The organism is Streptomyces kurssanovii (assembly GCF_040677245.1).
In the GTDB taxonomy this organism is placed as follows: Bacteria; Actinomycetota; Actinomycetes; order Streptomycetales; family Streptomycetaceae; genus Streptomyces; species Streptomyces kurssanovii.
The window spans coordinates 57672-114538 of sequence record NZ_JBFAQK010000007.1 but is presented as its reverse complement, the minus strand read 5'-3'; the positions used below and the strand labels follow the sequence as shown (position 1 = coordinate 114538).

The 56867-nt window shown below is 71.3% G+C and carries 52 protein-coding genes and 2 pseudogenes (2 of these 54 cut by a window edge); 30 read left to right on the top strand and 24 right to left on the bottom strand.

The window, feature by feature from the left end:
• The 3 genes from AB0K36_RS08295 to rbsD all read left to right on the top strand — a co-directional run.
• Positions 1-12, top strand: partial view of an ABC transporter permease/substrate-binding protein gene (locus AB0K36_RS08295; protein ID WP_364590053.1) — the 3' portion only. It extends 1956 nt beyond the left edge of the window; the window shows 12 of its 1968 coding nt (coding positions 1957-1968); its start codon lies off the left edge, out of view; the stop codon is at positions 10-12.
• Positions 13-365: 353 nt separating this feature from the next.
• Positions 366-1373, top strand: coding sequence for a ribokinase (locus AB0K36_RS08290; protein ID WP_364590050.1), 1008 nt, complete (start codon positions 366-368; stop codon positions 1371-1373).
• On the top strand, positions 1370-1762 hold the full coding sequence (gene rbsD, locus AB0K36_RS08285; protein WP_364590047.1) for a D-ribose pyranase: 393 nt from the start codon (positions 1370-1372) through the stop codon (positions 1760-1762). Before AB0K36_RS08290 ends, rbsD begins: the two co-directional genes overlap by 4 nt.
• 563 nt (positions 1763-2325) lie before the next feature.
• On the opposite strand, the gene AB0K36_RS08280 is transcribed toward rbsD, so the two are convergent.
• Both AB0K36_RS08280 and AB0K36_RS08275 read right to left on the bottom strand, forming a co-directional pair.
• Positions 2326-2967 carry a hypothetical protein gene (locus AB0K36_RS08280; protein WP_364590044.1) on the bottom strand — a complete coding sequence of 214 codons (642 nt, stop codon included), beginning with the start codon at positions 2965-2967 and terminating at the stop codon, positions 2326-2328.
• Between the two features lie 806 nt (positions 2968-3773).
• On the bottom strand, positions 3774-4190 hold the full coding sequence (locus AB0K36_RS08275; protein ID WP_364590041.1) for a hypothetical protein: 417 nt from the start codon (positions 4188-4190) through the stop codon (positions 3774-3776).
• A gap of 197 nt (positions 4191-4387) precedes the next feature.
• On the opposite strand from AB0K36_RS08275, the gene AB0K36_RS08270 reads away from it, so the two are divergent.
• Positions 4388-4567: a hypothetical protein gene (locus AB0K36_RS08270; RefSeq protein ID WP_364590038.1), complete on the top strand. Its 180-nt coding sequence runs from the start codon at positions 4388-4390 to the stop codon at positions 4565-4567.
• A 345-nt stretch (positions 4568-4912) separates the two neighbouring features.
• On the opposite strand, the gene AB0K36_RS08265 is transcribed toward AB0K36_RS08270, so the two are convergent.
• Complete coding sequence (locus AB0K36_RS08265; protein ID WP_364590035.1) at positions 4913-5863, bottom strand: NADP-dependent oxidoreductase; 951 nt, start codon at positions 5861-5863, stop codon at positions 4913-4915.
• A 95-nt stretch (positions 5864-5958) separates the two neighbouring features.
• Between AB0K36_RS08265 and AB0K36_RS08260 the strand changes: the two genes are divergently transcribed.
• From AB0K36_RS08260 to AB0K36_RS08245, 4 genes are all read left to right on the top strand, one after another.
• Positions 5959-7086, top strand: coding sequence for a GlxA family transcriptional regulator (locus AB0K36_RS08260; RefSeq protein ID WP_364590032.1), 1128 nt, complete (start codon positions 5959-5961; stop codon positions 7084-7086).
• Positions 7087-7280: 194 nt separating this feature from the next.
• Positions 7281-7691: a VOC family protein gene (locus tag AB0K36_RS08255; RefSeq protein ID WP_364590029.1), complete on the top strand. Its 411-nt coding sequence runs from the start codon at positions 7281-7283 to the stop codon at positions 7689-7691.
• A gap of 115 nt (positions 7692-7806) precedes the next feature.
• The gene (locus AB0K36_RS08250) at positions 7807-8271 is read left to right on the top strand and encodes a helix-turn-helix transcriptional regulator (RefSeq protein ID WP_364590026.1); all 465 of its coding nucleotides are present in this window, start codon (positions 7807-7809) and stop codon (positions 8269-8271) included.
• A 5-nt stretch (positions 8272-8276) separates the two neighbouring features.
• A complete protein-coding gene (locus tag AB0K36_RS08245) occupies positions 8277-8903 on the top strand; it encodes a glyoxalase (protein WP_364590023.1) in 627 nt (208 codons plus the stop codon).
• Between the two features lie 92 nt (positions 8904-8995).
• On the opposite strand, the gene AB0K36_RS08240 is transcribed toward AB0K36_RS08245, so the two are convergent.
• From AB0K36_RS08240 to AB0K36_RS08230, 3 genes are all read right to left on the bottom strand, one after another.
• Positions 8996-9715 carry a phosphotransferase gene (locus AB0K36_RS08240; RefSeq protein WP_364590020.1) on the bottom strand — a complete coding sequence of 240 codons (720 nt, stop codon included), beginning with the start codon at positions 9713-9715 and terminating at the stop codon, positions 8996-8998.
• Positions 9716-9850: 135 nt separating this feature from the next.
• A complete protein-coding gene (locus tag AB0K36_RS08235; protein WP_364590017.1) occupies positions 9851-10693 on the bottom strand; it encodes a PP2C family protein-serine/threonine phosphatase in 843 nt (280 codons plus the stop codon).
• Positions 10694-10828: 135 nt separating this feature from the next.
• A complete protein-coding gene (locus AB0K36_RS08230; RefSeq protein WP_364590014.1) occupies positions 10829-13141 on the bottom strand; it encodes a collagenase in 2313 nt (770 codons plus the stop codon).
• A gap of 346 nt (positions 13142-13487) precedes the next feature.
• Between AB0K36_RS08230 and AB0K36_RS08225 the strand changes: the two genes are divergently transcribed.
• The 7 genes from AB0K36_RS08225 (at position 13488) to AB0K36_RS08195 (ending at position 21757) form a co-directional block, all read left to right on the top strand.
• Complete coding sequence (locus AB0K36_RS08225) at positions 13488-14675, top strand: NAD(P)/FAD-dependent oxidoreductase (protein WP_364590011.1); 1188 nt, start codon at positions 13488-13490, stop codon at positions 14673-14675.
• A gap of 40 nt (positions 14676-14715) precedes the next feature.
• Positions 14716-15039 (top strand): (2Fe-2S)-binding protein, encoded by a 324-nt coding sequence (locus tag AB0K36_RS08220; protein ID WP_364590008.1) that lies wholly within the window; start codon positions 14716-14718, stop codon positions 15037-15039.
• A complete protein-coding gene (locus AB0K36_RS08215) occupies positions 15020-16567 on the top strand; it encodes an FAD/NAD(P)-dependent oxidoreductase (RefSeq protein ID WP_364590005.1) in 1548 nt (515 codons plus the stop codon). Before AB0K36_RS08220 ends, AB0K36_RS08215 begins: the two co-directional genes overlap by 20 nt.
• A gap of 65 nt (positions 16568-16632) precedes the next feature.
• A complete protein-coding gene (locus AB0K36_RS08210) occupies positions 16633-17553 on the top strand; it encodes a dihydrodipicolinate synthase family protein (RefSeq protein ID WP_364590002.1) in 921 nt (306 codons plus the stop codon).
• Positions 17554-17583: 30 nt separating this feature from the next.
• Positions 17584-18588, top strand: a complete 1005-nt coding sequence (locus AB0K36_RS08205; protein ID WP_364589999.1) for a proline racemase family protein — start codon at positions 17584-17586, stop codon at positions 18586-18588.
• 113 nt (positions 18589-18701) lie between these two features.
• On the top strand, positions 18702-19427 hold the full coding sequence (locus tag AB0K36_RS08200) for a GntR family transcriptional regulator (RefSeq protein WP_364589996.1): 726 nt from the start codon (positions 18702-18704) through the stop codon (positions 19425-19427).
• Positions 19428-19735: 308 nt separating this feature from the next.
• On the top strand, positions 19736-21757 hold the full coding sequence (locus tag AB0K36_RS08195; protein WP_364589993.1) for a glycoside hydrolase family 5 protein: 2022 nt from the start codon (positions 19736-19738) through the stop codon (positions 21755-21757).
• Between the two features lie 520 nt (positions 21758-22277).
• Here AB0K36_RS08195 and AB0K36_RS08185 read toward each other — a convergent pair.
• On the bottom strand, positions 22278-22541 hold the full coding sequence (locus AB0K36_RS08185; RefSeq protein WP_364589990.1) for a GlsB/YeaQ/YmgE family stress response membrane protein: 264 nt from the start codon (positions 22539-22541) through the stop codon (positions 22278-22280).
• A 133-nt stretch (positions 22542-22674) separates the two neighbouring features.
• Between AB0K36_RS08185 and AB0K36_RS08180 the strand changes: the two genes are divergently transcribed.
• Positions 22675-24582 carry a cellulase family glycosylhydrolase gene (locus tag AB0K36_RS08180; protein WP_364589987.1) on the top strand — a complete coding sequence of 636 codons (1908 nt, stop codon included), beginning with the start codon at positions 22675-22677 and terminating at the stop codon, positions 24580-24582.
• 301 nt (positions 24583-24883) lie between these two features.
• Here AB0K36_RS08180 and AB0K36_RS08175 read toward each other — a convergent pair whose 3' ends face one another.
• The 3 genes from AB0K36_RS08175 to AB0K36_RS08165 form a co-directional block, all read right to left on the bottom strand.
• Positions 24884-25294: a DUF6069 family protein gene (locus AB0K36_RS08175; RefSeq protein ID WP_364589984.1), complete on the bottom strand. Its 411-nt coding sequence runs from the start codon at positions 25292-25294 to the stop codon at positions 24884-24886.
• The gene (locus AB0K36_RS08170; protein ID WP_435877818.1) at positions 25291-25830 is read right to left on the bottom strand and encodes a TetR/AcrR family transcriptional regulator; all 540 of its coding nucleotides are present in this window, start codon (positions 25828-25830) and stop codon (positions 25291-25293) included. Before AB0K36_RS08170 ends, AB0K36_RS08175 begins: the two co-directional genes overlap by 4 nt.
• Before the next feature lie 197 nt (positions 25831-26027).
• Positions 26028-27143, bottom strand: coding sequence for a hypothetical protein (locus AB0K36_RS08165; protein ID WP_364589978.1), 1116 nt, complete (start codon positions 27141-27143; stop codon positions 26028-26030).
• Positions 27144-27577: 434 nt separating this feature from the next.
• On the opposite strand from AB0K36_RS08165, the gene AB0K36_RS08160 reads away from it, so the two are divergent.
• Positions 27578-29455 carry a rhamnogalacturonan lyase gene (locus AB0K36_RS08160; protein ID WP_435877816.1) on the top strand — a complete coding sequence of 626 codons (1878 nt, stop codon included), beginning with the start codon at positions 27578-27580 and terminating at the stop codon, positions 29453-29455.
• A 42-nt stretch (positions 29456-29497) separates the two neighbouring features.
• On the opposite strand, the gene AB0K36_RS08155 is transcribed toward AB0K36_RS08160, so the two are convergent.
• Complete coding sequence (locus AB0K36_RS08155) at positions 29498-30307, bottom strand: N-formylglutamate amidohydrolase (RefSeq protein ID WP_364589976.1); 810 nt, start codon at positions 30305-30307, stop codon at positions 29498-29500.
• 241 nt (positions 30308-30548) lie between these two features.
• On the opposite strand from AB0K36_RS08155, the gene AB0K36_RS08150 reads away from it, so the two are divergent.
• Together AB0K36_RS08150 and AB0K36_RS08145 are read left to right on the top strand one after the other, a co-directional pair.
• Positions 30549-31136, top strand: coding sequence for an isochorismatase family protein (locus AB0K36_RS08150; protein WP_364589974.1), 588 nt, complete (start codon positions 30549-30551; stop codon positions 31134-31136).
• Between the two features lie 121 nt (positions 31137-31257).
• Positions 31258-31611, top strand: coding sequence for a DUF6336 family protein (locus AB0K36_RS08145; RefSeq protein WP_364589972.1), 354 nt, complete (start codon positions 31258-31260; stop codon positions 31609-31611).
• Positions 31612-31751: 140 nt separating this feature from the next.
• On the opposite strand, the gene AB0K36_RS08140 is transcribed toward AB0K36_RS08145, so the two are convergent.
• Together AB0K36_RS08140 and AB0K36_RS08135 are read right to left on the bottom strand one after the other, a co-directional pair.
• On the bottom strand, positions 31752-32573 hold the full coding sequence (locus tag AB0K36_RS08140; RefSeq protein WP_364589970.1) for an SCO6745 family protein: 822 nt from the start codon (positions 32571-32573) through the stop codon (positions 31752-31754).
• Between the two features lie 5 nt (positions 32574-32578).
• Positions 32579-33451: an alpha/beta fold hydrolase gene (locus AB0K36_RS08135; protein WP_435877817.1), complete on the bottom strand. Its 873-nt coding sequence runs from the start codon at positions 33449-33451 to the stop codon at positions 32579-32581.
• 368 nt (positions 33452-33819) lie between these two features.
• Between AB0K36_RS08135 and AB0K36_RS08130 the strand changes: the two genes are divergently transcribed.
• From AB0K36_RS08130 to AB0K36_RS08095, 8 genes and pseudogenes are all read left to right on the top strand, one after another.
• Entirely contained in the window at positions 33820-35019 is a 1200-nt protein-coding gene (locus tag AB0K36_RS08130; protein ID WP_364589965.1) for an acetyl-CoA C-acyltransferase, read from the top strand.
• A 10-nt stretch (positions 35020-35029) separates the two neighbouring features.
• Positions 35030-35659 carry an HAD family hydrolase gene (locus tag AB0K36_RS08125; RefSeq protein ID WP_364589962.1) on the top strand — a complete coding sequence of 210 codons (630 nt, stop codon included), beginning with the start codon at positions 35030-35032 and terminating at the stop codon, positions 35657-35659.
• A gap of 84 nt (positions 35660-35743) precedes the next feature.
• Positions 35744-37270 (top strand): class I adenylate-forming enzyme family protein, encoded by a 1527-nt coding sequence (locus AB0K36_RS08120; protein ID WP_364589959.1) that lies wholly within the window; start codon positions 35744-35746, stop codon positions 37268-37270.
• 61 nt (positions 37271-37331) lie between these two features.
• A complete protein-coding gene (locus AB0K36_RS08115; protein ID WP_364589956.1) occupies positions 37332-38360 on the top strand; it encodes an NAD(P)H-dependent flavin oxidoreductase in 1029 nt (342 codons plus the stop codon).
• 10 nt (positions 38361-38370) lie between these two features.
• The gene (locus AB0K36_RS08110) at positions 38371-39057 is read left to right on the top strand and encodes a TetR/AcrR family transcriptional regulator (RefSeq protein ID WP_356619856.1); all 687 of its coding nucleotides are present in this window, start codon (positions 38371-38373) and stop codon (positions 39055-39057) included.
• Positions 39058-39517: 460 nt separating this feature from the next.
• The gene (locus tag AB0K36_RS08105; RefSeq protein WP_364589952.1) at positions 39518-39766 is read left to right on the top strand and encodes a hypothetical protein; all 249 of its coding nucleotides are present in this window, start codon (positions 39518-39520) and stop codon (positions 39764-39766) included.
• A complete protein-coding gene (locus tag AB0K36_RS08100; protein ID WP_364589950.1) occupies positions 39763-40575 on the top strand; it encodes an enoyl-CoA hydratase-related protein in 813 nt (270 codons plus the stop codon). Before AB0K36_RS08105 ends, AB0K36_RS08100 begins: the two co-directional genes overlap by 4 nt.
• Positions 40562-40828 (top strand): annotated as a pseudogene (locus AB0K36_RS08095) (acyl-CoA dehydrogenase); the annotation flags it as partial. The gene AB0K36_RS08100 and the pseudogene AB0K36_RS08095, both read left to right, overlap by 14 nt.
• 234 nt (positions 40829-41062) lie before the next feature.
• Here the strand turns inward: AB0K36_RS08095 and AB0K36_RS08090 are convergent.
• The 3 genes from AB0K36_RS08090 to AB0K36_RS08080 all read right to left on the bottom strand — a co-directional run bounded on the left by AB0K36_RS08090 (position 41063) and on the right by AB0K36_RS08080 (position 45179).
• Positions 41063-42382: an aldehyde dehydrogenase family protein gene (locus AB0K36_RS08090; protein WP_364589944.1), complete on the bottom strand. Its 1320-nt coding sequence runs from the start codon at positions 42380-42382 to the stop codon at positions 41063-41065.
• Positions 42383-42679: 297 nt separating this feature from the next.
• Entirely contained in the window at positions 42680-43606 is a 927-nt protein-coding gene (locus AB0K36_RS08085; protein WP_189464607.1) for an NADP-dependent oxidoreductase, read from the bottom strand.
• Between the two features lie 73 nt (positions 43607-43679).
• The gene (locus AB0K36_RS08080) at positions 43680-45179 is read right to left on the bottom strand and encodes an MFS transporter (protein ID WP_364589940.1); all 1500 of its coding nucleotides are present in this window, start codon (positions 45177-45179) and stop codon (positions 43680-43682) included.
• Between the two features lie 156 nt (positions 45180-45335).
• On the opposite strand from AB0K36_RS08080, the gene AB0K36_RS08075 reads away from it, so the two are divergent.
• Positions 45336-45806, top strand: coding sequence for a MarR family winged helix-turn-helix transcriptional regulator (locus AB0K36_RS08075; RefSeq protein ID WP_364589937.1), 471 nt, complete (start codon positions 45336-45338; stop codon positions 45804-45806).
• A 113-nt stretch (positions 45807-45919) separates the two neighbouring features.
• Here the strand turns inward: AB0K36_RS08075 and AB0K36_RS08070 are convergent.
• The 6 genes and pseudogenes from AB0K36_RS08070 to AB0K36_RS08045 all read right to left on the bottom strand — a co-directional run.
• Positions 45920-46150 (bottom strand): annotated as a pseudogene (locus tag AB0K36_RS08070) (MerR family transcriptional regulator); the annotation flags it as partial.
• Between the two features lie 130 nt (positions 46151-46280).
• Positions 46281-47021, bottom strand: a complete 741-nt coding sequence (locus AB0K36_RS08065) for a restriction endonuclease (protein ID WP_364589934.1) — start codon at positions 47019-47021, stop codon at positions 46281-46283.
• A gap of 178 nt (positions 47022-47199) precedes the next feature.
• Entirely contained in the window at positions 47200-47652 is a 453-nt protein-coding gene (locus AB0K36_RS08060) for a hemerythrin domain-containing protein (protein WP_364589931.1), read from the bottom strand.
• A 43-nt stretch (positions 47653-47695) separates the two neighbouring features.
• Positions 47696-48970, bottom strand: coding sequence for a hypothetical protein (locus tag AB0K36_RS08055; protein ID WP_364589928.1), 1275 nt, complete (start codon positions 48968-48970; stop codon positions 47696-47698).
• Between the two features lie 163 nt (positions 48971-49133).
• Complete coding sequence (locus AB0K36_RS08050) at positions 49134-50357, bottom strand: GDSL-type esterase/lipase family protein (protein ID WP_364589925.1); 1224 nt, start codon at positions 50355-50357, stop codon at positions 49134-49136.
• A 113-nt stretch (positions 50358-50470) separates the two neighbouring features.
• Positions 50471-51886: a cytochrome P450 gene (locus tag AB0K36_RS08045; protein WP_364589922.1), complete on the bottom strand. Its 1416-nt coding sequence runs from the start codon at positions 51884-51886 to the stop codon at positions 50471-50473.
• Positions 51887-52249: 363 nt separating this feature from the next.
• Between AB0K36_RS08045 and AB0K36_RS08040 the strand changes: the two genes are divergently transcribed.
• The gene (locus tag AB0K36_RS08040; protein WP_364589919.1) at positions 52250-53605 is read left to right on the top strand and encodes a cytochrome P450; all 1356 of its coding nucleotides are present in this window, start codon (positions 52250-52252) and stop codon (positions 53603-53605) included.
• A gap of 207 nt (positions 53606-53812) precedes the next feature.
• Here the strand turns inward: AB0K36_RS08040 and AB0K36_RS08035 are convergent, their stop codons facing one another.
• Both AB0K36_RS08035 and AB0K36_RS08030 read right to left on the bottom strand, forming a co-directional pair.
• Positions 53813-55261, bottom strand: a complete 1449-nt coding sequence (locus AB0K36_RS08035; RefSeq protein WP_364589916.1) for a serine/threonine-protein kinase — start codon at positions 55259-55261, stop codon at positions 53813-53815.
• Positions 55258-56466, bottom strand: coding sequence for a serpin family protein (locus AB0K36_RS08030; RefSeq protein WP_364589913.1), 1209 nt, complete (start codon positions 56464-56466; stop codon positions 55258-55260). The genes AB0K36_RS08035 and AB0K36_RS08030 overlap by 4 nt, the downstream gene beginning before the upstream one ends.
• Positions 56467-56866: 400 nt before the next feature.
• On the opposite strand from AB0K36_RS08030, the gene AB0K36_RS08025 reads away from it, so the two are divergent.
• Position 56867 carries a 1-nt sliver of an alpha/beta fold hydrolase gene (locus AB0K36_RS08025; protein ID WP_364589910.1) on the top strand. Its footprint extends 881 nt past the window's final position, so a 1-nt sliver of its 882-nt coding sequence is all that appears in the window; the start codon is cut by the window's right edge — 1 of its three bases falls inside, at position 56867; the stop codon falls past the right edge of the window.

The window sequence follows — 56867 nt, the reverse complement described above, 5'->3', positions numbered from 1 at the left end:
GACTTCTCATGACACCGCGGGAAGGTGGCGGGGCTCCGGGGGCCGGGCGGGAAGACGGTCGGGCTCCCAGGGCCGCGCGGGAAGTTGGCCGGCCTCTCATGGCGCCGCAGGGAAGTGGCGGGGCTCGCACGGCCCAGTACGAAGGTGGTCGGGCTCCCGGGGCCGGTCGGGAAGACGGTCGGGCTCCCAGGGCCGGTCGGGAAGACGGTCGGGCTCCCAGGGCCGCGCGGGAAGGTGGCCGGCCTCTCATGGCGCCGCAGGGAAGTGGCGGGGCTCGCACCGCCCAGCACGAAGATGGCCGGGCTCGCACGGCCGCGCAGGAAGGCGGCCGGCCTCTCATGACGCCGCAGGAAGAGGGTTCTCGGATGGACGAGCGTGGAGAGACGCGCCCGCAGGAGGGTGCCCGGCAGGGACCGGAGGACTACGACCTGCTGGTCGTGGGCTCGGCCAACGCCGACCTCGTCATCGGTGTCGAACGCCGCCCCGCCGCGGGCGAGACGGTCCTCGGCTCCGACCTGGCCGTCCACCCCGGCGGCAAGGGCGCCAACCAGGCCGTCGCCGCCGCCCGCCTCGGCGCCCGCACCGCGCTGCTGGCCAGGGTCGGCGACGACGCCCACGGGCGGCTGCTGCTCGATTCGCAGCGGGCGGCCGGCGTCGACACCGGCGGCGTCCTGGTCGGCGGGGCGCCGACCGGCGTCGCGCTGATCACCGTCGACCCGTCGGGCGACAACAGCATCGTCGTCTCACCCGGCGCCAACGGCTGGCTGACCCCCGGCGACATCCGGGGCGCGGGTGAACTGCTCGCCCGTGCCCGGGTGGTGTCCCTCCAGCTGGAGATTCCCCTCGACACGGTCGCCGAGGTGGCCCGGACGCTGCCGTCAGGGACCCGGCTCGTACTCAATCCGTCCCCGCCGGCGCCGCTGCCCGCGGACGTGCTCGCCGCCTGCGACCCCCTGGTCGTCAACGAGCACGAGGCGCGATACGTGCTGGGCGAGGCCAGTGACCGTCCGGAGGACTGGGCGCGCGACCTCCTGGCCCTCGGCCCGCGCTCGGTCGTCGTGACGCTGGGCGCGGACGGGGCACTCGTCGCGGAGGCGGGCGGCTGCGTGCGCGTACCGAGCCCGAAGGTCGACGCGGTCGACACGACGGGTGCGGGTGACGCGTTCACGGCGGCCCTTGCCTGGCGGCTCGGACTCGGCGAAAGCCTGGCCGAGGCCGCCGGTTTCGCGGTCCGGGTCGGCGCGGCGGCCGTCACCGGCAGGGGCGCGCAGGAGTCGTTCCCCGGCGTGGGGGACCCACTGCCGGCCGTGGAGGAGGCTGGGCGGTCCGCCAAGGGGTCCGCGCAGTCCGTGGAGGAGGCCGGGGCGCGATGAAGAGGACCGGAATTCTCAACCGTCATCTGGCGGGCGCACTGGCCGAGTTGGGCCATGGCGACACCGTCCTGGTCTGCGACATCGGCATGCCGGTCCCGTCGTCGGGCCCGCGCGTGGTCGACCTGGCCTTCCGGGCCGGCATACCGTCCTTCGCCGATGTGCTCGACGGTCTGCTCGACGAGCTGGTGATCGATTCCGCGACCGCCGCCCATGAGGTCCACGACGCCAATCCGCCCGCCGCCCGCCTGCTCGCGGACCGGCTCCCGGCACTGGACTTCGTCATGCACGACGAGCTCAAGTCCCGCAGCCGGGACGCCCGCCTGGTGGTACGGACGGGGGAGGCGCGGCCGTACGCGAACGTGCTGCTGCACTGCGGCGTCTTCTTCTGAATCCGAAGTGTCGGTGCGGGCGGCGTCCCCGTCCGTTGTCTGTGAGGAAACGGTGGTCGTCCCTTCACCGTGTGCTCCAACGGCTGGACGGCGATGAATCCGCGCGGTGGTCGCGGCCGGCCAGTGCCGTCGCCATCGGCGCATGCGGCAGGGCTTTATATCAAGTTCCGTAGGTGTCCGGATCGTTGGTGATGCCCAGGATGGGGAGTGCGCGTTGGGGCTCGTCGCGGATCGCCCGGGTGGTCTTGGCGATGTTGTCGGCTCCGAGGGTTTTCAGCACGCCGATGGCGAGGTTGCGCCGCCGCCCGTACCAGCCTCCGCCGCATGATCCGCAACGAGAACCGTGCCTGACATCCCGACCTCACCACGCGCTGGACGAGGCCGATTTCGTCAATGCAGCACTGAGCGCTCAATGAATTGGGCTCATGGAATCAGCGCTCACTTTTGTCAGCTGCAGCGTGTGGCTCGCGCTGCTCGACAGCCGAGGAGGAACTCCTCCGTGAGCTCCGTCGGGCCCGCCTTGAACCACCCCGTGGGCCCGACGGCCGGTGTCCGGTGATGGATCAGCCGGCGGTCCAGACGACCGGCTTGTCGCTGTACGCGTCGCCTTCGTCGAATTCGGCGCCCGTGACATCGCCGCTCCGCGACGCGGCGAGCGAGCAGGTCTCGAACGACACTCCCTTACCGAACTCGGCGGGCGCGGATTCCTTGTCGCACTTGCCCGGGATGTCGCCGATCAGCGAGACGCCTGTGCTCTGGCCGCCGTCGAGAAGGCCCCTCAGCTGTACGTACGCGCGCGAGAGGTCGGTGTCACCTACGTTCTCCACCTTCATCTTGATGAAATACGGCGTCATGCCCTTTGCTCGCTCGCCGAACTGGGACATGTCGGCTTCAGTGCCCTTGTCGATCGCCGTGACGGTGATCGCGAGAGTGCCCTTCTTCTTGGCGTACTCGAAGGGCAGGACCGCCTTGTCGCCTACCTTGAGCCCGGCGCCCGGCGCGGTGACATCGCCCGCGGGCTGGGCGTCGCCGCCCTCGCTCTTGCCGCCATCGGCGCTAGGGCTCGCCCCGTCCGGCGCGGGCACCGTCGCCGTCGGCGACTCCTTCTCCGTCGCCCCGTCCTCGCTGTCGCCGCCGCATGCCGTGAGCCCGAGGCCGAGCGTGGTGACCAGAACGGCCGTCAGTGCGATACGCGCCTTGCGCATTTGCCAAATCCTCGCTGATGGGTGAGTTGTCCGCCGATGCGGAGATGTCCCGCGTAGTTTGTCAGACCTATGTGCACGCTTGGTGAGCGTCAGGTGGCGGAGACGTCTGGGAGCGCCGAGTCCTGCGGGCCCACAGGCGGATGAACAGGGCCTTCGTGCCCCCGCTGCACTTCTACGTACCCCGTAACGGGGGTGACCGGCCTTGGGGGTTGGTATGACTTCCTCCCCTTCTCGAGTGCGTGACGCGGGGAGGGCGTCACCAGCTCCGCAGGCCTGGACAGACCGCCGGCATCGACGTCTTTCTCAGCCTGGACGCCGGCCCGGTCCGCGCGCCCTGCCCCGAACGACGGCTTCGATACGAACGCGATGTCGGTGGGGCCGCTGCAAATGTCCCTGGCGAGACGTACGGTACGCAGGCACGGGCACTGGAGGGGAGATCATCGTCAGCGGCGCACAGCAACTCCAGCAACGGCAGGTCATCGGTGAGGCAGTCCTGAGGGACCACCCTAGGGCCTGTCCGGCAGTCCCCATCCTGGGCATCACCAACGATCCGGACACCTACGGAACTTGATCAAGCCCTGCGCATGCGGGCCACGCTCCGGCAGACGGTGATCGTCGTGGAATTCGGCTCGCAGGCCGTACCGGAATTCCCGCTGCCCGGTGGTTCCTTACGGGACGTAAAAGGCACGCCTGGGGCGTGAAGGGGTATGCGAACGGGCCCCGGGACAGGACATTCCGGGGCCCGTTCGAGCAATGCCCATGGCCGACAGGACCGAAAGCGGTCCATCTCGGCTTTCTATGGAGCGTCAGATACCGGTGGTCTGCACCGAGACGAGACCGGTGGCCGCGGCGACCGGAACGACGGACGCGACGGACTGGACGGCGCCGACGACGTCACCGACGTTCACAGCGGCGCCGTAGCCGTTGACACCGGCGTGGGCGCTCGCGATACCGCCGGCAATGCCGTCCAGCTCGCTGTCGGAAATTTCGGCGGTCTCAACCGGGGTGAAGCCGTTACGCACTATCTCTCCCTTTCCATACGGGGGGATTCCTGAAATGACGCCGACCGTACGCGCGCCAAGGGAAAGCGGGCCGACGTGAGCGGTCGCCTTGTGCCCGGAATGGGCATCCACGATCAGGACTCCCGTTCCCGAGGATGAGATCACGCCAACAGGCCAACCGGCAACCGGGGTTCCGTTTCTGACGGGTGAATACTTCTTCACGACAACGCCAAATAGCGTGCACTTTTCCGCGGGCCGTGGAGGACGAATAGCGACAAACATGGAGGGTGAGGCGGCGGTGGTGGACGGCCGACCGCCGACAGCGGCGTCCGCGGCTCGGGTCGTGCCGGCGGGAGGTCTGACTTCGGGGTGCGGGGGCAGACGAGCCGTAAGCGAACACGATGTGAGGGAGTTGTCCGATGCTGGGTTTGGCCGCCGCGGTGATGTTCTTCATCGCGTTCCTCATCAACGCCGCCGAGATCGATACGAACGAAGTCTTCGCGTCGACGAACGTGATGCTCCTGGGCCTGATGCTGCTCGCGCTCCATGTCGCAGGCGTCGGCACGTCCTGGAGGTCCGGCCGGGCCCGTCGGCGCTGAGGGCCTTACGGCCCTCGCCGATGCCTCGTGCCCGTTGCTCGCGCGGCCCGTTCGGCTCGCTCGGTGACGTGAACCGGAGGACATGATGGCTCTGATGACAACGGCGGCCGTGGATGCCGCGGCTGGTTCCGGATGGCTCCACGTGACGGTGATCGTGGTGGCGCTGTCCGTGCTCGTGCACAGCCTGGTCCGGCACGACCGCTGACGCTGCCTCGGGCAGAGTCGCGACCTTGGTGGCGCAGGCCACCCGACACGAACCGTTCCAGGTGACCGGACTCCGACGGTCCGGATGCCCGGTGCGCCCGCGCCCGAGAGGGCCGGGCAGGCCCCGGACCGCCGGAAACGTCAGCCCTCGCGGACCGAGAGGACGATCTTGCCCCTGGTGCGGCCGGCCTCGCCGAGGCGGTGGGCGTCCGCGGCCCGCTCCAGCGGCAGCACGGTCTCCACCACGGGCCGCAGCCGCCCCGCCTCGACCAGTCCGGCCAGTGCCCGCATGCCCGTGGAGTCGGGTTCCACCAGCGTGAAGCCGGCGCGCACACCTCGGCCCGCGCCGGCGGGTACCTCGCCCGGCGACGGCAGAGTGACGAGCGTGCCGCCGTCCCGCAGCACGGCGAGCGACCGCGGCCCGTAGTCCCCTCCGATCGAGTCCAGCACCACGTCGACGGTCCTGCCCAGCGCCGTCACGAAATCCTGGCGGGTGTAGTCGATGAGCTCGTCGGCGCCGAGTTCCTTGAGCAGCGCGTGCTTGTCCTCACGGGCGGTGCCGACGACGTACGCGCCGCGTGCCGAGGCGATCTGCACGGCGAGGTGGCCCACGCCGCCCGCCGCCGCGTGGATCAGGACCCGCTGCCCGTCGGTGAGGCCCGCCGTCTCGACCAGTGCCTGCCATGCGGTCAGACCCGCGAGCGGCAGGGCGGCCGCCTCGATGTGGGTGAGTCCCGCGGGCTTGGGGGCGAAGTGCCGCGCCGGACCGGTGACGTACTCGGCGTAGCCGCCGGCCTGCCGCGGGAACTCGGGCATGCCGAAGACCTCGTCGCCCGGCCGGTACAGCGTGACGCCGGGCCCCACCTGTTCGACGACACCCGACACGTCGTACCCCAGCACCGGCGGCTCGCCGTGCATCCCGAAGCCGCCCGTCGCCCGGGTCTTCCAGTCGACCGGGTTCACCCCGGCGGCGTGCACCCTGACCAGGATCTCGGTCGGGCCCGGCACGGGCCGGGGAAGGTCGGCGGGGGTGAGGGTCTCAGGGCCTCCCCAGGAGGGGACGGAGATCGCGCGCATCGTGGTGCCGTTCATGAATGTCCTTCCGTGTCCGATGTACCCGACCACCTTCCGCGCTCGGCCGGTCCCGCAGAACTGGCCGGATGGCCATGATGTGACAGAATCTGGCCATGACCCTCGAAAGGCAGCGCGCCCGGATCACGGAATGGACGCCCGAGGAGGGCTGCGTCGTGCCACCCGGATCCGACCCGCACCGGGTCGTCGTGCTCGCCCTCGACGGCGTGATGACCTTCGAACTGGGCATTCCCGCCCGTATCTTCGGCACCGCCCGCGGCGAGGACGGCACGGCGCTGTACGCGGTGGACGTCTGCACCCCCGACGGCCGTCCCGTGCGCACGGAAGCTGGCTTCTCCATCGACGTCCAGCACGGTGCCGAGGCCCTGGAGCGCGCGGACACCGTGGTCGTCGCCGCCACGCACCGCCTCGGCGTCATCGGAGAGCGGGGCGTGCTGCCCGAGCCGGTGGCGGCAGCCCTGGCCAGGATCCGGCCCGGTACCCGGATCATGTCGATCTGCACCGGCGCCTTCGTGCTCGCCGCAGCAGGGCTCCTCGACGGCCGCCCGGCCACCACCCACTGGGCGGAGGCGGAGCACTTCCGGCGGCTGTTCCCGCGGGTCAGGTTCGACGAGGACGTGCTCTTCGTCGACGACGGCGATCTCCTCACCTCGGCCGGCGCGGCGGCCGGTGTCGACGTCTGCCTGCACCTGGTCCGCCGTGACCACGGCAGCGCGCTCGCCAATCAGGTGGCCCGGCGCTGCATCGTCCCCCCGTGGCGGGACGGCGGCCAGGCCCAGTACATCGAGCGTCCGGTGCCCGCCCCCACCGCCGCCACGACCGCGCCAACCCGCGCCTGGGCGCTCGAACGGCTGCACCGCCCGCTGACCCTGGGGGAACTGGCGGGACACGCCGGGATGAGCGTGCGGACCTTCACCCGGCGGTTCCGTGACGAGGCCGGCCTCACTCCCGGTCAGTGGCTCACGACCCAACGGGTCGAGTTCGCGAAGCAGTTGCTGGAAACCAGCGACCTGTCCATCGACCTCGTGGCGGACCGGGCCGGATTCGGGAGTGCCAACTCCCTGCGCCAGCACATGCGAGAACTCGTCGGCGTCCCGCCCGCCGCGTACCGCCGCACGTTCCACGCCTCGGCGGGTGTCCGGACAGCCCGGCGCGGGATCGGGGCGGGAGCGTCCGGGGTCGCCCGTGGACACGGCCCCGAGGCCCGACCCGCCACAGCATGACCAGTACGCCCCGGACGTCGTCCGCCACTGCGCAGCGTCGCCTTCGCGCTCGGCGCGCCCGCTGCGGACCGCGCCCAGGCTGAGGGCCGGGGTGGGGGCCGGCGGAGTACGAGACGGGCGCCGGATCGGAACAGATGGCGTATCGGTCAGGAATCGAGAAGCGCGGTCCCTGAGCCGTCCCTAGCATGATCGTCATGGACATCACCATTCACACGAGCTTCCTCCCGCACGACGACCCGGACGCGTCCCTGGCCTTCTACCGCGACGCCCTCGGCTTCGAGGTCCGCAGCGACGTCGGACAGGGCAAGATGCGCTGGATCACCGTCGGCCCCGTCGGCCAGCCCGGTACGTCCATCCTCCTGGCGCCGCCGGCCGCCGACCCCGGCGTCACCGAGGACGAGCGCCGCACCATCACCGAGATGATGGCCAAGGGCACCTACGGCTGGATCCTGCTGGCCACCCCGGACCTCGACGACACGTTCGAGAAGGTGCAGGCACGCGACGCCGAGGTCGTCCAGGAGCCGACCGAGCAGCCGTACGGCATCCGCGACTGTGCCTTCCGTGACCCCGCGGGCAACCTGATCCGCATCCAGGAGCTCCGCTGACCGGTCCGTCCGTGGCGGTCACCCCGCGCGGTCCGTCCGTCGCGGTCGCTCGGTGCGGTCCGTCCGTCGCGGTCCGCTCCCCGCCGTTCCCTCCTCCAAGCAAAGGGGTTGTCTCATGTGTCGTCCCGCATGGGCGCGCGCACTCACCGTGGCGCACCGCCTGAGCGAGTTCGCGCGACTGCGTCGCGTCCGTGACCGGATCGACCGGGAGTACGCGCAGCCGCTGAACGTCGAGGCACTGGCCCGCGGCGCGGACATGTCCCCCGGCCACTTGAGCCGCCAGTTCCGGATCGCGTACGGCGAGTCGCCGTACGCCTACCTGATGACCCGCCGCATCGAGCGCGCCACGGTGCTGCTGTGCCGTGGCGACCTGAGCGTCACCGAGGTTCGCCTGGCGGTCGGCTGCTCGTCCCCGGGGACCTTCAGCACCCGCTTCTCCGAGCTCGTCGGCATGCCGCCCAGCGCCTACCGGCGCCGCGTGACGGGCGCTGCCGAGGGCATGCCGCCGCGCGTGGCGAAGCAGGCGACAGGAACGGTCAGGAATGAAGAAGCACCGGTCGCAGAGCCGGAACTAGCGTGAGGACCATGGAAAACATCGAATGCGTCACCCTCGAGGTGGCCGACCCCACGTCCGCCGAGAAGTTCTACACGACCGCCTTCGGTCTGGGCACGCAACTGCGCCTGCGGGCCTCGGAGGCACCGACGACCGGCTTCCGCGGATTCACGCTGTCGCTCGTGGTGTCCCAGCCGGCCGACGTCAACGCCCTCGTCGACGCCGCCGTGGACGCCGGCGCCGCGACGCTGAAGCCCGCCACCAAGTCGCTCTGGGGCTACGGGGGCGTCGTACAGGCCCCGGACGGGACGATCTGGCAGATCGCGTCGTCGTCGAAGAAGGACACCGGCCCGGCCACCCGGAAGATCGACGAGCTCGTGCTCCTGCTGGGCGTCGAGGACGTGAAGGCCAGTAAGCAGTTCTACGCCGACCGCGGCCTCCCCGTCGCGAAGAGCTTCGGCAGCAAGTACGTCGAGTTCGCCGCCGGGACGGGTCCCGTCAAGCTGGCGCTGTACAAGCGACGTGGCCTGGCCAAGGTGGCCGGCGTCTCGCCCGACGGCACGGGATCGCACCGGCTCGTGATCGGCGGCGACGGCGGATCCTTCACCGACCCCGACGGATTCGCGTGGGAAGCCGCGGCGCCTGCTCCCACACCCTGAAGGTGACCACGTGCGGAGTCCCCTCCTCACAGGGGAGGGGCTGGGCACGAACCGACCCGACCGGCCGGAGGAAGCATGACGGGCGCGCCGGCCTAGAGGCGGGACGGTGAGCCGGCCGCGGATCGGGCGAAGGCGACGGCCTCGTCCAGGCGCGCGATCTCGTCGGCGCTCATACCCGGATCGTCGGCGCGGCGGGCCCTTGCCTGAGGAAGCCGGCCGACGACGTCGACCTCGCTGCCCGCGACGGCGAGCATGGCCGCCAGTACCCGGCGTATGCCGACTGCGACCTCGAGCGGGGACTCGAGTGCCACCTGCGACAGGATGAGCGCCGACATCGCCCAGTCGAGAGCAGGTTGCCCGAGCCGGGCGTTCGTCCAGTCGATGACCACCGGGCCGTCCGCCGTGAGCAGCACGTTCTCCGGGTGGAGGTCCAGGTGGAGGATCCGGGCCGAGGGGCCGCCGGCCTCCATGGCCGCCACGCCCGTCGGGGCCGGGACGGAGTGCAACCGCCGCAGCAGTCGCCCCAGGGCGGCCCCGCCCTCCTCGGCCGTCGTCGAACCGTCCGCCATGGCCTGCGCCATCGTGCGCCCGGACAGCCGCCGCATCACCAAGTCGGTCGCCGGGACCGCGCAAGCGGGGTGGCCCGGGTCCACGTCCGGCACCGGATACCCGTGGCGGGCCAGGTGCTTCATCAGCGCCGCCTCGGAGGCGGCACCGGTTCCCTGGCGCGAGCGCCGTAGTACCCACTCGCCGTCGATCACGTACACGTCCGCGCTGCGGCCCGACCCCAGCAACTCGCCCGTCGTCTGCATCGGACGAATCTACTGCCGGTGCCCCGTGCCCCGTGCCCCGTGCCCCGTGCCCGGCGCCCGCCGCCCGCCGCTCTCGTCGGCCCCGTTCTTCGGCGCCGAGGGCGGTCATACGGCCGGGCCGCCCGGCGTCGGCGTTCACCGGGCGGAGCGGGCCGGGGGAGTGGTCGCCTCGACGGGGACGAGCACGGCGGTGATGTTGTCGTGCCCGCCGGAGTCCAGCGCGTAGCGGACCAACTCCCTTGCCTGCGGCAGCAGATCGATGGCGTCGGTCGATGCCCGGGGCAGACGGGTGAGCACGTCCCGCAGGCCCTCGGCGTCGGGCAGGTAGCGCCACAACCCGTCCGTGCAGAGCAGCAGGCGACCGGGCACGGAGGGCCGGTAGCTCCGGACGCGTGCTTCCGTGTCCTCCGCGTCCGCGCCCAGCCATGCGGCGAGGGCGTCGTGTTCCCCGATGTCGTCCTCGGTGAGTGTCATGCCCGTGCCCTCGTCCGGCAGCCAGTAGGCCCGGCTGTCGCCGATCGACGCGCTCCAGATTCCCGCCGGGCCGGCCACGCCGGCGACGAACGTGCAGGCCGGTGCCACGTCCGTGTCCGTCGGGGCGGCCAAGGCGGTGACCGCCTGTGCCGCACGGGCCGCCGCCTCGCCGAGTGCCGTCTCCGGCAGTACGCCGGCCGGCAGCCGCAGTGCCAGCACACGCGCCCCCACCTCGGCCGCGACCTGCGCGGCGCGCTCCGACCGGGGTGACATGGAGACGCCGTCGCAGACGACGCCGATCGTCCAGTCGCCGCGCCGGGCCAGGGCCATGGCGTCCGCGTTGACACCGCGCCGCTTGCCGCGGTCACTGACGCCCGCGGCGCCGCCCGGGGCCGTGACCTCGACGTGTGACCGGAAGGCCGGCTGTGCGTGGCCGCATTCCCAGCAGCGGCCGTCCGGGGCGACGATCCCGCCGCACTGGACGCAGTTCTCGTTCTCGCTCATCGGGAGGGATCCTGACAGACCCGGATGGACTCGTCGCGATCGTGATCGTGATGGACCGGAACCGAGAAGGCCCGCGCGCGCCACCGTGTGGGGCGGTGACACGCGCGGGGGTCGTGTGCGGTCCCGTGCGGACCGTCAGGCGCGGAGGGGCCCCTCGCACGTGTAGTCGGAAGTTCCCCCGCGTCCGCCCGGCCAGATGTCCACGTCGTCGAACGAGCAGTTCATGTCGATCAGGTTGTTCACACCGCCCGCGGCGCGGTCGAGGAGGAAGTGGTCGACCGTCCGGGACATGTCCTTGAAGACGAGGTCGGCGTCGCCGGCGTCGGTCAGGTTCGCGGTGATGCGGCCGATGCACACGAACCGCGGGCGCTCCGCCGTGCCGCTGCCATGGCATGCGGGGACGCTTCCGGTCGTAGCGATGAAGGAGGCGCGAACCTCGTCGGCCGACCCCTCGCGCAGCTGGTCCAGCGGGACATAGGCCGTGTCGGGAACGAACAGTTCGTCGACATGGGCGATCTGCGTGTCGAGGAAGGCGTCGTACGTGCTCTGCAGCCCCGCGTCCCTGCCGAGACGGTCGCGCCAGGCGTCGAACGCGGCCGGGTCGTCGGCGCGCAGGGTGCGGTACATCTCCCGCAGCATGGAGGGGCGCTCGGTCCAGAGGAACTCGAAGAAGGTGCCCGCGTAGTCGTAGAAGCGGAAGCCGTCGCCGTCGTACGTGGCGTGCAGCAGCTGGTCCACCGTCATGCGCGGTCCACCGTTCGCCGTGTCGTCGATGACGCCCTGGACGAGCGACGTGCGCACCTTGACGCCGTCGCTGCGGCTGGCGCCGGCGAAGAACTCGGCTGTGCCCTCGTCCATCGCCGTGGTCCGGTCGCCGTCGTACCAGGGCCCTTCGCCGAAGAAGCCGGGCACCGCCCAGCGGCCGTTGAGGTAGTGCCCGTACTCGTGACGGAACAACTCCTCCAGGGTCAGCGAGGAGTCCTGCGGCACTCGGCGCTGGTACGTGTAGAAGGTCGCGCCCTTCTCGATGTAGATGCCGCCGTTGTCGGTGCCCATGCCGGTCAGGAGCGGGTGGAAGATCTCGTACTCCTTGCGCGAGGAGTACAGCACGATGTTCAGGGCGGAGTTGGGGTCGCCCGTGAGGGGCTCCTCGCTGCCGACCACACGGTGGAACTGCGCCTTGACCTGCTTGCTCGCGTAGTACAACTGGTCGACGGTGCCCCGGCCGAGGCCGGTGCGGACCCTGATGCGGTCGAGGCCCTCGGCGCCGTAGACGTAGGTGTACGGGAAGAGGCGCTTCTCGATGTCCGACGCGCACACGCGGTAGGGGGCGCAGGCTTCGTACACCCCCAGCCAAGTGGCGACCGTGGCCCACGGGGCGCTCATGTCACCGAACGTGCGTGCCGTGACGTCCAGAAGGGCGCCGAGGCCGGAGGCGGTCTCCGTGCGCAGTCCGTCGATCTGGCCGAAGCGGCCGTACTCGCTCAGCGCGTCGCGCACGACCCATGCGTTGGGCCGGTCCTTGAGGTGGGTGTGCCGGGCGAAGGCCCGGAAGGCGGCCCGGTAGGAGGGAGCGGCCTTCGCCGCGGCGTGGAAGGCGGTGTCCTGGTTGCCGGGGTGGACGCCGAGGTAGTTCAGGCTGAGCGCGGCGAGGGCGGCCCCGGCCCATGAAGTGTCCTGGGCGGTGTCGGGGTGCCGGGTGTCCATGGTCGCCAGCACCCGCTTGACGAGCCCGAGTTGGTACTGGCGCAGGCCGGGTGCCGAGGCCGCGTAGAGAGCTTCACGGAGGGACTCGGCGTTCGCTCGGGTGACGTCGAAGGTGCGGGGCGCCGAGCCGAAGCGGGCGACGGCACGGCGCATGGTGGTCAGTGTCGGCGGGTCGGTGACGTCGATCTCGTCGCGCGAGAAGTCGTGGTAGGCGACGGCGTGGAGATACGTGAACATCTCCGGCAGGTGGCTGCCGTTCCGGCCGTCGTGGGAGTCGGCGAGGCCGGTGATGCGCCGGGAGACGGCCTGGACGTGCGCGTCCGACATGACCGGGACGAGGCGCTGGTCCCAGGTCCACAGGATCGACCGAAGGCAGTGGTCGGCGGTGACGGCGGGGTCGGCGAGGAAGTCCGCGAACTGTGCGGGGTTGAGGCCCGCAACGCCGTCGAGCGTGCAGGGCGCATTCGCCGCGCCGGCCTCGGACCTGCCCTTCTGTTCAGGGGTTCGAGGTCCGGGGACGCGGCCGGCGGTGAGGCCGCCCGGGGCCGGCAGCGGACGGGCGGCCCGGTGGTCCGGGGCCTCGGCCAGTCGGTCGACCTTGTCGGTGCGGTCCGGCTCGGAGGCCGGCCGTATCGCCGAAGGCGCGGCGGGAGTCGTGAGGGCGGGCTCGGCGGCGGCGGGCTGGACGGCCGTCACGCAGAGCGCGAGTGCGGCCGCGGCGGTGAGCAGGACTGTGCGCATGGATCTGCGCGTGACGAGGTGCAGGGGTAAGCGCGGGTTTCTCGGCTGGAACACATCGGCTCCTGTGTGGGAGGTGGCAAGAGATGCGCTGTGCGGTGAAGCGTGCCGCAGGCGTCAACCGCCTTGGCGCGGGCGCAAGTTACTGGCCTCATGTGATGCGTAACGTAGTAATGTGAAATGGCACTGTAAAGAGCCGTGCCTTCCGGATCTGTCGGTCGTGCCCCGTCAAGTGGGCTCGGGGGCAACGGCAGGCCGCCCACCTCAAGCTGCACGACCAGGCCCTGACGGAACTGCCGCTCCCGGCCGGACCCTTGGCAGCACAAGTGCAATGTGAAATATTACTGACGTGCTCACGAGGAACTCCCCGGATCTCATCGTCGTCGGCGCGGGCGTGGTCGGCGCCGCATGCGCCTACTACGCGGCCCGCTCCGGCCTCTCCGTCACCGTGATCGACCGCGGTCCCGTCGCGGGCGGCACGACGGGAGCCGGTGAGGGCAACCTCCTGGTCTCCGACAAGGAGCCGGGCCCCGAACTCGAACTCGCCCTGCTTTCCGTACGGTTGTGGCGCGAACTGTCCGACGTTCTGCCGCCCCGTGCCGAGTACGAGGCGAAGGGCGGCCTGGTCGTCGCCTCCGGCGAGGCATCCCTGGCGGTCCTGCGTGACCTCGCCGCCCGGCAGGAGCGGGCGGGCGTGAAGAACCAGGAGGTCCCCGACGGCCGGCTCCGCGACCTGGAGCCCCACCTGGCCCCGGGCCTGGCCGGCGGCTTCCACTATCCGCAGGACGCCCAGGTGCAACCCGCACTCGCCGCGGCGCACCTGCTGCGCGCCGCGGGCGGGCAGGGCAACGGCCGGGTCGACCTGCGGCTGGGGGAGGAGGTCATCCGCGTGCTCAAGGGCGCGGGTGGCGAGGTACGGGGCGTACGGACGACGAGCGGTGATCTGCACGCCCCCTGTGTGGTGAATGCCGCCGGTACGTGGGGCGGGCGGCTCGCCGGGCTCGCGGGAGTGGACCTGCCGGTGCTTCCCCGCCGGGGGTTCGTCCTGGTCACCGAGCCGCTGCCGCGCGTGGTGCGGCACAAGGTCTACACGGCCGACTACGTCGCCGATGTCGCCAGCGGCTCGGCGGCGCTCCAGACCTCCGCCGTCGTCGAGGGCACCCCGGCGGGCCCCGTCCTGATCGGCGCGAGCCGGGAACGGGTCGGCTTCGACCGCACCCTGTCGGTGGAGGTCCTGCGCCGCCTCGCGGCCCAGGCGACCCGCCTGTTCCCGGTGCTCTCCCGGGTACGGGCGATACGCACGTACGCCGGATTCCGCCCGTACCTGCCGGACCATCTGCCCGCGATCGGCCCCGACCCACGCGCGCCCGGCCTGCTGCACGCCTGCGGGCACGAAGGTGCGGGGATAGGACTCGCCCCTGCCACCGGCGTGATCGTCGCCCGGATCCTGACCGGAGGTGGACTCCCCATGGACATCGGGCCGTTCAGGCCGGACCGCTTCGACCGAGCCTCGCCCGGAACGTCGCGGACACCTTGACGCCCCGGCCACCCCGGACACCCTGAGACGGAGACGCACCGTGGCCCGTGACCGCACCCCCGCCGAACTCGTCGGCGCGACACCCGAACAGCCCTCGTTCGAGATCACCTTCGACGGGCGCCCGATCACCACGCTCCCCGGCCGGTCCGTCGCCGCCGCCCTTTGGTCGGCCGGCGTCCTCGCCTGGCGCACCACGCGCGGGGACGGACGCCCGCGCGGAGCCTTCTGCGGCATCGGCCACTGCTACGAATGCCTCGCCACGGTCAACGGGCGGCCCAACAGGCGGGCCTGTCTGGTGCCCGCCCGTCCCGGTGACACGGTCACCACTCAGGAAGGACACGGCCATGCCGAACTCGCCGTCTGACCGGGCGGCGGGCGACCCGTACGCCACGGTGTACGACCTCGCGGTGATCGGCGCGGGCTGCGCCGGCCTCGCGGGCGCCGTCACCGCATCCGAACGTGGGCTCTCGGTCGCCCTGCTGGACACAGCCGGCCGGATCGGCGGCCAGTTCTACCGCCACCCCGCCCCGGCTGTGGGAGCGGTGCGCCCGGAGGCCCTGCACCACGACTGGTCCGCCTTCGCCGGTCTGCGCCGCCGCCTCCAGGCGAGCGATGTCGTCCACCTCGCCGGTCACCACGTCTGGACCGTGGAACGGCAGGACGGGGCGGACGCGCGGTGGGCGGCGCACGCGGTCACCGGAGCGGACGGCGACGGAGAGCACCCCGTGCGCGTAAAGGCCCGCCACGTCCTGTTCGCGACCGGCGCGTACGAACGCCAACTGCCCTTCCCCGGCTGGACGCTGCCAGGAGTCGTGGGCGCAGCAGGAGCCCAGGCCATGCTGAAGGCGGGACTCGTCCTGCCCGGCAGACGCGTCGTCGTCGCGGGCAGCGGTCCGCTGCTGCTCGCCGTTGCCGCCTCGCTCGCCACCGCCGGAGCCCGCGTGCCCGCGGTGATCGAGGCAGCCGGCTATCTCGGATACGCGCGCAGGCCGGCCGTCCTCGCCGCCGACCCGCTGAAGCTCGCCGAGGCCGTGGCCCACGGTGCGGCGCTGCTGAGGCACGGCGTGCGGCTGCGCACCCGCAGCGCGGTGACCCAGGTCCACGGCACGGACCGGGTGGAGGCGGTCACCGTCTCCCGGGTCGACCGGGACTGGCGGCCCGTACAGGGGACGGGCCGCCGGATCGCCTGCGACGCCCTCGCCGTGGGGCACGGCCTCCTTCCGCAGACCGAACTCGCCACCAGCCTCGGGTGCGCCACACGGCGGACGCACGACGGGACGCACGCCCTCGCACTGGACGCACTGCAGCGGACCTCGGTGCCCGGTCTGTGGGCGGCGGGCGAGACCGGCGGCATCGGCGGTGCCCAACTCGCGCGGGTGGAAGGCGAGATCGCGGGCATCGCGGTGGCCGCCCAGGTGCGCGGCGAACCCGGACCGGCGCGTGAGGGGCGGATGCGGGAGCTTCGACGGAGGCGGGAGCGTATGCGTGCCTTCGCCGGTGCCATGGCCGCCGTGCACGCGCCGGGGAAAGGCTGGGCCGACTGGCTGGACGACGCGACGGAAGTGTGCCGCTGCGAGGAGGTGCCGGCGGGCGCCGTCCGCGAGGCGGTCGACGCCTACGGTGCCCGTGACGCCCGCACGGTCAAGCTCCTCACCCGCGCGGGCATGGGCTGGTGTCAGGGCCGCATGTGCGGGGCGGCCGTGGCCTGCCTCGCGGCGGGTGAGGGCACCCCGTCCGCGCCGCCGTCTCCCGAGCGCCGGCCGCTCGCGGGGCCCGTGCCGCTGGGCGTGCTCGGAGCCCTCGACCCGAGCGAGCCGTCCGCCACGCCACCCGAGCAGGCCGAACAACCCGACACCGACCGTCCGGACGGCGCCGTCGGACCCCACGACTGAGGGACCCGGCTCGTGCGACCCCACACGGCTCTACGAAATGTCACACCCTACGGAAGAGGTCCCGCATGACCGCCACCCGAGCCACCCTCGCCTGGACCACCGACCGCCCCTGGCGCGGCATCATGGTCGCCACCGCTCTCCCCCTGCGCGACGACCTCTCCGTCGACCTCGACGCCTACGCGGAGCACGTTCGCCGGCTCATCGACGAGGGCTGCGACGGCGTCGTGCCCAACGGCTCCCTCGGCGAGTACCAGACCCTCACCGGCGACGAGCGTGCCCGCGTGGTCCGCACCGCCGTCGAAGCCGCCGGCGACGGCGCGCGCGTGATGCCCGGCGTCGCCGCCTACGGAAGCGCGGAGTCCCGCCGCTGGGCGGAACAGGCCGCGGAGGAGGGCTGCGGAAGCGTGCTGCTGCTGCCGCCGAACGCCTATCGCGCCGACGAGCAGGCGGTACGCGCCCACTATGCGGAGGTCGCCCGCGTGGGGCTGCCCGTGGTGGGCTACAACAATCCTTTCGACACCAAGGTCGACCTCACCCCCGCCCTCCTGGCCCGGCTGTACGGCGACGGCAGCATCGTGGCCGTCAAGGAGTTCAGCGGCGATGTACGCAGGGCCTACGAGATCGGCGAACTCGCACCGGACCTCGATCTGCTGATCGGCGCGGACGACGTGCTGCTGGAGCTCGCCCTCGCGGGTGCGGTCGGCTGGATCGCCGGCTATGCCAACGCCTTCCCAGCCACCTGCGCCGAGCTCTACCACGCTGCCGTCGCCGGTCGGCTCGACACCGCGGTGCCCCTCTACAAGTCACTGCATCCGCTGCTGCGCTGGGACTCCAGGACCGAGTTCGTGCAGGCCATCAAGGTGTCCATGGACGTCGTCGGCCGCCGCGGCGGCCCCGCCCGTCCGCCGCGCACGCCGCTGCCCGCCGCGGCGGCGGCCGCGGTGCGCGCGGCGACCGAGAAGGCCGTCGCCGACGGCCACCACTGACCCCGATCCACCTCGCAGGAAGGGACGTTTGTGCGGACCCGTCACGTCTTCCACGCCGTCGACTCACACACCGAGGGCATGCCCACGCGTGTGATCACCGGAGGCGTCGGGGTGGTCCCCGGTGCCACGATGGCCGAGCGCAGGCTCCACTTCATCGAGCACCTGGACCATCTGCGCACGCTCCTGATGTATGAGCCGCGCGGCCACGCCTCGATGAGCGGCGCGATACTCCAGCCGCCGACCCGCCCCGACGCCGACTACGGCGTGCTGTACATCGAGGTCTCCGGCCTGCTGCCGATGTGCGGGCACGGCACCATCGGCGTGGCCACCGTCCTCGTGGAGACCGGCATGGTCACGGTCACCGAACCCGTCACCACCGTCCGCCTCGACACCCCCGCCGGGCTCGTCTCCGTCGACGTGCGGGTCGAGGGCGGGGCGGCCGAGGCGGTCACGCTCACCAACGTCCCCGCATTCTGCGTCGGCCTGGACCGCGAGGTGGACGTGCCGGGGTACGGGACGGTGACGTACGACCTCGCGTTCGGCGGGAACTTCTACGCCTTCGTCGAACTGGGCTCGCTGGGCCTGCCGTTCGACCGCTCCCGCAAGGACGAACTGCTCGCGGCCGGACTCGCCCTGATGGAGGCGATCAACGCGTCTCCGGACCGCCCCGTCCACCCGGAGCAAGCCGAGATCGCGGGGGTCAAGCACGTGTATCTCGCCGCCCTCGGTTCGGACGCGCACCGCTCACGCCATGCCATGGCCATCCACCCCGGCTGGTTCGACCGTTCACCGTGCGGCACCGGCACCTCCGCGCGCATGGCGCAGCTGCACGCCCGTGGCGCCTTGCCCCTGCACCGCGACTTCGTCAACGAGTCCTTCATCGGTACCGAGTTCACCGGCCGTCTCGTGGCGGAGACCGAGGTCGGCGGGGTACCGGCAGTCGTGCCCCGCATCACCGGACGCGCCTGGATCACAGGCACCGCGCAGTACTTCCTCGACCCGGACGACCCCTTCCCCGCGGGGTTCCTCCTGTAGCTGCGGTGCTGTACGGGTTCGACGGTCCAGCCACCTGCGAAAACAACGTGACATTGTACGCTGGTGATCCTCTCTCGGCCACGAGGCCAAAGGGCGAAGGGAACACCACCACCATGGGCCACCTGAAGCAGCGCAACCTCATCACCACCAGGGAGCGACTGCGTGACCAGGTTGCCCACGCCCTGCGCGCCGCGCTCATCTCCGGCGAACTGCGTCCCGGCGAGGTCTACTCGGCGCCCGGCCTTGCCGAGGACTTCGGGATCTCCGCGACACCGGTGCGCGAGGCGATGCTCGACCTGGCCCGGGAGGGCCTCGTCGAGCCGGTCCGCAACAAGGGCTTCCGCGTCACCGAGGTCAACGAGCGCGATCTCGACCAGTACACCGAGATCCGCCTCCTGATCGAGGTCCCGATGGTCCGCAGGATCACCCGCAGCGCCTCCCGCGAAGACCTGGAGGCGCTGCGGCCGGTCGCCGAAGAGATCGTGCGCGCCGCGCGCGATCACGACCTCATCGGCTACCTCGAGGCCGACCGTCGGTTTCATCTCTCCCTGCTCGCGCTCGCCGGCAACGACCGGCTCGTCGAGACCGTCGGCGATCTGCGCAAGCGTTCGCGGCTGTACGGGCTGACCGCACTGGACGAGCGGGACCAGCTGATCCCCTCCGCCGAGGAGCACATCGAGCTGCTCGACCTGATGGTGGCGGGTGACGCGCGGGGCGCAGAGAAGTGCATGGCCCGCCACCTCGGACATGTGCGCTCGCTCTGGGCCGAGGGCGCGCAGGAGAAGGAACGGCAGGCCGCCGCGCGCGGTCCCAAGAGGCGGCTGGGCACGGCCCGCTGAGACGGCCGGGGGTCCGCAGGTGAGCTCGCGGCCCCGCACGGCTCTTCGGCGTCGGCCGGGGCGCACGCCGAGTGGCCGCCTGCGACAAGGAAGGCCAGGAGGGCGAGCGGGGCGCCGTCGTCGCTCCAGGAGATGACGACCAGCCGGCCGTCCAAGGACGGCCGTACCAGACGACCCTCTGTTCACCGGCGCCGCACCCCGCCACTATGGCGGTGTCAACACACGCCCCCTCGGCCATGGCCCGTGTCAGCTCCGGCGTACGTCGACCGGCCGGTCGCGGGGCGCGCGCCGGAAACGGACGGTCGGTCATGAACGGATCCCTCGGCACAGTGAGGGCGGTCGTCATGACCGCCCTGGTCGCGCTCCTGGCGAGCACGGCGGCCGCGATCCCGGCAGACGCGGCGGCTACGGCGCCACCGCTCCCGCCGGCGTCGACCGTGGCCTTACCGAACGAGGCGGCCCCCGTCCCCCCTCCCGCCGCTCCCCTTTCAGGCCCCGTCCCGCCGCACGCCTCCGGTCCCGTTCCTTCGGCCGCCCCCGACTGGACCCCGCCGCTGAGCACCCGCGGCCGCTACATCGTCGACGCCGACGGCAACCGGTTCAAGCTCAAGTCCGGGAACTGGCACGGCGCGAGCGGCACCTGGACCGGTACCGGTGACCGCGAGGACCCGGCGAACCACCACGCGGGCGAGAAGGCGGACCGTATTCCGCTCGGGCTCGACCGCGCCCCCATGTCCGAGATCGTCGCCGGCTTCCGCGAGCTGGGGCTCAACAGCGTCCGTCTGCCCTTCTCCAACGAGATGGTGCACGACCGGCGCCCCGTCGCCGACGCGTCGGTGGCCGCCAATCCGGCCCTGCGGGGTCGTACGCCCCTCCAGGTCTACGACGCCGTCGTCGCCGCCCTCACCGGCGCGGGACTCGCCGTCATCCTCAACAACCACACCAACACCACCCGTTGGTGCTGCGGTGTCGACGGCAACGAACGCTGGAACGCCAGCCGCGCCGACGCGGAATGGGAGGCCGACTGGCTCTTCATGACCCGCCGCTACCGTCACGAGCCACGCGTCGTCGGCGCCGACCTCTACAACGAGGTGCGCCGCTCGGTCTGGGACGACCCCAACTGGGGCCTCGGTGACCGCCATGACTGGTTCGCCGCCTCGCAGCGTGTCGGTGACCGCATCCTCCAGGAGGCGAATCCCGCTCTCCTCATCGTCGTCGAGGGCATCAACTGGACCGGCGTCCCCGTCGACGGCCTTCCGCACGGGCGCCCCACGCTGGAACCCGTCCAGCGGCTGTCCCACACGCTCGTACGGTCCGGCAAGCTCGTCTACTCCGCCCACTTCTACGACTACACCGGCCCCCACCACACCGGCGCCACCGGTGTGGGCGAGACCTCCGACAACCGCTACCGCGACTTCGGCCGCGACGAACTGTTCGACGTGCTCGACCGGCAGGCCTTCTACGTGTCCGGCCAGGCCGGCCGGCACTTCACCGCTCCCGTGTGGATCAGCGAGTTCGGGATCGGCGGCCGGGACGAGCACGGCGAGAAGCCACGCGCCTGGTTCGAGAACTTCGTCGACCATCTCATCGCCAGGGACGCCGACTTCGCGTACTGGCCGATGGTCGGCTGGCACGAGGACCGCGAGGGCAACGGCTGGGCCCTGCTCCACTGGGACTCCGCCGGCCGGCGCATCGGCGTCTTCGACGGTGACGACTGGCGCGCCGGCGCGTGGAGCCGTCTCGTCGCCGCCGAGGGGCGCACCGGCCCCGTGCCGTCCACGGACCGCTGGTCGATGCTCGGCCCGGACCACGGCGACTTCGTGCAGTCGCTGCGGATGCGGGCCGCGGGCGACTGGGACGTCGGCGCACGCAAGGCGGCCTGCCCCGACGGCCAGCGACTGGCGGGCCTGGCCCACACCGGGGGCCGCGGCCTGTGCACCGACGTGGCGGCGCGTGACCTCTGGGCGCCCGACGGCCCGTACGAGGTGGTGCGCGACGAGCGCCATGTCCGGCCGGGCGGCGACTGGGCGTCGGGCTACACCAAGCTCCAGTGCCCCACGGACCACTTTCTCACCGGCTACAGCGTCCGCGGAGCAGCCGTCTCGGCCGCTCTGTGCGTAGCGGCCCGGACGCCGCTCGGCTCAGGCGGCCGTACCGTCTGGTTCGACCGGGGCGACAACCGTCCGCCCGAGGCCCGCGGTGGGGACTTCGCGTACGGCCGGTTCAAGGGCCAGTGCGCCGACGACGAGTACGCGGCGGGTATCGCGTACACCGGCCGCGTGGGCTCGTCCCGGACACCGGACGCGCTGCTGTGCCGGAAGCTGGGCTGAGCGGGTCGCCTCGCCGGGCACCCGAGCACGAACGTGGACCTGCCCCTCACCAGGCGGAACGACCCCGGTAGGTGCGGCCCGGCCGACCGGGAAGGTGGTACCGGGTGCGGCGTGGTCGACGGGCCCGGCGAACCGGGCCGAGGCGCCACCAGTTGCTCCGCAGAGTGCAAACCTGCGCCACGTAGGTCCGTGCCGACGTGGCCTGGCGGGATGGGCCGAGCGGTACGGCCCGGGAGCCACGCTGCACACCCGCTCCCGCCGGTGGGCCCTGGGCGGCATGTCCGAGCGGATGCTCGTGGTCGCCCGGCCGCAGGCGGACGCGGCCCGGGGACATCGACGGGCCGGTGTCGGTCGATTCCACCATCGTCCGTGTTCACCGGCACGCCGCCGGAGCCCGGAACGGGGCTCCGGCGGCCCGCACTCGGACGCGTCCGAGGCGGCCTGACCAGCAAGATCCACCTCGCCTGCGACGCTCTCGGCCGACCGCCGGCCTTCACGCGGGCGACGTCAGGGCTCCCGGTCAGCGCAGCGCCTTCGCGCGGCTCAGCGCCGCCACGCCCACCCCGGCGAGTGCGATCTGGAACAGCCACTCGACCCAGTCGACGCCGTCGGTGTCGGCGACGCCGAACGCGGCGGCGAGAGCGGTGCCGAGGAAGGCGGCGGCGATCCCGACGACGATGGTCCACAGGACACCGATGTGCTGCCGGCCGGGTACCACCAGCCGTCCGAGCACGCCGATCAGGGTGCCGATGAGGATCGCGCTGATGATGCCGGATATCTCCATGATCGTACCCTTCCTGTTGTTCTGTGTCGTGATACAGGTGCCCCTCATGGCTCGGAGCACGCCTGTTCCCCTGGGGGCGTGCTGATGACCCGGGCGTTGACAAGCTGACGATCCGTCAGTCACGGTGTCGGGCATGGCGAAGATGCGTGCGCGTCTGCTCGTTCTCCTGGCCGCGGTTCTCGTGAGCACCTCGCTGACGGGCGCCGAAGCGTCCCGGGCCACGGCCACGGCCACCGCCGCCGACCGGCTGCCCACTGACCGGCTGCCCGGCGGCCTCTGGTTCGACGAGCGGGCCGCCGCCACCCTCACCGTCGAGGACGGCCGCTTCACCGACGGGCTCGGCCGCGAGGTCGTGCTGCGCGGCTACAACGTCTCGGGCGGGACCAAGCTCGACGAGAACGGCGGCCTGCCCTTCGCCTCCGTCGCCGACGCCGAGAAGTCCGCGGCCGCGATGCGGGGACTCGGCGGCGCCAACACCGCGAGGTTCCTGCTCTCCTGGGCATACGCGGAACCGGTCCGCGGCCGCGTCGACGAGCGTTACCTCGCCGCCGTCACCGAACAGCTGCGGGTCTTCCTCCGGGCCGGTATCCGCGTCTACCCCGACTTCCACCAGGACCTCTACTCCCGCCACCTCTTCCACGAGGACAGCTGGTACACCGGCGACGGAGCACCCGCATGGGCCGTGGCGCAGGGGAACTACCCGCGTGAATCCTGCGGAGTCTGTTTGTTCTGGGGCCAGAACATCACACAGAACAAGGCCGTCACCCAGGCCACGTACGACTTCTGGCACAACAGAGGCGGCGTCCAGGACGCCTTCCTCGACACCGCCCGGTCGGTGATGGCGTACCTCGCCGAACATCTCACCCCCGGTGAGTTCGCGGGCATCGCCGGATTCGACCCGTACAACGAACCGCACGCGGGGACGTACGAACCGGGCCAGAGCAGCCGCGCCTGGGAACGGGACGTGCTCTGGCCGTTCTACGAGAAGTTCCGCGCCCGGATGGACCAGGCGGGCTGGCGCGACAAACCCGCCTTCGTCGAACCCAACCTCTTCTGGAACGCCAACCTCGATTTCCAGCGGCAGGAAGGCGGCCTCCTCGACGCCGGCTCCGCCCTCGGCCCCCGCTATGTCTTCAACACGCACTTCTACGACCAGAAGGCCATCTCGGGCGTCTTCATGTGGGGCAAGGCGAAGGACGGCCAGTACGCGGGCGACTTCGCCACCGTCCGCGACCGGGCGGCCGCCGCCGGTACGGCGGGCATCGTCAGCGAGTTCGGGCATCCCCTGGCCGGGGCGGTCGCCGACAAGGCCCCGAGCGTGCTGAAGGCGATGTACCAGGCCCTCGACTCCCGTCTGCCGGGCGGCACGTGGTGGTCACGGCCGCAGGACTCCGGCCAGGTCCTCTCCGGTACGCAGTGGCAGTGGGACATCTACAACGGCCGCCACCACGAGCTCATGAACGGCAACCCGGACAAGGTCCTGACCGAGGGCGACGCCTGGAACGACGAGGACCTGTCCGCCGTCCGCCTCGACGACTCGGGCGCCGCCGTGCTCCGCCAGGACGCACGGCTCCTCGACCGCCTCTATCCGAGTGCGACGGCGGGCCGCGTCGTCGGATACACCTACGAGGACCGCTCCCGTGACGGCTCCACCACGCTCACCTGGAACCCGGTCCCGGCCTCGATGCCACGCCTCGCGGAGCTGGTCGGCACCGGCCGGTACGGGGTGCTGCTGTGGCGTCCGGACGGCACGTCCGCCCCCACCGAGCTCCACCTCCCGGCGTCGTTCGACCCGGCCCGTACGACGGTGGTCTCCGACCTGGGAGCGCTGCACGGCCTCCCCTCGTACGAACCAGGCACGCCGGTGGCGGTGGCCCCCGAACCGGGCGGCACGGGCAGCCGCCGCCTCCTGCTCACCGCGCGGGGCGGCGACCCGGGCCTCCACGTCGCTCTGGTGACGGACGGCGCGACGACGCCCTCCGCCGATCTGCTGCGGGCGGCCCGTGCGGAACTGACGCGGTGGGCGGAGGGTCTGCACTGAGCCGGGAGGCGGGGAATCGGTGCCCCCGTACGCGCGGGGAAGGGCCTGGCCGCCCGCCTCGACATCGGCCAGGGGGCTTACATCGCGGTCCGCGGCATGGCGCCCCCTGCTCCCGGTCTCGCGAGCGGGCACTGCCTCGGACGGACGGGGAGGGGGCGGCGAACAGCGACGGGAGGAGGACGGCCTTCGCGACTGGGGCCGAGGGCGCCGTCTCGTTCGGTGCGGACCTCACACGCCCCGCGCCGCTCCAGCAGGCGCTGCCCCTGTCTGGTGCTGTTCGCCGGCTACTTGGAGCCGGCTGTCACTCCCTGGCGGCATCGGCTCCCGCCTCGGTGGACCTGACGACCAGCCCCGGGATCAGGACCGCCGCCACCGCCAGGTGCATCAGCGCGAGGGAGACCCGGGTGCCGCCGTCCATGCCGTCGCCGAAGAACGGCAGGAAGGACGCGGCCAGCACGGCGCCGGCCACCCCGGTCCAGATGGCACGGGCGCGCCGCTTCCCGAACCGCTCCAGGACGGCCAGCAGTCCCCAGCCGGAGAGCGACGCGAGCAGTGCGACGACCGCCACGGGCACGGCGCCGAGGTCGAGCGTCTGCTCGCCGTCGGCGATCCGCAGCCGGTGCCCCAGCAGCGGGTCCGCGACCAGCCACACCAGGACGGGGGCCAGGACGGCCAGGGCCGTTACCCCCAGGCGCCTTGTCCGCGCGCTCACTTGGCGCTCCCCGAGAGCGCCCCGTGCAGGAAGACCTCCACCAGTTCCTGCGGGGTCAGGTCGGGCTCGTCCTCCGTACGCGGCTGGGCGAAGAGCAGCCCGAAGAAGAGGGCCGCGATCTGCTCCGGCGGCCGGCGCAGGGCGGCCTTGTCGGGCTCCAGCAGCTCGGCGAGGGCCGCGCGGATACGGGTCGTCGACTCGTCGCGGCCCGCGCCGCGCACCGTGCCGGGGTGCTTGCCGCCGCGATGCCCCAGCGAGCCGGCGATCGCGCCCATCCTGGACATGTGCGCCTGCAGCGCCTCCGCCGCCTCCGCGAGCCGGTCGGGCAGCGGCTGGGACACGTCGATCGCGTCGAGCTCGCGGACCGCGTGCTCGGGGGAGAGCGCCTCGGCCACGCAGGCCTGCAGCAGCTCGTCCTTGTCGGCGAAGACCCGGAAGATCGTGCCCTCGCCGATGCCCGCGGCGCGGGCGATCTTCGCGGTCGTCACCGCGGCGCCGTACTCGGCGATCAGTGGGATCGCGGTCTGGATGATCATTTCGCGGCGCCGTTCGGGCGACATGCCGGGGGCGCGGCGGCGGGTGGTCTGGTTCTGCTCAGGGGCTGTCATGACCACAAGCCTACGGAGTGAGGACTCACTCCGTCAATGAGTGAGTCCTCACTCCGCACACTTTTCCCGTTCTCGGCTGCTTGTCGACGGCAGCCCGCCGGGATCCACAACTACGGCTGGAGGCACTACCGCAGGGCGACGAACAGCAGCACCGCCGTCGTCATGGCGGCGGCTGCCCCCGCGGCGACACGCGAGACCCAGCGGCGCGACGGGATCCAGGTCACCTGGGGCCGGGTCACGCCCGCGTAGACGTAATAGACGCGGTCCGGCTCGTCCGCCAGCACCACCCGTGCGAGCGGAAGGTGGCGGATCGAGACCTGCCGGGTCACCTCGCCCCTCTTCTTGACGAGGCTCCTCTCGATCGCGGCACGATGGTGCGCGGCGAGATCCTCGGGCAAGCGGCCCTTCGCCCCCACCACGGTCTCCCGCCACGCACCCTTGTCCTTCAGCCGTGACCGGATGATCCACGGAGCACGCGGCGGCGGGGCGGTCACGTCCTCGTCCTCGGGCGCCCGCGTGATGGTCGCGCCCCGCCAGACGGTGAGGCGCCCCTTGCCGGTACATGTCTCGCAGCTCCACCGTCCCCGTCCCTGACAGTGCCGGCACTTCACTTTGCCGTCACCGCCGCAGTCGGTGCACAGCGTCTTTCCCCAGCCCAGGCAGCGCGGGCACGCCGTGCCGGGCGCCTCGCACAGGGCGCAGTCGACGCGTACGCCGGGCCGCTTCACCTTCTGCGGCGCGACGGGCGTCACGGGAGCCTTGCGTGATCCTCCCCGCCCGCGGCACTTGGTGCAGGAAGTGACGCTCTTGCAGTCCGTGCACGGCACCTGCGGCTCGCAGTGCAGGCGCCCCGTCCCCTTGCAGTTGGCGCACTGCTGCTTGCCGTTGCTGCAGTCGTGGCACGGCACTTCACGGACCGAGCCGTCCAGAACGACGTGCACGGTCTCACGCCGGCGCAGGTCCTTCGGCGGGGCCTGCCGAAAGGCGTCCAGGTCGTCGACGACCGGGCGTCCCGACAGGTCGAACGGCGCGGGGCGGGTCTGCTCGCCCGTCGTCCGCGACTCGATGCAGCGGGTGACGGTGCAGTCGAGGAGAGGCTGGTGCTCGATCCTGGCGCTGGTCGCCAGGCGTTTCGGTTCCGTGTCACCGCCCGAACGTCCCCGGTGCTCGGCGACGGCCGCGAGCACCTCGTCGTCGGGCAATTCGTCGTCGGGCAGTTCGTCGTTCGGTTCGTCGGCCATCGCAGAGTCCCCCTCCACGGAAGCGCCTGGCCACCCGCCGGGCGGCGGCGCCGGAGCCTGTCGTTGCCCAAGACCCAAGTCTGTCGCAGAGCGACGATGTCCGGAAGGCCGCATCCACCACGGCGTGGGGCCGGCCTGACCGTGACTTACCCCGCCCGCGACCCACCCCGTCCCGTCCGTGACCCGACACGTGCGACTGGGCGCGACGCGTCACGACGCGGCACGACGCGGCACGACGCGGCACGACGCGGCACGACGCGGCACGACGCGGCGCGACGTGGTGCGGGCGGTGGGCGCTGCGGTCGGCGCTGCGCCCCGACTCGGCACGCGCCGCGGCGACTTCTTCACGAAGGAGGCGGCAACCTTCCCGCGGGCGGCGGCGACGAACAGTGCAGCAACGGCCCGGACTTCCATCCCCCACTTCAGGAGGACACGTGCGAATCGGACTCGACGGCCGCCACAGGCGCCCGAGACATCTGCGCAGGATCGGGGCAGCAGGCCTTGCGGGCGGCCTGCTGCTCGGCGGCGCGGCGACGCTTTCGTTCGCGCTCTCGGCCCCGTCCCCCTCCCAGGCTTCGCCCGCGAGTGCCACCGGTCCGGTCACGGCCGCCGCCACCGTGCAGGCGGAGAACCTGGACCGCGGACTGGTCAGCGTGCACGACGGGGCGGACAACCTCGTCAGTTGGCGCCTGCTGGCGGGCGACCCCGACAACGTGGCGTTCAACGTCTACCGTGCCGGTACGAAGGTCAACGACCAGCCGATCACCGGCTCCACGAACTTCCGGCACAAGAACGCGCCGGCCCACGCCGACTACCAGGTGAAGGCCGTCGTCAACGGCCAGGAGCAGGGCTTCTCCGCACACGCTGTCCAACTGCGCGCCGGATACCTGGACGTACCCATCTCCAAACCGGCCGGCGGCTCCGACTTCGGCTACGCGGCCAACGACGCCTCCGTCGGGGACCTCGACGGCGACGGAGACCTGGACATCGTCCTCAAGTGGGACCCCACCAACTCCAAGGACAACTCCCAGGCCGGCTACACCGGAAACACCATCGTCGACGGCTACACCCTCGAGGGCACCCGCCTGTGGCGCATCGACCTCGGCCGCAACATCCGGTCGGGCGCGCACTACACCCAGTTCCAGGTCTTCGACTACGACGGCGACGGCCGCGCCGAGGTGGCGATGAAGACCGCCGACGGAACCCGCGACGGCACAGGCACGGTGATCGGCAACTCCGGTGCGGACCACCGCAACAGCGAGGGCCGGATCCTGACCGGTCCCGAGTACCTCACGATGTTCCGGGGATCGGACGGAGCCGCGGTCTCCACCGTGGACTACGTGCCCGCCCGCGGCACCGTGTGCAACTGGGGCGACTGCTACGGAAACCGGGTCGACCGCTTCCTGGCCGGCACGGCGTACCTGAACGGCAGCACACCCTCACTGATCATGGCCCGCGGCTACTACACCCGGTCCGTCATCGCCGCCTGGGACTTCAGGGACGGCCGGCTCACCCGCCGCTGGACCTTCGACACCAACAGCTCCACCAACTCGGGCAAGGGCTACGACGGCCAGGGCAGCCACAGCCTCTCCATCGGCGACGTGGACGGCGACGGCAGGGACGAGATCGTCTACGGCGCGATGGCCGTCGACGACAACGGCAGCGGACTGTGGACCACCCGCACCGGCCACGGAGACGCCCAGCACCTGGCGGACCTGGACCCGGACGACCCGGGCCTCGAGTACTTCAAGGTCTCCGAGTCGGCCGGCCAGCCGTCCTCGCTGTACATCGACCCGGCGAACGGCAGTGTCCGCTGGAAGACCGGAACGGGCAGCGACAACGGCCGCGGCGTGGCCGGCGACATCTGGTCGGGCAACGCCGGAGCCGAGATGTGGTCGGCGGCCGACTCCTCCATCCGCGACAAGAACGGCGCCACCCGGGGCCGCGAGCCGTCGTCCGCGAACTTCCTCGCCTGGTGGGACGGTGACACGACGCGCGAACTGCTCGACGGCACCCGCATCGACAAGTACGGCACGAGCAGCGAGACGAGGCTGCTGACGGCGTCCGGTGTGCACTCCAACAACGGTACGAAGTCCACTCCGTCGCTCTCGGGCGACATCCTGGGCGACTGGCGCGAGGAGGTCGTCTGGCCGACGACCGGCGACACCGCCCTGCGGATCTACTCCACGCCCATCGAGACGGACAAGCGGTTCACCACCCTGCTCCAGGACCGCATGTACCGCACGGGCCTGGCCTGGCAGAACACCGCCTACAACCAGCCGCCGCATCCGGGTTACTTCCTCGGGAGGTGACGACGGGGTCCCGGGCCGCCCGACGGCCCGGGACCGGCGCGCTCAGGCCGAGGCGCCCGCCGCGTCCACGAGTTCGGCGAGCGCCGCGGCCAGGGCATCGAGGCCCGGCCCGGCGGGGCCGCCCGGCTCCGACATGTAGACGTCGCGGCGTATCTCGATCATCAGCGCGCTGACCCGCCGGTCCTGGCCGTAGTGCTTCAGCGGGACGTACGTCCCCGCGAACGGGCTGTCCAGCCCGGTGCCGCCGAAGCCCGAGAACGCCTTCCGCGCCGCGGCGAGCAGCTCCGGCGGCGTGTGGAAGGAGTCCGTGCCGAGGCAGATCGGAGGCCGGGGACCTTCGCCGTGCAGCTCGTACGGGAGGGGCTCGGTCGGATACGAATGCACGTCGATCACGACCGCCCGCCCCACGGCGTCCAGCCGGGCGTCCACGGCTTCGGTCACGGCCCGCGCGTACGGAACGAAGTAGCCGGCGATCAGCGCCGCCGGGTCGAAGCCTGACGGGCGCAGTTGTTCCCGGTGCGTGGTCCGCGTGTAGACGGCGCCCATGCCGACGGCGAGCATCTCCTCCCGCTCGTCGGGGAAGCGCTCGGGGTCGACGACCAGACGTGAGAGCCCGTTGACGAATCGCCAGGGCGGGACGGTCGCGGACCCGGCGGCCCCCGCGGCGATCTCGGCGGTGTGGGAGTCGGTGATGTGGTCGAGCTCCAGCTGGAGCGCCTCGTCGTCCAGCACGATGCCGGCGCGTACGCCGTCGGGCACGGCCCGAGCGGAGTGCGGGACGTGCAGGATCACGGGGGAGTCGGCCGCCCCGGGAAGGAGCTGGAAGGACGCCGGGGTGCTGGTGACGTTCACGAGGTGTTCCTTGCTGTGGGTGGTTCGAACTCGGGGAGGCAGCGCGCCTCTCCGCCATGGAGATGCCCGGTCGCCGTGACGGCGCTGACGATCTCCACCGACTCTAACGGCGGGGTACGACAACGACCGCCGGACCCTGGACGGAGCCCTGGGCCCGGCCGCACGGCCCGTTCACGAGAGCCGGCGAGGGCGGTCCGCAATCCGGTGGAGGTGCGTACCGGCGACGGACATGATGGGCCGCATGACTCATCTCCCCCTCCCCGTAGAGGCCTTGATCGTGGTCGACGTCCAGTCGGCGTTCGTCACCGGCGGCGGAGCCGTCCCTGACGCGGCCCGGCTGGTGGACCGGACGACCGACCTGATAGCGCGGGCGCGGAAGAGCGGGGCGCTCGTCGTCCACCTGCAGAACGACGGGCCCGCGGGGTCGGAGGACGAACCGCACACCCCGGGCTGGGAGCTCCACCACCCCGTCCGGAACGGCCCCACGGAGGTGGTGATCCGCAAACCGCAGGACGACGGCTTCGCGCAGACGTCGCTGGGGAGCCTGCTCACCGACTCGGGCGTGAAGTCGCTCGCCGTCTGCGGTGTGATGTCGGAGATGTGCGTCCAGGCGACTGCACGTACGGCCCTCGCGCTCGGTTATCGGGTCGTCCTGCCGCACGACGCCCACGCGACGCAGAACATCCCGGCGGCGCCCGGCATCAGCGACGCGATTCCCGCCGCCACGGTCTCACGGGTCGCCGAGTGGGCCCTCGGCAGCGACGTCGAGATCACGGCGCACGCGTCGGACGTGCACTTCACGGCCCTGCCTCCTCAAGGACTCCGCTGACGGCCGCATCGAACCGCCCGCCCGCGACCATGCGGCGAGGCGACGGCACGGCCCCACGCCGCCGAGCGGTCGTCGAGCCGCACGGCGGGTCTGCCGAGGGCGCTCCAGTAGCGTGCCGCCCATGACAGCGGACACCCGGCTGACCGACTCGTCGCCGGCCTCTCGACCTGCCACGGACGAGGACGGCGTCCGCCTGCCGAGGCTGCGCCTCAAGGACGTCGTCGTGCGCGGGGCCGTGTATGGGATCGTCGCAGTCGCTCTGCTCGCCGCGGCGATGCTGTTCGTCACGGACCACCATGACCGCGAGACGTTCCTGTCCGTCGTTGCGGGGTTCTCCGCCGTGTCCGCCGGGGGCGGCATCATCTTCGGGGCCTTCTTCTGGGCGGTGTGCTCCGGTGATATCAGGCGCTGGCGCGACTGGCGCCCAATCGTCGGCCAGAAGGACGGGGTCACGATCATGGCACCGCGCTCGTGAGGACCGGTGTGCTCGCCCTTGTTGCCCCGGGGCTGTGGGCCTCTACCACCTCGACGATGCGGCGTACGGCAGCTGGCTGTCGGCCATGGCCGCCCAGTTCGAGCCGATCACCCCGAAACGGATGGGGTGTGAGGGCTCGGTCAGCCGATCTGGAGGAGGCCGGCGTCGACGACCGTGCGACCGAAGGGGCTCGCGAGTTCGGCGAGGCGATCGCAGTCGGCGTCACCCAGGGCGGTGTAGGCGGGAAGGGCCAGGCGGTCGGTACGGTCCTCGATGTGCGTGCGCAGGCGTACGCCTTCCGGGCTGAGGGAGTCGCCCTCGAGGAGACCTCGTGTGCGCAGGCGCTCCGCGGTCTCGGCCCACTCCTCCTCGGGCCACGCGCGGCTTGCCTTGAGGAAGTCGACGGGAACGTCCCCGGTGGCAGCGTGCAGAATCAGGGACTCCAAGCCCCCGACGCCCTCGCTCAGCAAGCATGCGATATGGCCGTCGCCACGGAACTCCCGGAGCAGGGTCTGGGCATGCCACAGTTGCAGTACCGGTTCCTCCGGCCAGGGCAGCGCGGCATGGGCGGCGAACAGCGGGCGGCCCTGCGGGTGTCCGCAGGCAGCCTCGGCGGCCCGGCGGGTCAGTGCCAGGACCTCGTCCAGAGCGGGGAGTTGGTGGATCCCGGCCCGTCGCAGGGCCTCGCTCGCGGCGGCGTGCCGAGCGTCCAGCACCTGCTGGGGTGTCGCCGCGTCCCAGGCCCCGTCGACCGCCTGCCGGACGAAATCGGGGTTGAAGTTGTAGAAGGTCGAGATCACCAGCTCGGCGGATGCTCGGCCGAAGGCGGCGCTCCGGGAGGCGAAGTACCCGGCGCGTCCGCTCAGCCCGAGCTCCGCGTACCGTCGCCTTCCCTCGGGGGCGAAGTAGATCATGGCGTGTACCGGCTCGAGTCGGCGCCAGGCTGCTCGCGCTGTCTTCATGGGGGTCACCTGTTCCGGAAGTCGGCGGTCGGGGACTTCGCTGTGTTTCCGTGATCGTCGTGCGCTCGCAGATGGTCGAGCAGGAAGCGGTTCAGCGTCTCGGGCGCCTCCTCCGGGACCCAGTGGCTGACGCCCTGGAGGACCTCGAACCGGTACGGCCCGCCCACCCACTGCCCGGTTTCCCGCGCGGCCGCCGGGCCGAAGGCGCTGTCCTCCGTGCTCCAGACGTACAACGTGGGGACCTCGACGACGCCGATCGCGCCCTCGGGGCGGCCGGCGCGGTACCAGTTCAGCGCCGCGGTGAGAGCGCCCGGTCGGGACAGGTGCCGCACGTAGGCCTCGGCACTGTCCTGCGGGACCTTTCCGGCGTAAGACGCGCGAAGCGCCTCGGCATCGTCTGCGAGCATGCGTTCTTCAGTCGTGGGCGCTTCGCGCCAATCGATCATGTAGCGCGACCGTTCTCGCTGGTCCTGGTCGGTACGCAGGGTGGTGGCCAGAGCCCCGGGGTGCGGCGTCGAGACAACCGTCAGGGTGCGTACGCGGCCGGGGTGGGCATCGGCGGTCCACCAGGCCACCGCGCCTCCCCAGTCATGGCCTGCCAGGTCGAAGGACGCCCAGCCCAGTTCCTCCGTGATGGCGAGCACATCGTCGACCAGGGCGCCGATGCGGTAGTCCTCGGGCCGTTCGGGGCGCGCCCCGGGAGAGTACCCGCGCTGATCGGGTGCCACCACCCGGTAGCCGTGCTCCGCCAACGCCGCGATCTGCCGTTGCCACGCCAGTCCCGTCTGTGGGAAGCCGTGCAGCAACAGCACCGGGCGGCCCTCGGGTGGGCCCGCCGCGATCGCGTCGAACACACCCGCAGCAGTGGAGATGCTCAGCTCGGTCACGCTCCGCCCCTTCATACCGACTGGTCGGTCAGCCTCCAGTCGTGGAAATGGATTGTCAAGGTCGAGGGCGCGCGCGCAGTCCCGCGACGGCGATCGCATGCGGTGCTTATCGGGCGGTGTTGCGCCAGGGGCATGGTTGAACCTGACGCCAGATTCAACTATAACCAAACGGGAGGCTGGCTCCCGTCACTCTGCGGGCTCGTGGCGCACGTCCTCGGAAACGGGGAGGCGGTCGCTGACTGCTCGCAGCGCCCCAGGTGGCAAGCGGAAAGGCCGACCTCGAGTCCGGCTCAGGGAGCTCGGGACATCGGCCCTGAAGCTGCCGGACGAACCGGACCGACAGGAAGCAGTGAGTCGACATGAGGGAAGCAGTCATCGTTTCGACGGCACGGACGCCGATCGGAAGGGCGTACCGCGGCGCGTTCAACGACACCCAGGCGCAGGAACTTGCCGCCCATGCCCTCTCGCACGCGGTGCAGCGCGCGGGGCTCGAGGGAGGTGAGGTCGAGGACGTGATCCTCGGCTGTGCCATGCAGCAGGGGTCCTCCGGTGGCAACGTCGCCCGCCAGGCCGCTCTGCGTGCCGGACTTCCGGACGCCGTGCCGGGGATGACGATCGACCGGCAGTGCTCGTCGGGTCTGATGGCGGTCGCGACGGCCGCCAAGCAGATCGTCGGCGACGGGATGCAGGTCGCTGTCGGCGGCGGTGTCGAGTCGATCTCCTTGGTGCAGAACGACCGGATGAACACCCACCGCATGGCGGATCCCTGGCTGGTCGAGCACAGGCCGAGCATCTACATGCCGATGTTGCAGACGGCGGAGATCGTCGCCGAACGCTACGGCGTGAGCCGGGAACGTCAGGACGAATTCGCGCTGGTGTCGCAGCAGCGGACCGCGGCGGCGCAGGAGGCCGGACGCTTCGACCAGGAGATCGTCGCGCTCGACAGCGTCAAGAAGGTCCTGGACAAGCAGTCCGGGGAGGTGCGGGACGAGGCCGTGACTCTGACCCGGGACGAGGGCAACCGCGCGTCGACCACCCTCGAGGGCCTGGCCGGGTTGGCGCCGGTGCTGCCGGACGGTCAGGTGACCGTGCGGTCCAGCGTCACGGCGGGCAACTCCTCTCAGTTGTCGGACGGGGCTTCGGCGTCGGTGTTGATGGAGTCGAAGGAAGCCGAGCGCCGCGGACTCGAGCCGCTGGGGGTGTACCGCGGCATGGCCGTTGCCGGTTGCGGCCCGGACGAGATGGGGATCGGTCCGGTCTTCGCCATTCCGAAGCTGCTGAAGCAGCACGACCTCACCATCGACGACATCGGTCTCTGGGAGCTCAACGAGGCGTTCGCCTCCCAGGCGCTGTACTGCCGTGACGAACTGGACATCGACCCGGAGCGGTTCAACGTCGACGGCGGCGGAATCTCGGTCGGACATCCGTACGGAATGACCGGTGCCCGCCTGGTGGGGCACGCCCTGATCGAGGGCAAGCGCCGTGGCGTCAGGTACGTGGTGATCTCGATGTGCGTCGGCGGCGGGATGGGCGCGGCCGGGCTGTTCGAGGTGGTCTGAGGTGCCGAGCGTGACGGAGAAGGCCCGAACCGCGGTGCTCGTGGACTTCGGCGGGGTCATCACCTCCAGTGTGTTGCGTGCTTTCACCGACTTCGGCGCCTCGCTCGGCGGCGACCCGCGCCTGCCGCTCGACCTCCTGAGCCGCGATCAGCCCTCACGCACCCTCCTGGCCGATCACGAGTCAGGCCGTATCGACGCAGAGGCCTTCGAGAGAGGATTCGCCGAGCGTCTGCGCGTCCACGGCGCCGACGTACAGGCGGAGGGGCTCACGGCACGGATGCAAGCAGGAATGTCGATCGATCAGGACGTGCTCGCCCTGCTGGACGATCTCCGTGCCGCCGGATATCCCGTTGCGCTGGTATCCAATTCGTTCGGGACCGGAACCTACGACGGTGTCGACCTCGCCGCCGTGGCCGACGCGGTCGTCATCTCCGCCGAGGTCGGGATCCGCAAACCTTCCCGGCGGATCTACGTGATCGCATGTGAACGCCTCGGCGTCAACCCCGAGGAAGCAGTCATGATCGACGATCTGCAGCAGAACCTCGACGGAGCGGCGCGGATCGGAATCGAGGGCGTACTGCACACCGGTGCCTCCGACACCCGCCGCCAACTCGCCGAACGCTTCAGGATCATCGCCTGACCGATCGATCGCCCGGTCGCGGGAGATCGGTCATGCCTGGACCCGCACCGCGTCACCTGCTCGCATCCCCGGAAGGCACCGCCCATGGCCAGTGTTCTCGACCCGGTCTGCCGCCACGCGGCCGCAACTCCCGACAACATCGCGCTGCGCGGCGGCGCGGACCAATGGACCTACCGGCAACTGCGCGACGCGAGCGCACGGTACGCGAGCGCCTTGGCGGCCGCGGGCCTGTCCCCCGGGGACCGGGTGCTGCTGGCGGCGCCGTCGGTGCCCGAGTTCGTGGTGGCCTACCTCGGGATCCAGGCCGCGGGCTGTGTCGTGGTGCCGGTCAACACGATGTCCACCCGAGCCGAGGCCGAGTACGTCCTCGGCGACGCCGGGTGCTCGTTGGCGATCACATGGCACGCCCTCGGCCCCGCCGTCGCGGAAGCGGCCGCGTCGCTCGAGGTGCCCTCCTGGACGCTGTCCCCCGGCGCGACGGTCACCGATGCCGCCCCTGCCGCGATCGTGGACCGGGACTGGGACGAGACCGCGGCCATCCTGTACACCTCAGGTACGACAGGGCGGCCGAAAGGTGCCCAACTCACAGTGGGGAACCTGCTGTCCGCCGGGGAGATCGGCGCCGAGTGCAGCCGCGGATCGAGTGCCGACCGGACCGGCACGGGGCTCCCACTGTTCCACGTGTTCGGCCAGGCGTCGGTCATGATGGCGACCTTGACCGTGGGCGGCTCGATGTCGTTGCAGGCCCGATTCGACCCGGCGTCGATGCTGGAGATGCTGCGCCGCGACCGGCTCACCATCATGGCCGGCGTACCGACCATGTGGAACGCGATGCTGCACGCGGCGGGTGATGCGGATCCGGCGGACTTCGCCGGGCTCCGCGTCGCCGTCTCAGGCGGTGCGTCCCTTCCCGGGGAGATCGCCCGCGCCTTCGAGGCCAGGTTCGGCTGCACCATCCTCGAAGGCTATGGGCTCACGGAGACCACCGCGTTCGGCACCTTCAACGACATCGACTCCGGCGTCAAGACCGGGTACACCGGGCGGGCGGTCCCGCGGCTGCAGGTGCAGGTGCGTGACATCGCCGGGAGCGAGTGCCCGCCGGGTACCGTCGGCGAGATCCACATCAAGGGGCCCACGGTGATGCGCGGCTACTGGAACCGTCCCGCGGACACCGCTGCGGCGATCTCGCCCGACGGCTGGTTCAGGACCGGTGACCTGGGGGAAACCGACGCGGACGGCGACCTGCGCATCGTCGACCGGATCAAAGACCTGATCATTCGTGGCGGCTACAACGTCTACCCCGGAGAGGTCGAGGAAGTCCTGTACGAGCACCCGGACATCATCGAGGCAGCCGTGATCGGTGTTCCCGACGACCATTACGGCGAGGAGGTCGCCGCGCTCGTCGCCGCCCGGCCCGGCTCGGACCTCGGTGCCGTTGAGGTGTCGAGCTGGACACGGGAGCGATTGTCCGCCTACAAGGTCCCGCGCATCATCCGGTTCGTCGACGCGCTGCCCAAGGGCCCGAGCGGGAAGATCCTCAAGCGTGCCATCGACCGTACGGAGCTGACCCGAGAGCCCGGCGCCGGCGACGTACGCGCCCGCCGCCACTGAACACCCGTCGCGACGGACGAGATGTGTCCGCCACAGAAGAAAGACGCATGGTGAGTTGCTCATGAGCCTGCCTCCCGTCCTGCGGGACCGGCTTCGCCTGCCGGTGGTCGCATCGCCGATGTTCATCGTGTCCAATCCGGAGCTGGTCATCGCACAGTCGACCTCCGGGATCGTGGGTTCCTTCCCCACGCTGAACGCGCGCCCCCAGTCGGCGCTGCGCGAATGGCTGCACCAGATAGCGCGGGAGTTGGCCAAGCACGACGCCGAGCATCCCGAGGCGCCGTCCGCGCCGTTCGCGGTCAATCTCATCGTGCACAGGACCAACTCACGCCTGGAGGAGGACCTCGCGACCGTCGTCGAGTTCAAGGTGCCGATCGTCATCACCTCGCTCGGCGCCCGGACCGACGTCAACGATGCGGTCCACTCCTACGGCGGCATCGTGCTGCACGATGTCATCAGCAACCGGTTCGCGCGCAAGGCAGTGGCAAAGGGCGCGGACGGCCTGATCGCCGTCGCCGCGGGCGCGGGCGGTCACGCCGGCACGCAGTCACCCTTCGCGCTCGTCCAGGAGATTCGCGACTGGTTCGACGGCCCCCTTCTCCTGTCGGGCTCCATCGCCCACGGCCGCTCGATCCTCGGAGCGCAGGCCGCCGGCGCGGACCTCGCCTACGTGGGTTCGGCGTTCATCGCCACCGACGAGGCGAACTCGGAGGACCAGTACAAGCAGATGATCGTGGACTCCACCGCTGCGGACATCGTGTACTCCGACCTGTTCACCGGCGTGCACGGCAACTACCTCCGCGGCAGCATCGAGGCCGCGGGGCTCGATCCGGCCGCGTTGCCCGGCTCTGATCCGTCCGCCATGGACTTCGGAAACCGGGACCTCGAAGGGGCGAAGGCGTGGCGGGACATCTGGGGCGCCGGTCAGGGCGTCGGTGCGGTCGGGGCGGTACTCCCCGCGGCAGCGGTCGTCGAGCGCCTCGCCGGTGAGTATGCCGAGGCGAAGCGCCGACTCCAGCGCATGGGCCACGGGGAGCCGCGCGAGCCCGCACCCTCGCGTACTCATGAGCCTGGCGTCGGATTCAAGTAGAATCCCGGGGATGGACACCACTGCGCCCGAGGACAGCGAGAAGGCCCCGCCGATGGCGCCTCTCTCGTCACTTCGCGAGCCGCCGACGACGAAGCGCGGAGCGCGGACACGAGCCGCTCTGGTGCAGGCCGCGCGGACGGTGTTCGAGCGGGACGGCTACCTCGACACCCGCCTGGTCGACATCGCCAAAGAGGCCCGATGCGCGACGGGGTCCTTCTACACCTACTTCACCAACAAGGAAGAGGTGCTTGCCGCCGTCCTCCTGGAGGCGCAGGAGGACATGCTGCACCCAGGCGTGGGCCGGGTGCAGGGTACCGACGATCCGTATGCGGTACTCGAGGCGAGCAATCGCGCGTATCTCGAGGCGTACAAACGGAACGCGAAGCTGATGCGACTGCTCGAGCAGGTCGCACAAGTGGAGCCGGTATTCCGGGAGTTCCGAAGCCGGCGCGCGGATGCGTTCATCCGCCGCAACGCCCGCGGCATCGCCGACCTGCAGGCGCGAGGCGTCGCAGATCGTGAGCTCGATCCGATGATGGCCTCCCGTGCGCTGTCGGGCATGGTCAGCGTCATGGCCTACAACGCCTTCGCGCTCGGCGAAAGGCAAGAAGAAGGGACGCCGGTGGACTTCGAAGAGCTCGTGTCCACGGTCACCCGGCTCTGGGCGAACGCCCTGCGGTTCCCCGGCCACCGCTGAATCCGGCGGCAGCACCGGCTGGGCGAAGCCTGCCGCCCCTACGACTGTTCGGCGATCCGGCGCCCGCAGCGGCGACGAAGAGCGGCCTGCCCGAGCCTCACGCTCGATTGCACAGCTCATTGACCTGGTGGCGAGGGGCGCCTTCTCGCTGTTGGCCGAGGTGGGCATCTCTCGCCTCCGCGAAGGCGTTGACCCGCTTCTGGCCTTCCGTTGCCACCGCGCCCCTTGCCGATTTGTGCGGCGAGCGTTCGTACCCCTCGCGACGGACGGCAGGGCCGCGATGCCACCCGTGAACCCTCTGGCCGCAGTTCAGCAGGACGAGGCGGCCTTACCGTGCCGTGATACGGCCGATGGTTGAAGTTGACGTCGGATTCAACTATACAGGTGGGCGGCACCACGGCCGCAGCATCCCGAGGGCCGTGCCCCGGCACCGCACGCCCCGCCACGGAGAGGGTTCGTTGTGAACGTTGCACAAAGAGTCGCCGTCGTTACCGGTGGCGGTGGCGGCATCGGCGGCGCGCTGGTCGCACGGCTCGCTCGCGGAGTTGCCCGGGTCGTCGTCGCGGACCCCGCAGCGATCGTGGACGAGCGGTCCCTGATCCTGCCGCACACAGAGGTTCTGGACATGTGCCGGCAGAAGGGCTTGGACTACGACCGGTGGCTGCGCGGCACGCGCCGCTACCAGAACTCCCTGCCGGTGCAGGCATGACCGGCGCGCCGGGCGAGCTCGTTCTCGCCGAACACCGCGGATCCGTGCTGGTGCTCACGTTCAACCGGCCCGCCAAGCTCAACGCCTGGACGGACGAACTCGAAGACCGCTACTTCACGCTGCTCGACGCCGCCGAGGACGACCCGGACGTACGCGCTGTCGTGGTCACCGGGGCGGGGCGCGGATTCTGCGCCGGCGCCGACCTCCAGCGGCTGCAGAAGGCCGGAGAGGTCTCCGAGGCGGACAGGGCGCGGCGCCGGCCGCGCGACGTGCCGCTGACCCTGCGCAAACCGCTGATCGGCGCGGTGGCCGGGGTCGCCGCGGGCCTGGGCATGGTGGAGGCGCTCTACTGCGACATTCGCTTCGGCTCGCCCGCGGCCCGGTTCACCACGGCATTCGCGCAACGCGGGCTGATCGCCGAGTACGGGATCTCCTGGCTGTTGCCCCGGCTTGTGGGGCACAGCCGGGCAACGGACCTGTTGCTGTCGAGTCGCATGGTGGACGCCGAGGAGGCTCTCCGCATCGGCCTCCTCGACCATCTGATCCCCACCGGCAATGTGGTCGATGCCGCTGTCGCGTACGCCGCCGATCTCGCGACGCGCTGCTCCCCGGCATCCATGGCCACCATCAAGAGCCAACTCCAGGGCGACGCGAACGGCACCTACGCCGAGTCCATGACCCGGGCGGAGGGCCTCATGCTCCAGGCGTTCCGCGGCGCCGATCTCGTCGAAGGCGTGGCCAGTCACCTCGAAAAGCGCCCACCGAGTTTCCCCTCCCTCCCTGTCAGGAGCTCGGATGTCCCTGTGTGAGACGTCGGATCGCGCCAAGAAGTACCAGGCGGATCTGCTCGAGTTCATGGATTCGCACATCTACCCCGCCGAGGACGTGTACGCCGAGCAGATGCGCGCGTCGGGTGACGCGCACTTCCATCCGCCGATCATCGAGGAACTCAAGGCGGAGGCGAGGAAGCGTGGTCTGTGGAACCTCTTCCACCCGCACCCCGAGTGGGGTCCTGGGCTCACGAATCTCGAGTACGCGCCACTGACGGAGATCATGGGGCGCAGGACCTGATCTCACCGGGCCCACCGGCGTGGTCACGGCGCCTCCAGCGATATCGGGCCGGCGATCGCCCAGGCCGTCGCCGCGGCCGGGCGGAGACGTCGTCCTCACCTCCCGGTCACAGGTGGCGGCGGACGCCGCCGCGGCCCAGGTCGGGGGCGCAGCGGTCGGCGTCTCGACGTTGTTCTCGATGCCTCCACGACGGTCTCCGCCGTGTTCACGCACGGCTGGGGTGGATCAGCTGAGGGGCTTGGAGAGGACGGCTTTGCGGTGGCTGAAGGTCTCGATGGAGTAGCGGCCGTGGTAGCTGCCCATGCCGCTTTCCCCGACGCCCCCGAACGGCAGGTCGGAGATGGTGAGATGGGCCAGCGGCAGACCGAACCCGAGGCCGCCCGAGGAGGTTTCGGCGGCGAGCCGCTCCCGGGTGGTGTCCGATTCGGTGAACGCATACAGGGCCAGCGGCTTGTCGCGGTCGTTGATGAAGTCGATGGCCTCGTCGAGGCCGGGCACCTCGACGATCGGGAGGATCGGGCCGAAGATCTCCTCCCGCATGACGGGTGCGTCCGGTGACACCTCGGCCAGGACGGTCGGCGCGATGTACTTGGCATCCCGGTCGTGCGCCCCGCCGGTGACCTGGCGGCCGGACTCGAGGAGGGCGGTCAGCCGGTCGAAGTGGCGTTCGTTGACGATCCGGCCGTACGCCGGGGAGGCGGAGGCGTCCGGTCCGTACAGGCTCTCCACAGCCTTGGCGAGCGCGCCCTCCAGAGCGCGTGCGGTCTCGGGGTCGGTGAGCACGTAGTCCGGGGCGACGCAGGTCTGACCGGCGTTGAGGAACTTTCCGGCCGCGAGGCGGGCGGCGACGGCGTCCAGGTCGGTGCCCCGGTCCACGAACGCGGGGGACTTGCCGCCGAGTTCGAGGGTCACGGGCGTCAGGTGCCGGGCGGCCGCGGCCATCACGATGCGGCCGACCGTGCCGTTGCCGGTGTAGAGGATGTGGTCGAAGCGCTGCTCGAGCAGGGCGGTGGTCTCCGGGACCCCCCCTTCGACCACGGCGACCGCGTCGGTGTCGAGGTACTGAGGCAACAGGTGGGCCAGGGCGGCGGACGTGGCCGGGGCCAGTTCGCTGGGCTTGGCGACCACCGCGTTGCCCGCGGCCAGGGCACCGGCCACCGGGGCCAGCAGGAGCTGCGCCGGGTAGTTCCAGGGGGCGATGACCAGCACGACCCCCAAGGGGTCGTACCGCGTCCAGGCACTCGCCTCCCCGAGGAACGCGGGGACGGGGACCTGTTCGGGGCGCAGCCAGCCGTCGAGATGCTCCAGGGTGTGGTCGATCTCGCGTATGACGAAGTCGATCTCGGTGCGGTGGGCCTCGGTGGAGCTCTTTCCCAGGTCGGCGTGGAGCGCCGCGGCGAGTGTCTCCCCCTGTTCGGTGAGCAGGGTACGCAGCCGGTGCAGCTGCCCGGTACGCCAGGCCACGGGCCTGGTGGTGCCGCTGCGGAAGGTGGCGCGCAGCCGGGCGACGAGTTCGGCGGGCTGCTCGGGCGCAGGGTTGTTCATGGTTCCCTCACAGGTGCGGTACGTGGACGGGGGCGTTGGCGCCGGACCGCGGGCAGGCCCCGGGCGCCGGCGTCGACTGGGGGATCAGCCGCGGTTCAGGATGTCGATGAGGTCCCGGGCGAGCTGCTCCGAGGAGGCGGGGTTCTGACCTGTGTACAGGTTGCGGTCCACCACCACGTGCGCGCTGAACGGGGCGGCGGCGTGGAAGTCGGCGCCGAGCCTTCGGGAGGTGCGCGCGTCGGGGTCTTCTCGTCCGGCAGGGCGTGTGCCGTTGACGGCGTACGGGCGGCGGGTGGCTCAGCCGACGGTGACGATCACCTTGCCGCGGGTGTGACCCTCCTGGTTGAGCCGCTGTGCGTCAGCGGTCTGCTCGAGCGGGAATGTCGCGGCCACGTCCACGCGCAGCTGCCCGCGCTCCGCGAGGACGGTGAGCGCCTCGAGGTCTGCGGCGTCGGGCCGGACGAAGACGTACCGGCCCCCGAGGCCGAGCACCGCACCGTCCGCGACGGAGGCGAGGCGGCCGCCCTCGGCGAGCAGTCCGGGGGAGAGCTTCAGGGCTTCGCCGCCGATCAGGTCGAGCACGGCGTTCACACCCTGCGGCGCCAGCGCGTCGACGCGGTCGGTGAGGCCCTCGCCGTAGGTGACCGGCTCGGCGCCGAGCCCGCGCAGGTAGTCGTGGTTGCGCTCGCTCGCCGTGCCGATGACCCGGGCGCCGAGCGCTCGGGCGATCTGTACGGCCAAGGAGCCGACCCCACCCGCTGCGGCGTGCACCAGCACGGTGTCGCCGCTGCCCACGTTCAGGGCGCGGGTGAGCGCCTGGTAGGCGGTGAGACCTGCCAGCGGGATGCCGGCGGCCTCCTCGAAGGAGAGGTTGGCGGGCTTGCGGGCGAGCGTACGGACGGGGGCGGCGACGTATTCGGCGAAGGTGCCGCGGGAGACGAAGTCCTCGCGGACGTAGCCGATCACTTCGTCGCCCGGGGCGAACTCGGTGACCGAGACACCGGCCTCTTCGACGACGCCTGCCACGTCCCAGCCGGGGATGACGGGGAAGACGGTGTCCATGACGCCGTCCAGGTATCCGGCCTGGATCTTCCAGTCGACCGGGTTGACGGAGGCGGCCTTGACGCGGACCAGTACGGCGTCCGGGGCGAGCTTCGGGTTGGGGACGTCGCCGTATTCCAGGACGTCCGGGCCGCCGTAGGTGCGGTAGGTGATGGCCTTCATGGTGGTGCTCCTTGCTGTGGTGGTGCGGTCGTGCGGTGGTGCGGGATCGCAGGGGTGCGGATCGGGTGGGTCGTCAGGCGGCCGCGGTGGCGACAGCCGGCTCGGGGGCCGGTCCGGCGATGGGCCGGTGTTCCGGATGGGGTGCCTGCCGCTGCCGCTTCAGGCCGAGCAGTGCGATGGCCAGGACGACGGCGAAGGCGGCACCGGCGATGGTGAAGCTCAGGGTGAACTGACTCTCGGCAGGCAGCGGGGGCACTCCGGCCGGAAGGTTCTCGATGGTCCGGGAGGCGAGCAGCGTCGTGATCAGCGCACTGCCGATCGAGCTTCCGACCGAGCGGGAGATGGAGTTGATGCCGTTGGCGACGCCGGTCTGGTGGGGCGGCACTCCCGCGACGATCAGTGCGGGCATCGCGGTGTAGCCGAGGCTGATGGCCGTTCCGACAGCCATTCCGGCGCCGATCACCGAGGGGGCAGAGGAGTGAGCGGTGGCCAGCCACGCGAAGCCGGCGGTGCCGATCACCGCGCTGAGCGCGAGGGTGAGGCGTGGGCCGATCCTGCGGATCAGCAGGCCGCCGAACTGGGAGACGACGAGGGAGGCGATCGTGCTGGGCAGCAGGAACTCGACCGAGGCGCGGAGAACGGATGCACCGAAGCCGTAGCCCGCGATGTCCTGCGGTATCTGCGCCAGATAGGAGACGCCCAGGAACTGGGCGAACATCCCGAATCCGACGAAGAGGCCCGCGAGGTTGCTGAACAGCACCGGGCGGTGGAGGAACATCCTCATGTCGACCAGTGGTTCGCGCACGCGGTTCTCGGTGAAGGCCCAGACACCGGCCATGACGACCGCTCCGGCGAAGCTGCCCAGAGTGCGGGCGGAGGTCCAGCCCCACTCGTGACCCTGCGAGATCGGCAGCAGCAGCAGGACCAGGAAGAGCCCGAGGGTGAGGGCGCCGAGGATGTCGGTGCGACCTCCGGTCCTGGTGCGGCTCGCCGGTACCAGGAGGACGACGGCGACGAGTGTGACCAGAGCCAGCCCGGCGGCCGTCCAGAAGACGGGGTGGTAGTCGGAGTTCTCGCCGCGGGTCAGCAGGCCGGTGGCGACCAGCGCGAAGCCGCTGCCGAATGCCAGGGTGCCGCTGACCAGTGACATCGCTCCGGGCAGCCGGTGGGCGGAAACCTCCTCGCGGAGTACCGACAGCGCGAGCGGGAAGATCGCCGTGGCGGCTCCCTGGAGGACGCGGCCGACGATCAGCCAGAGGAGCGAATCGGTGGTGGCGGCCAGGACCGAGCCGGCGATCATCACCACCAGCACGCCGATGAGGGTCGGCTTCTTCCCGTGCTGGTCGCCCAGGCGGCCGAGCAGGGGAGTGAAGACGGCTGCGGAGAGCAGCGTCGCGGTGGTGACCCAGCTGACCTCGGCAGCACTGCTGCCAAGGCTGGTCCCGATGAGACCGAGGATCGGGATCACCAGTGTCTGCATCATCGACACGACCATGGCGGCGAGGCTCAGGACGAGGACGACTGCGATCTCACGTCGGTGTCGGCCGGGCGACGGGGCAACGGTTCGGGACACGGGTGCTCTCTTCGGGGCGGGGCGGGGGTGGTGCCGGAGACCGGAGAAGGGCTCGGCTCGAAACAGCTAGATGCTTGATGAACTCAAGCAACGGGGATGACGGTAGACATCAATGGTTGAGGAAGTCAAACATTGAGCTTCACCTAGACTGGAGACATGTCCCGCACCCCCGCCCCGCACCCGGCACCCGAAACTGCTGACCTGAAGGGGAGCGATCCCACGCACGTCGACCTCCTGGAGCGTCTGGCGCGCGCTGCTGCCGGCTACTACCGGGACCTGGCCGCGGCGGCCGCGGTGCAGGGGCTCACCATGACGCAGGCCAAGATGCTCATCCTGCTCCGGCAGCCCCTGCCGATGCGCGCTCTCGCAGGACTGCTCGCCTGCGACGCTTCCAACATCACCGGGCTCGTCGACCGGCTGGAGGCTCATGGACTGGTCTCCAGGCACCTCGACCCGGCCGACCGGCGGATCAAGAACGTGGTCGCGACGGAAAAGGGCCTGGAGGCAGTCCGTGTGATCCGCGCCGACATGCGGGCCACCTCGGCGGCCTTCAACCGTCTCGACGACGAGGGCCGCCGGAGCCTCTACGAGCTGCTGGGGCGCCTGCACCCCGACGAGACGGTCTGACCCCCGCCTCGGTGGCGATCCCACGTCCTTGCCACCCGGTTCCCACCACCCAGGCAACCTTGGCCGCACGCCCGCGCTCGGTACGGTACGGGCCACCGACTGCACGGCAATCCGGCACCGGGCACGTCTGCGGTCGGGTCGTCCAGGACGGCCCGGATCCTGTCCACGCCGAGACCGAGCTCACGGTGGACGACGATGTGGCGCAGCCGTTCCAGATCACCGGCGGTGTAGAGCCGGTATCCGGCGACCGGGCGCAGCGACGGTCGCGCCAGTCCTGTCTCGTCCCAGTGGTGGAGCGCGCGGACCGTCACGCCCAGGCGCGTCGAGACCTGACTGACGGTCAGGCCTTCGGCTCAGTGGCATCAGACATGATCCCCATTGTCGCCGCGTCCGACGTCCGGTGGAGCGATCCCGACGGCTTCACGGTCCCGCGCCTCCTGACTGGCCGGGTCGAAGGGCGGCTTCGGCACGCGTTCACATGCCGGCGATGCCCTCGTCGGCTCCCTGCCCGGTGCCGGGGACGGCGGACGTCGAAGGCGGTTCTGCCTCCCAAGGGGCCGGCCCGCTGCCGTCGGTCCAGGCGACGAGGCTCTGGTGGTCGAAGCATCGGATCCCGCACTGTTCGGCGTACTCGGCCGCAGGCTGTGTGAACTCGCCCGTGGTCACGACGGCCGCCACACTCGCCTCATGCACGGCGAAACAGGTGCCGCCGAATCGCTGCACTTCCTGGGATCCGACCTTGTTCATCGGTCCGTAGCGCTTGCACTGCATGACGACACGCCTGCCGTCGGGCGTGGTGGCGGTCACGTCGGCGCCGAGATCCCCCGCACCTCCGACAACCTGGACGTCCCGGCAGCCGTCGCGTTCGCACAGCGCGGCGACGGCCTGTTCGAAGTCGGCGGGGTCCATGGCCGCGAGGTCGTCCGCCTCGAAGGTCCCCGGCGCTTCTTCGCCGTCGGGCACCGGGGCGGGTGTCCGCGCCTGTTCCGCCGCGTTCGTGCCTGCGGCATGGTGCGTGAGGTCCGACCGGCCGTCGGTGAGCCGCCCGGCCGCGTGACGACGGCGGGCGCTGCCCAGCCCGGCCGCTGCCACGCAGAGGACGGCCGCCACGGCCACCACCGCCGCGGGCCGTTCCTCGGCCGCTCTGACGATGAGCTTCAGCGTCAGCCCGACGGTGCACAGGATGATGGCGACCAGTCCGAAGAAGAGGACCAACTGCCTGATACTGAAGGCCGGTTTCCCCTTCTGGCGTCCGGGGCTCCTGAAGTGAACGGTCATATGCGTCCGTCACCGCCCTCGGCGGCTGCAACAAGATCACTCATGCAGGCCGTATGCCCCGCCTGCCGCCTTTCACCGGCCGGTCGCGCCGGTACGAGCCACCGGGCCCGGCACGTCAGCCGACCAGTTCGCGTACATGGTCGACGCTGCCGCAGTCGGCGTCGAGGTGCTTGGCACGGGCCTCGCGGAATGCCTTGCCCAGCTCGGCCCGGCGGCCGTCGGCGACGTTCTCGCGCGTGTCGTTGAGCAGCGGCCGCTCCTCCTCGTCCACGTGGTGGTTGACCGCCGTGACGAGCGCTTCGAGCTTCTCCTCCCACTCCTCGGACCGGGCGTCCTTCACCTCGAGCAGCGCGAGCAGCGCCTCGTCGGCCTCCTCGTGTTCATGGACGCCGTGCTCGACATCGTCGCCGTCCACGTTCTGGTAGCGCCGCAGCGCGGGATGGACCTCGTCCTCCTCTACCTCCGAGTGGGCGACGAGAAGGGCGGAGAACTCACGCAGCGCGGCGGCGCGATCGGCTGCGGCGCTGCGCAGGATGCGGAAAGGACGGAGGCGATACGGGTGCCCCACCGGGCCGGTGAACAGGCGCGCCCCGCGCGGCAGTCCCCGTCCCTCAGCGGTCGCCGCGCGTACTTCGGCCCCGCAGGGACGACAGGACCAGACGGCCGTAGCGGGTGGTGAGGACCAGGGCTGTCGCCGCCAGGGCGCCGACCAGGGCGACGGCGAGGGACGTGAGTCCCTTGGCGCCCAGCACCTGGAGGATGCTCAGGGCCGTGCCGAGAGGCAGGCCCAGGATGGTCAGGACGCCGAGGGCGCCGGCGATCTGCTGGCTCTCCTGGGTCTGCACCAGCCGGGCGTAGTCGGCCGCCTCCGCGAGGATCTCGTCGAACCTGGCCGGCAGCCGGTGCTGGGCCTGGAACGTCAGCAGCAGTTCGTTGGCGGGGCCGTGGGCCGTGAGGTGCTGACGCCAGTAGGTACTGCGGAAAGTGGCGATGTGCCTTTCCAGGGCGGACACCCGGCGGGCCAGCTTGGGCCCCTCGAAGACGCCGGACAGGCCGTCGGTGAGCTCGTCGATGTGGTCGCGCTGGATGGTGCCGAGGAGCAGGGCGTCGAGGTAGACCGTGCGGGCGTGCAACTCGGCGAAGGCGTAGAAGTCGCTGCCGCCCGGGTCGGCCCGGTGGCCGAGGAACGCGGCGCCGTGACGCAGCACCAGGGCGCTCCAGTCGGCGGATATCCGCAGCGCGTGCTCGGTCCGCCGGGGCCACTCCTCGACCGGGGTGGGGAAGTCGGCGGCCGTCGACCGCGAGGCGAGGGACCACAGCCACCGGTCGGCGCTCTCGGGCAGCCGGCCGTCGTCGTCCCGCAGCGCGGGCGTGTGGTGACCGTCGGGCGTCAGGAAGGCGACCGTGTACGGGCGGGCGATCGCGAAGGGCGCGGAGGCTCCGCGCGGCGTCGCGATGCCGTCGAGCAGGGCGGTGGGCGACAGCGGCCCGTCGAGCGGATCCGGTACGGCGGTGTCGCGGCGACCGATCGCGCGCAGCGTCTCCAGCAGGGCAGGACCCTCCACGTCGAAGTGGAGGACGGCGAGCGCGTGGTCCGGATACCGGGCGGTGGCCGTACGCAGCAGCTCGATGCCCTTCAGACGCAGTGCCTCGTGCCGTACGTCCATGAACCGGTGCCAGCGGCAGGGCCGTTCCGGGGTTCCGTACAGGGCGCGCGCGGCGGCCGGCGTGAAGTACGTCTGCCGGGTGGCGGCATCGGTGCGGCGGCTGCCCAGGTCGAAGGGTATGGGCCCGACCTGCCACAGGGGACGGGCGGTCAGCCGTACCGGCACGATGACGACGAGGGTCTGGCGGACGCCGATGACGGAACTGAGATCCGTGGTCAACGCGGGGACGCCTCCGATACGGGAACCGGTGATCATTGCGGGCGTGGCTCAGGATACGGCGCGCGGCGTGGGCGTGGCCGGTCTCGGGCGAGCGAGCCCGTCCGTCAAACCAAGGACCACGCAGGGCAGTTGGCGGCGCGACTTCAGGAACCGCACGCGGCGTTCACGTGCCCACCGTGGAGAACGGGCCCCCGTCGCGGAAGGCCAGCCCGGCGAAGCGCTCGCCCATGCGGCGGTGTGCCGCGGCGTCCGGATGCAGCTGGTCCGGCAGCGGCAGGTCGGCGAAGTCCGCCTCGCCGTAGAGGTCCCGGCCGTCGAGGTGGTGCAGGTGCGGATCGTCGGCGGCCCGCTGTTCCACGATGCGGGCCAGTTCGGCACGGATGACGTTGAGCGTCAGCTTCCCCGCGGCGCGCTCCGCCGGGTCGCCCGCCGCCAGGAACCGCAGTTTCCCGGCGCCGAGGTCGCTGAAGTCCGGGAGGCTGGGGCCGGGGGTGTCCTCGTGGATGGGGCAGTACACGGGTGAGACGACCAGCAGCGGCGTCGTGGGATGCCCCTCGCGGATCGTGTCGAGGAAACCGTGCACCGCGGGCGTGAAGGCGCGCAGACGCATCAGATCGGTGTTGACCAGGTTGATGCCGATCTTGACGCTGATCAGGTCCGCGGGGGTGTCCCGCATGGCGCGGGCGGTGAACGGGTCGAGCAGGGCGCTGCCGCCCAGGCCGAGGTTCGTCAGCTCCACGCCGCCGCGCAGGGCGGCCAGGGCCGGCCAGGTCGTCGTCGGGCTCTCGGCGTCGGAGCCGTGGCTGATCGAACTGCCGTGGTGCAGCCACACCCTGCGGCCCCCGCCGGGAACGGGCTCGACGGGCGCGTCGGTGCGCAGGGCCACCAGCCGGGTGATCTCGTTGTACGGCAGCCAGATCTCGACGTCCTTGAGCCGGTCCGGCAGCCCGGTGAAGCGGACGGTGCCGACCGGTCCCGGCCGGCTCTCCACCGACCCGGTGGCCATGTCCGTCAACAGGACGTTGCCGCCGGGGACACTGGCACGCCCGGCCAGGTGGCCGTCGACGAGCAGGTCGTACACACCGTCGGGGCGGGGCGGAGCACCCTCGTAGGCCACCTTGGTGCGGAGGGTGTCCAGCTCGACGGCGGTGGCCCGGGTGCGGAACACGACCCGTACGCCGGAAGGCTGGGACTCCGCCATGGCCACCTGCCCGTCGGGGAACTGCGCCCGGGCACGGGCGGGCAGCCGGTGCGGCAGCAGACCCTGCTCGGTGCGCTCCAGATCGAGCGCGCCGCGCAGGAGGTCCGCGGTGACGGGGGTGGTGACCCACTGCGTCGGACCGGACGTGGTGGGGGCGGCGGGGCGGGGGTCGGGCTGGTGGTTCATGACCTCAGCGTGTCAACCGGAATCCGGATCCGCACATCCTTTTGCCGTGTCGCCTCGGACGGACCCCGCCTTCCGCCCGTGACGGGCCCGAACCTCGGTCCGGGCCCGGGACGTCACCGCGCGCGGATCCCGAGGAGACGCTGCCACCAGGAGGCGCGCGCCGGCGCGACGTCGGCCGCCGCCGGAACGGGCGGCCGGGCCGGCGCGACGGCCGTCGGCAGCGGCTGCGCCTTGCCCGGCGTGCTCGGTTCCGGTGCCTCCGCGACCCCACGGCGACGAGGGGTGAAGCGTGCGGGCAGGCTGTTCAGCCGGGTGGAGACGAGCGAAGAGGTGAAGTCCAGCTCGGCCTCCGACACGGCGAGTTCGATGTCGGGGAGCCGTGCCAGCAGCGTGTCGATGCCGGTGTCGGCGATGGCCCGGCCGATGTCCTGGCCGGGGCACTCGTGCGGACCGGCGCTGAACGCCAGATGCGAACGGTTGCCGTGCACGGGCGCCTTCAGGTCCGGCCGGATCTCCGGATCGACGTTGCCGGCCGCCAGGCCGAGCATCACCATGTCGCCCGCGCGGATGACCTGATCACCCAGTTTGGTGTCCCGTCGGGCCCACCGGAAGGCGCCGACCGACATGGGCGGGGCGTCCCACATGACCTGATCGAGGGCGTCCGGCAGGGTCAGGGACCCACCGGAGAGGCTCGCGCGGAAGCGGCGGTCGGTCATGACCGTCCGCAGCGTGTTCGCCATCAGGTTGGTCGTGTTCTCGTGTGCGGCGACGATGGCGTGGCGCAGATGCTCCATCACCTCCTGGTCGGTGAGCTCGGACTCGTGGGCCAGGAGCCAGCTCGCGAGGTCGTCACCGGGAGCGGACTTCTTCCGTGCCACCAGGTCGGTCATGACCGAAACGACGTACTCGTTGCTCTGCAGCGCCGTCTCCGTGCCCTTGACCATGTTGCGCACGGCCGAACCGAGGGGGAGCGCGTCCTCGTCACGAACGCCCATCTGACGCGCGAGGACCAGCACCGACAGCTTCTCCGCGAAATCGGTGACGAGGTCCGCCCGCCCGGTGTGGGAGAACGAGTCGACCAGCTGCTGGGTGTGCCGCACGACGTAGCGGCGAATACCGTGGCGGTTGAACTTGCCCAGACTCTCCGTCACCGCGGCCCGCAGACGCGCGTGTTCGGGATCGTCCGCGAAGACGAGCAGCGGCTGCCAGGCCGTGATGGGCAGGAGCGGCGAGTCGGCCGACAGCTGCACGTTCCAGATGCGGGAGTCGCACGACCACAGCGACGGGCTGCGCATGACGTCGAGGTTCTCCCTGTGCCCGAGGACGAACCACGCGGGTACGTCACCGGGCAGCAGAACCGGAGCCACTTGGCCGTGCTCGCGGCGCATTCTCTCGTAGAGGGCGTACGGTGCGTCCGCCTCGGGCCCGTACAGGCGCTGCCGACCGCTCAGGCCGTGTGCGTGCGCGGGGCACTGAGGTGGCGGGACGGTGGCAGGCGTTCCGGTGCCGTCTGCATACGGGATGGTCACGAGGCCCTCCGAGGGCGACTGCTTGCGGTCAACGTGATGCCCCAGCCGCCCTTTCAACCCGTGAGTGGGACCCCTCCGCGTCCTGGCGAGCGGCGGCCTCTCGGTACGCGCGTCGCTGTGGCACCGAGGCGGTGCGCCGCATCCGCGTGAGGCGTCCTCTTCGGAGGATCGAGAAGCGGGAAGCGTCCGCAGCATACGCTTCTTGACCCCCTGTCAGCACAACATCACATAACACCACAGGTGCCGCATGGGGGTGTTGCGCTCGTTGTGCGCCCTCGCGCGGAACCGCTCCGGATGGTGAGATCAGGCCAGGTCATTCCCCCGGACGGCCGACTTGAAGAGAGCAAGAGAGGACCCCCCCTTATGTCAGTCGAAGAGCGCGACAGAGCCGAATCGGTCGTCACACGTGCGCCTGGCGCAGTACCTCTTCTGGGGCATGCGCTCACGTTGTGGCGCGATCCGCTCAAGTTCGTGCAGTCGCTCCGCGGGCACGGGGACGTGGTCCGCGTCGATCTTGGGCGCCTGCCGGTGTACGTGGCCACCACACCCGAACTCGTCCACGAGATCACCGTGACCCAGGCCCGCAGCTTCGAGAAGGGAAGGTTCTTCGACCGGCTGCGCCCCCTGGCGGGCAACGGTCTGGCGAACGCCGACGGCGAACTGCACCGCCGACACAGGCGGATGGTCCAGCCGATGTTCTCGAAGGAGCGCATACACACCTACTCCCACACCATGCGCCGCAACGCGGAGGCCATGGCCGACTCGTGGGCGCCCGGCACGGTGGTCGACATCCAGCAGGCGATGGCCGAGTACGCCATCGAGACCCTCGCCGACACGATGTTCTCGACCGAGATGGGCATGCCGGCGGTCGAAGCCGTCCGCAAGAACCTCCCCGTACTTCTGAAGAATCTCCTCATTCGGGCGGCCTCACCCAAGTTCCTCGACCGGCTTCCGATCCGGGCGAACCGGGACTTCGACAGGGCGGCCACCCAACTGCGGTCCGTGATCGACGAGGTGGTGGCCCAGGCCCGCCGCGACGGACAGACCGACCGGTCCGACCTCCTCACCCTGCTGCTCGCCGCCCAGGACGAGGACAGCGGGCAGGGGCTGACCGACACGGAGGTCAGGGACGAGCTGAGTACCGTGATGTTCGCGGGCGCGGAGACGACCGCGTCCGCCCTGGCCTGGGCGTTCCACGAGCTCGTCGCCCGCCCCGACATCGAGGAGCAGATCGTCGCCGAGATCCGGTCCGTCGTGGGGGAGGGGGCGGTCACCATCGCGGACGTCCCGCGGCTGACGAGTATCCGCCGGGTCCTCGACGAGGTGCTGCGGCTGCACGGGGTCACCCTGCTGATGCGCCGGACCACCGTGCCGGTGCAACTCGGCCGGCACCGCCTCCCCGCCGGGACCGAGGTCGCGTTCAGCCTCTACGCCATGCACCGCGACCCCGCCGTCTACGAGAACGCCGCGTCGTTCGACCCCGACCGGTGGCTTCCCGAGCGACGAGCGGCCGTAGCGCGTCACGCGTACATCCCGTTCGGCGCCGGCAACCGCAAGTGCATCGGGGACCAGTTCGTCTGGACGGAGGCGACGATCGCCGTCGCGACCGTCCTGCAGCGATGGAAGCTGAGTCCCGCTCCGGGACACACGCCCAAGGAAGTCGCCTCCGCTGTCGTGCACGCGGACCGCATCCCCATGACCGTGAGTCCCCGCGACTGACCGGGGCGACGGCCGGTGGTCGGCGGTCGTCGCATCAGCCCGCCTGGCTGCGGTGGTCGTCGCGTCGGCCGGGCGTGCGGTGGTCGTCGTCTCGGCCGGGCGTGCGGTGGTCGTCGCGACGGCCGGACGACCACGTAAGTGCCTTCGCCGGACGGCACGTTCGTGTCGCCGGCCGGCCGCCCGCGCGGTGGGCCGTCCCCCGCACGGTCACCCGAGCAGTCCGTGCATCACCGCCACCGGCAGCGCCGGGTTGGCGGCGGCGTGCCCGTCCAGCTCCCCGTCGTCGAGGAGGGCGAGCAGCCGCTCGCCCGGAAGGCGGGGATGGCGGGTCGCCCCCGCGCGGATCGCCGCGTCCGGGTCGCGGGTGAGCCGGTCGGCGGTAACGGGCGCGAGCCCCGGGTCGAGGACGGCCAGACGCCGCTCGTCGGGCACGGCCGCGTCCGCGAAACGTACGCCCAGCCCGCCGACCGGGAAACGCGGATGCTCGGTGAGCAGATCGCGGGCCCTGCCCCGGTGCTCCAGGTAGCTGCGCAGCAGCAGTTCCGGCGGCGCCGCCGGATGGTTGTGGGCCAGCAGGACCCGTACGCCCAGGTCGTCGTCCGCTGCGAGGAGCCCGACGAGTTCGGAGGGCAGCCCCGGGTCCTTTGCGGCCCGGCGCCGCAGCAGGGGGTGGCGGGAGCGGGCGTACACGGCCGACGCGGCCGGGTCGGGAGCCGGACGTGTGTGATGCTCGAACGGGCCGAAGTCCTCGTCCGCCGACACCGTGTAGTCGATCGCCGCCCGCTCGTCCTCTGCCAGTTCCGCCCGCACGGAGACCGCGGTGCGCACCCGCGGGTCCGGGTCGCGTGCGAGGACGTCCACCAGCGCACGGGCGAGGTCGTCGCGGCAGGCCAGTTCCCGCCTGACCTCCGGATCGGGGTGTTCGACCAGCCCGGCGACGACGTCGGGCGGAGTGCTGTAGTTGTGGGCGAGAACCCAGGAGTTGTCGGGGTCGGGGTCCCGCAGCAGCCAGTCGACGACGGTCCGGGACAGGCGGTGGTTCACCAGGATCCCCGACGTCCAGTGGTTGCGCGGCGGCGGCAGCGGCCCCAGCCGGCGCTCCGTCGCCTCAGCGTCGTCGTTCTCCTGGACGTGGTGCGCACTGTCCCGTACCTGCGGGTGCGGGTCCCGCAGCAGCGCCGCCCGCTCGCCGTCGGACAGGTGCGTCCACACGTTGACGGCCAGCCGGCGGACCGAGGCCACGGGGTGGTGGGCGCAGGACAGCAGGAACCGGAAAGGGATCTGACGGGAGCCGAACAATTCTTGAAGGCAGTCGTTCTCGTACGTGGTGAGCATCCGGTCGATCAGCGGGTCCGGCAGCGGGCGAACAGGCCGCGAGCGGTCCGGGGCACCGGCCAGCCGGGCGAGGACGAGCCAATCGGGATCGTCCACTACCAGCCCGCGGACCTCGGGGTCCACGAACGGATTGCGGGCCAGGGCCCCGCGGACCCGGGGGTGGGGATGACGGACGATCGCGGCGGTCACCTCCTCGGGGAAGGAGGCGCGCCGGGACGCCAGCGCCGACCAGACGCCTTCGTACTCCGGTTCCAGCAGTCTCAGCAGCAGGCAGGCCGGGGCGGCAGGGTTGACGGCCAGTCCCTCGAGCACTGCGGTCACGTCCGGACCGCCTCGTCGTCCTCGCGGTCCTCGTGATCGTCACGGTCCTCGGGGAAGGGCAGCGGCTCGGTCACCCATCCCGCCGAAAGGACCAGACGGGAGGTGCGGTGGACGGTCAGGAAGCCGAAGGGGCGGTCGATGACCGCCTCGACGTGGCGGACGGTGTACCGCGGCGCAGGTGGCATACCGCCGGCCATGACACTGACCGCGGTCACGGTCGCGGACTCGAAGCCCTCGGCGTCGAACACGGCGACGGCGCCCTGGCCCGCCGAACCGACCGCCAGCGGTTCGGGGCTGATCCCCGGGAAGTGACCGTGGCTCGTGTCCGAGGCCGTCGACAGGCCGAACAGCGCGGGTTCCGCCAGCAGATCGTGCTCCGCCGCGACACGGAACGCGACCGTGAGGACTTCGAGAACGGGCCGCGGGGTGCGGCGGCGTACGGTCGACACCCGCAGACCCGGGCCCGCCTCCCCGAGGGGAAGACGGTCACCGGCGACGGGGGTGGCGCGGGCACCGGCGAGAGTGTCGATTCCGTGGCACAGAACCTGACTGGACGTCATATCGGGGGAGCCCAGTAGAAGGTGGACGTCGACGCCGGTTCTGCCGAGGATCTTGAGCACCGTCACGGGGCCGTCCGGGGTCTCCGCCACGGCCACCCGGTCCAAGAGCGACGTGGTGCGGTGCAGCCCGAGCAGCAACCGCCCCTGCCAGGGCCCGCTTTCCGGGACCACCTCCGTCTCGGAGAACGGCCGCAGCCATCGCGTCCGCACCGACTGAGCGGCGGCCAGGACGAGTCGGGTGGACTCGTCGATCTCCACCGGCATGCTGCGGATCAGGCCTTCGGTGCGCTCATCGGCCCATCCGTCGAGCGTCCTGCGGTCGGTCGCCGTGTCTCCGGTGATGCTGCCGGCCGTTCCGGCGGGCAGCTGTGCCCTCCAGTCGGCGTGCAGAGGGAGATCGGCTCGGGTCCAGAGACCGAGCGCGGCCCGTGAGCCGCGGATCGCGCCCAGCGCCTCGAGGAATCCGCGCGCGGCTCCGGCCGCCTCGGCCGCAGGCAGGCCGGTCGCGTCCCCGAGTTCGTCCCGCGCCGGTCCGGCGGCGGCGTCCTGGAGGAACGCGAGCAGCGGCCACAGGCTCGCGGTGGAGACGACGGTTCCGCCCGGCCCCGGCAGGCTGCCGGCCCACCGCGCGGTGAGCCGGTTCACGGCTCGCACGGACGTCGCTGTCGGTTGCACGCAATCCCCCAGGTCTCACGTGGACCGTGACCGTCGGTCCTGAGCAGCAGGACGCTGTGCTCGCGGCTGCCGGCTGTCTCCGCCGCGGCGGGTGTCGTGTCCGCCTCCGGCGCGGTCCCCGCCGGGGGCGGATCGTCATGGTCCGGGTGGACCCCTGGAACGTGGACCCTGGGAACAGGACGATCACGTGGCATCCTCGCCGGTGGCGGAACCGACGTCCAGGGGGTATGTCCCGCAGCCGGACCGGTGATCGAGAACGGAGCCGGCCCTGGGCGCTTTCGCCTTCCACCGAATTGATGCGCGGGGAGCGATGACTTCCGGCCGGGCCACCGGTCTGCTCTTGTGACGGCACAGACATGAGGAGACGACGA

Bases quoted from the DNA above. Each gene is read 5' to 3' on its own strand.
- AB0K36_RS08290 (WP_364590050.1), top strand. From the start codon at position 366: ATGGACGAGCGTGGAGAGACGCGCCCGCAGGAGGGTGCCCGGCAGGGA.
- rbsD (WP_364590047.1), top strand. From the start codon at position 1,370: ATGAAGAGGACCGGAATTCTCAACCGTCATCTGGCGGGCGCACTGGCC.
- AB0K36_RS08280 (WP_364590044.1), bottom strand. From the start codon at position 2,967: ATGCGCAAGGCGCGTATCGCACTGACGGCCGTTCTGGTCACCACGCTC.
- AB0K36_RS08270 (WP_364590038.1), top strand. From the start codon at position 4,388: ATGCTGGGTTTGGCCGCCGCGGTGATGTTCTTCATCGCGTTCCTCATC.
- AB0K36_RS08265 (WP_364590035.1), bottom strand. From the start codon at position 5,863: ATGAACGGCACCACGATGCGCGCGATCTCCGTCCCCTCCTGGGGAGGC.
- AB0K36_RS08260 (WP_364590032.1), top strand. From the start codon at position 5,959: ATGACCCTCGAAAGGCAGCGCGCCCGGATCACGGAATGGACGCCCGAG.
- AB0K36_RS08255 (WP_364590029.1), top strand. From the start codon at position 7,281: ATGGACATCACCATTCACACGAGCTTCCTCCCGCACGACGACCCGGAC.
- AB0K36_RS08250 (WP_364590026.1), top strand. From the start codon at position 7,807: ATGTGTCGTCCCGCATGGGCGCGCGCACTCACCGTGGCGCACCGCCTG.
- AB0K36_RS08245 (WP_364590023.1), top strand. From the start codon at position 8,277: ATGGAAAACATCGAATGCGTCACCCTCGAGGTGGCCGACCCCACGTCC.
- AB0K36_RS08240 (WP_364590020.1), bottom strand. From the start codon at position 9,715: ATGCAGACGACGGGCGAGTTGCTGGGGTCGGGCCGCAGCGCGGACGTG.
- AB0K36_RS08235 (WP_364590017.1), bottom strand. From the start codon at position 10,693: ATGAGCGAGAACGAGAACTGCGTCCAGTGCGGCGGGATCGTCGCCCCG.
- AB0K36_RS08230 (WP_364590014.1), bottom strand. From the start codon at position 13,141: ATGCGCACAGTCCTGCTCACCGCCGCGGCCGCACTCGCGCTCTGCGTG.
- AB0K36_RS08215 (WP_364590005.1), top strand. From the start codon at position 15,020: ATGCCGAACTCGCCGTCTGACCGGGCGGCGGGCGACCCGTACGCCACG.
- AB0K36_RS08210 (WP_364590002.1), top strand. From the start codon at position 16,633: ATGACCGCCACCCGAGCCACCCTCGCCTGGACCACCGACCGCCCCTGG.
- AB0K36_RS08200 (WP_364589996.1), top strand. From the start codon at position 18,702: ATGGGCCACCTGAAGCAGCGCAACCTCATCACCACCAGGGAGCGACTG.
- AB0K36_RS08195 (WP_364589993.1), top strand. From the start codon at position 19,736: ATGAACGGATCCCTCGGCACAGTGAGGGCGGTCGTCATGACCGCCCTG.
- AB0K36_RS08185 (WP_364589990.1), bottom strand. From the start codon at position 22,541: ATGGAGATATCCGGCATCATCAGCGCGATCCTCATCGGCACCCTGATC.
- AB0K36_RS08180 (WP_364589987.1), top strand. From the start codon at position 22,675: ATGGCGAAGATGCGTGCGCGTCTGCTCGTTCTCCTGGCCGCGGTTCTC.
- AB0K36_RS08170 (WP_435877818.1), bottom strand. From the start codon at position 25,830: ATGATCATCCAGACCGCGATCCCACTGATCGCCGAGTACGGCGCCGCG.
- AB0K36_RS08165 (WP_364589978.1), bottom strand. From the start codon at position 27,143: ATGGCCGACGAACCGAACGACGAACTGCCCGACGACGAATTGCCCGAC.
- AB0K36_RS08150 (WP_364589974.1), top strand. From the start codon at position 30,549: ATGACTCATCTCCCCCTCCCCGTAGAGGCCTTGATCGTGGTCGACGTC.
- AB0K36_RS08145 (WP_364589972.1), top strand. From the start codon at position 31,258: ATGACAGCGGACACCCGGCTGACCGACTCGTCGCCGGCCTCTCGACCT.
- AB0K36_RS08140 (WP_364589970.1), bottom strand. From the start codon at position 32,573: ATGAAGACAGCGCGAGCAGCCTGGCGCCGACTCGAGCCGGTACACGCC.
- AB0K36_RS08130 (WP_364589965.1), top strand. From the start codon at position 33,820: ATGAGGGAAGCAGTCATCGTTTCGACGGCACGGACGCCGATCGGAAGG.
- AB0K36_RS08120 (WP_364589959.1), top strand. From the start codon at position 35,744: ATGGCCAGTGTTCTCGACCCGGTCTGCCGCCACGCGGCCGCAACTCCC.
- AB0K36_RS08115 (WP_364589956.1), top strand. From the start codon at position 37,332: ATGAGCCTGCCTCCCGTCCTGCGGGACCGGCTTCGCCTGCCGGTGGTC.
- AB0K36_RS08110 (WP_356619856.1), top strand. From the start codon at position 38,371: ATGGACACCACTGCGCCCGAGGACAGCGAGAAGGCCCCGCCGATGGCG.
- AB0K36_RS08100 (WP_364589950.1), top strand. From the start codon at position 39,763: ATGACCGGCGCGCCGGGCGAGCTCGTTCTCGCCGAACACCGCGGATCC.
- AB0K36_RS08090 (WP_364589944.1), bottom strand. From the start codon at position 42,382: ATGAACAACCCTGCGCCCGAGCAGCCCGCCGAACTCGTCGCCCGGCTG.
- AB0K36_RS08085 (WP_189464607.1), bottom strand. From the start codon at position 43,606: ATGAAGGCCATCACCTACCGCACCTACGGCGGCCCGGACGTCCTGGAA.
- AB0K36_RS08075 (WP_364589937.1), top strand. From the start codon at position 45,336: ATGTCCCGCACCCCCGCCCCGCACCCGGCACCCGAAACTGCTGACCTG.
- AB0K36_RS08050 (WP_364589925.1), bottom strand. From the start codon at position 50,357: ATGAACCACCAGCCCGACCCCCGCCCCGCCGCCCCCACCACGTCCGGT.
- AB0K36_RS08040 (WP_364589919.1), top strand. From the start codon at position 52,250: ATGTCAGTCGAAGAGCGCGACAGAGCCGAATCGGTCGTCACACGTGCG.